Origin of the sequence: Acrocarpospora corrugata, assembly GCF_009687845.1 — a bacterium.
Taxonomy (GTDB): domain Bacteria; phylum Actinomycetota; class Actinomycetes; order Streptosporangiales; family Streptosporangiaceae; genus Acrocarpospora; species Acrocarpospora corrugata.
In genome coordinates this window covers 262553-320223 of the sequence record NZ_BLAD01000035.1, presented here as the reverse complement: position 1 = coordinate 320223, position 57671 = coordinate 262553, and the positions used below count along the sequence as shown (strand labels likewise).

Below are 57671 nucleotides of genomic sequence, written 5' to 3'. Positions count from 1 at the left end.
CGTTCCACACCGTCTGGTACTGCTGGTAGTGCTCGACGAACAGGCCGTACATCGTGACGTCGTTGCCGTTCACGGTCAGCCCGTTCGCCGCCGTGTTGGAGTTCCATCCGATGCCGCTGCCGTGGTCGCCGCGCCAGATCCAGGTGTGGTCGCCGATCACGTTGTGGCTGTTCACGACCAGGCTCTGGGTCGCCTTGCCGACCGCCGCGCCGCCGACCCTGAAGTACACGTCGTGCAGCGAGGTCGGGTTGGCCGCGTGCGACGCCGCCGAGCCGGCCGGGCCGACCTGCATGAGCATCGCCGAGTTGACGGTGCCCGCGTCGAACAGGATCCCGGCCACCTTGACCCCGTCGACGTCGGCGACGGTCATCGCGGTGACGCCGTTGTCGGGGATGAACGTGGCCAGACCCAGCCCGAGCACCACGGTGTTGGCGCGGGTCACCCGGATCGTGTCATTCAGGTGGTAGACGCCCGGGGTCACCAGGAGGTCCTGCCCGGCGGCCAGCGCCGCGTTGATGTTGGCGGCGGTGTGCCCCGGTTTGACGATGAAGAACTGGCTGATCGGCAGCGACGTCCCCGCCGGGGAGCCGCCCGACCAGCTGGTGCCGGTGGAGTTCGTCCGCACCGCCGGGACGAAGACCTGGTAGGCCCCCGCCTGGTCGATGTAGAGGAACGGCTTCTCCCGCACCACCGGCGTGGTCGCCACCCTCGTGTACGGCGGGCTCGGGAAGTTCCCGGCCGGCGCGTTGGTGGCCCCCACGAACACCATGTTCCAGTTGGAACCCGTCCAGCTGCCCATCTCGGTGTTCCGCGTCAGCCACTGCTGCTGCGACCCCGACCGGACCTGGCCGTCGACCTTGGTGTCCGCGAACAGGCCACCGCTCGACCAGCCGCCGTCGTCCAGCTGCAGGTTCCCGCGCAGATGCATCCGCCGGTACGGCGCCGCCTGCGAAACCGCCCACCGATCATTCCCGCCGGGCGGATTGACCGACATGTTCTCCACGCCACGCCAGAAGTTCTGGGTCGCGTTGCCCTGGAACCAGTCCGCCTCGGCGTGCACCGGCCCGTTGATCGTGACGTTGTCCGGCGACAGGCCGAGCCCGAGCACCTGCGTGTAGAAGCCGACGTTCACGTCCACGTTGTAGGACCCCGGCCGGAACAGCAGCGCGAACCGGTTGCCGCCGAACTGGTTGGTCTGCTGCTGGTTGAAGACGGTGTTCAACCGGCTCTGAATGGTCGCGGCGGGCGTCGACGGGTCGAAGATGCTCACGTTCGGCCCGAGATCCGGGTTGGGCCCGGTCGGGGGCGGGCCGCCGCCGAAGGTGAACGACTGGGCGGTGGTGCCGTTGCAGGTGTACTGCTGGAACTGCACGCTGTCTCCCGTGGCGGCGCCCGGCATGTCGAGGCATTTGCCGCTGTGCCGGTTGACGAAATGGTAGAAGCCGCCCGGCTCCTCCACCGCCTGCCACTGCTGGTTGTTGCCGCCGCCGTACAGCCAGAGCTGGATGGGCGCGCTGTCGGCGACCGAGACGCCGGTGACGTCCCAGGTCTGGGCGGCGTTGAGCGCGCTGTTGACGCGGAAGTAGCCGCCGCTGGTGGGCTGGAACTGCCAGGACTGCGCGGTCGTGCCGTTGCAGGTGTACTGCTGGACCGCGGTCCCGTTGGCTGACGCCGCCGCGCGGGCGTCGACGCACTTGCCGCTGGCCCTGTTCACCACTGTGGTGAATCCGGTCGGCGGGGCCGCCTGCGCCGGGCCGGACAGCCCGATCAGCGACCCCGCGACCAGCACCAGGGCGATCAGGGCGCTCCTGATGGACATCCGGACTCCTTAGAAGCCGGCCGTGATGCGAGTGAAGTCCCAGTTGGCCTGGGGCGTGCCGCTACAGGTCTCGGTGAGGCCGCCTGCGCAGGGACGGTCCCGGTTGACCGACCAGTACGCGAACCGGGTCAGGCCCCTGGCGCGGGCCCAGTCGCGGATCTGCGTCCAGACCCCGGTCGTGGTGATCTCACCCTGGTCGGAGCTGCCGTTCATGCCGGAGATGCCCATCCGCGCGTACGCCTGCGCGTCGGTCCAGCCCCACGCCGACTTGAGCGCGTTCTTCAGGCCCTCCGAGGAGTTGACCGTGGCCTGGTACATGTTGCCGTGGCCGCCGAAGTTGAACGGCATGATCGTGTAGTTGTCGATCGGCACGTTCAGCGCCCGGGCCTGGTTGATCAGCCGGATGCCGTCGCCGGTCGGCCCGTTGAGGCCGGTGCCGAAGGTGACCGCGATCTTCACGTTCGGGTTGTTCTGCTTGACGATCTTGAGACCGTTGAGGATGCGGTCCTGGACCGTGTAGTTGGAGAACTCGTCGGTGTTCTCGATGTCGAAGTCGACCACGGCCGGGCCGACGGCGTTGATGACCTGCTGCACGGCGCCGGCGTACGCGGCCGGGGTGGAGCAGTTCGGCCCGAGCTTGTTGCCGGACCAGCCGCCGAAGGAGACTTGCACGCTGCCGCCGGCCGCCTTGATGGAGTTGATGGTGGACTGGTCGACGCCGCCGGTCAGCGGCCTGCTGCCGTCCCAGCGCGGCACGCAGCCGCCGCCGGACAGGATGAACGCCATGGTGAAGGAGCGCACGCCGGTCTGGCTCATCACCGTGGCGGCGTTGGGCGGGCTGCCCCAGCCCATGTACAGATACGGCGCGCCCGGCATCTTGCCGGGCGGCGGGGGCGGCGGGGGCGGGGTGGTGCCGGTGGGCAGCGTCCAGCGCTGGTTGGCGCCGGCGAAGCAGTCCCAGATCTGGAGCGGGGTGCCGTCGGCGGAGCTGTTCCCGGTGGCGTCCAGGCACTTGCCGAGCGCGCGCAGGGTGCCGTCGCTCTGCGCGGTCCAGACCTGGGCGGTGCTGCCGTTGCAGTCCCAGATCTGCACCTTGGTGCCGTTGGCGCTGCTGGCGGCGTTGACGTCCAGGCACTTGCCGAGGGCGCGGATGGTGCCGTCGGTGCCGGTCGTCCAGGATTGGGCGCCGGTGCCGTTGCAGGTGTAGAGCTGGACCTGGGTTCCGTTGGCCGTGCTGGCGGCGGCGACATCCACGCACTTGCCGCCGAATCCGGTGATCTGACCGGTCGCCGCCGAGGCGGGCGTGACACCGGTCGCGACGAGGGCGAGCGCGACGGCTCCGGCCGCCAGGACTCGCGCTAATCGGGGGCGCTGAAGGGGCATGTTCGTCTCTCCCGGTTGTTCACTTCTTAAATTAACCCGGATATAACCCCTTCCTGCCTGGCGGTGTCAATAGGAAAGTTTCCTAATGATTGAAGAGATCTTGGCCCGTCAGAGGATGTACGCTGACGATCGTTCCGCGCCGTGAGTAGGCGTGAGCGTGCCCGGGAACCCGCACTCTGGTTAGGGAAGACTTAGTTAGTGTAGCCTTACCTAAATTTGTCGGATGATTCGGAGGATTTAGGTGAGTGCGGGGCGAGATGTCCTGTGGGGAGCGGTCCGCGGGCAACGGCGCGACGTTCTCTTCGGGTCCGTGCTGGGGGCAGGGCATCAAGCCGGCGAGGTGGCGGTCCCCGTCCTCATCGGCGTCGTCATCGACCAGGCCGTCGCCCGGGGCGACCTGACCGCGCTGCTCGGCTGGCTCGCCGCGCTCGCCGCCGTATATGTCAGCCTCTCGTTTAGTTTCCGGTACGGCGCCCGCGCCGGTGAACGCGCCGCGGAACAGACCGGCCACGAACTCCGGTTACAGCTCGTACGCCGCGTCCTCGATCCCCGCGGCGGCACCGAACAAGGGCGCTTACCTGGGGCTTTGACGACGATCGCCACCGAGGACGCCAAACGGGTCGGCGCCGTGAACATGGCCGCGATCATGGGAATCGGCGCGCTCTTCGGAGTGCTGGTGGGCGCGGTCGTGCTGCTGTGGATCTCGCTGCCGCTCGGCCTGCTGGTCCTGCTGGGCACACCCCTGCTGCTGTTCGCGGGGCATCTCCTGAGCAAACCGCTGGAACGGCGCAGCGAGGCGGAACAGGAACGCGCCGCCCACGCCTCCGGCGTCGCCACCGACTTGGTGACCGGGCTGCGAGTACTCAAAGGCATCGGCGCGGAATCCGCCGCCGTCGCCCGTTACCGGCTCACCAGCCGGGAATCTCTGGTGGCCACCCTGCGGGCGGCGCGCGCGGAGTCCTGGCAGTACGGGATGGTGCTGGCGCTGACCGGCGGCTTCATCGCGGTCGTCGCGCTGATCGGCGGACGGCTCGCCCTGCAGGGAGACATCAGCCTCGGCCAGCTGGTGTCGGCGGTCGGCCTCGCGCTCTTCCTGCTCGGACCGCTGGAGGTCTTCTCCTGGGTGAACGCCGAACTGGCCCAGGGACGCGCGTCGGCGGGCCGGATCGCCGAAGTGCTCGCCACTCCCCCGGCCGTTGGCACGGGCACACGCGCTCTCCCCGATCCGGTTCGCGGCGAGTTGCGGCTTCGGGACGTGCGTTGTGACGGGTTGACGCTCGACCTGGCGGTCTCCCCCGGCGAGATCGTCGGTGTCGTCGCCACCGATCCGGCCCACGCCACCACGCTGCTGCGCTGCCTCGGGCGGCAGACCGACCCCGAGGCCGGAGTGATCGAACTGGACGGGGTGCCGTTCACCGAGGTGGACCCCGCCGATCTCCGGCTGGCGATTCTGGTCGCCGAGCATGACGCGGACCTGTTCGAGGGCACGTTGCGTACCAATGTGGCGGCCGAGGAGGCCGTGCTGGACCGGGTGCTGGTCGCCGCCGGTGTGGACGAGGTCGCGCGCGGGCTGCCGCTCGGCGTCGACGCGCCGGTGATCGAGCGCGGGCGATCGTTGTCGGGCGGGCAGCGGCAGCGGGTGGCGCTGGCGCGTGCGCTCGCCGCCGACCGGGCGGTGCTCGTGCTGCACGATCCGACCACGGCGGTGGACACCGTGACCGAGGCGCGGATCGCGGGCGGGTTACGGGAGATCCGGCAGGGCCGTACCACCCTCGTGGTGACCACCAGCCCGGCGCTGCTGGCGGTCACCGACCGGGTGGTGCTGCTGGACGGCGGCCGCGTCGCCGACCTGGCCCCCCACGCCGAACTGGTACGGCGGAACGCCGTCTACCGGGCGGTGGTGCTGGCATGAGCCGGGAGCTACTGCCCACCGCCACTCCGGCGCGGACCAGAGCCGCGGTGCTCGAACTGCTGCGGCCGCATCGGGCGCTGGCGATCGCCGGCTTCTCCGTCATGGTCGGCGCCACCGCGATCGGGCTGCTCACCCAGCCGCTGCTGGGGCACATCGTCGACCTGGTCGACTCCCGGAGCGCGCTCGACGCGCTCACCCTGCCCGTGGTGTTCCTCGTCATCGTGGCCGTCGTGCAGGGCGGCGCGACCGGGCTGGGGCTGTCGCTGATCGCCAGGCTCGGTGAGACCGTGCTGGCCAGGCTGCGGGAACGGTTCGTCGGGCGGGCGCTGCGGCTGCCGCTTGAGCAGGTGGAGAAGGCCGGTTCCGGCGACCTCACCGCCAGGGTCACCGCCGACGTCTCGCAGGTGGCCGAGGCGATGCGGACCGCGCTGCCGGAGCTGGCCAGGTCGGTGCTGGTGATCATTCTCACCATGTTCGCGCTGGCCGTGGTGGACTGGCGGTTCCTGCTGGCGGCCCTGCTCGCGGTGCCGTTCCAGGCGCACACCGCGCGGTGGTACGTGCGCGACGCCGTCCCCCTGTACGCCCGGCAGCGCATCGCGGGCGGCGCCCAGCAGCAGCAGTTGCTGGAGACCATCGGCGGCGCGTCCACCGTGCGCGCCTTCCGGATCGAGGACGAGCACGCCGGGCGGGTCACCGAACGATCGCAGCGGGCCGTCGACCTGACCATGCGCGGCGTCTGGCTGGTGCTGCGTTTCTACAGCCGCCTGCACGTCGCCGAGTACATCGGCCTGGCCGCCGTCCTGATCGCCGGTTTCCTCATGGTCCGCGGCGGACTGGTCTCCATCGGTACGGCTACCGCCGCCGCCCTCTACTTCCACGGCCTGTTCGGACCGGTCAACACCGCACTCGTGCTGATCGACGACGCCCAGTCGGCCGCGGCGAGCCTGGCCCGGCTGATCGGGGTCATCGATCAGCCGGAACCCCCCGCGCGCACGGCCGAAGTCACGGCCACGCCGGAGGAGGCGGTCGCGGTGGCGGGGCTTCGTCATGCGTATGAGGAGGGTCGGCCGGTTCTGCACGGCATCGACCTGACCATCGGGCGCGGAGAGAGGGTGGCGCTGGTCGGCGCCAGCGGCGCGGGCAAGACGACGCTGGCCCGGCTGATCGCGGGAGTGCATGTCCCGGCCGGGGGTTCGGTGCGGTTCGGGGCGAGTGAGCGAGTGGCGATGATCACCCAGGATGTGCATGTTTTTGCCGGTTCCCTCGCCGATGACCTGCGGCTGGCCCGGCCCGAGGCCACGGACGCGGAGTTGCGCGAGGCGCTCACCCGGGTGGATGCCCTGACCTGGGCGGACACGCTGCCCGACGGCTTGGGGACGATCGTCGGCGAAGGCGGGCACCGGCTCACCGCGACGCAGGTTCAGCAGGTCGCCCTGGCCCGGCTGATTCTCGCCGACCCGCCGATCGCCGTCCTGGACGAAGCCACCGCGGAAGCCGGGAGCGCCGGGGCCCGCGTCCTCGAAAAGGCCATCGACCAGGCGATCGCGGGACGGACGGCGCTGATCGTCGCCCATCGCCTCAGCCAGGCGGCCACCACCGACCGGGTGGTCGTCATGGACGACGGCCGGATCGTCCAGATCGGCCACCACACCGCGCTCTGCGCGACCGACGGCCCTTACGCGACCTTGTGGACGACCTGGACCGGCCTCCGCGTAACCGACATCCCCGACTCCAACCCGCCTGTCCCTGAATGACCTATCCGCGTAGCTGGGATCCCCCGGCCCTATACCGACATGTCCATCTGACCGTCGCTAGTTCTGACAAATCCCGATCTGCGAAGGATCTTTCATGTTTCGCTCCATGAAGGGTGGTCGGCCCGCCGCTGTGGTCGCCGCCGCCCTGCTTTTCCTCGCCACCGCTTGCGGTTCCGGGCAGGAGACCGCAGCCCCGTCCGCGCCCGCGGCCTCCGCTCCCGCCGAGTCCGCGCCGGCGGCCGTCTTCCCCGTGACGATCGACCACAAATTCGGCACCACCACCATCCCGGCCGCCCCGGCCCGGGTATTCACCGTCGGCCTGACCGACCAGGACGCGGTGCTGGCGCTCGGCGTCGTCCCCGTGGGCACCACCGAGTGGTTCGGCGGTTTCCCGGGGGCCATCGGGCCGTGGGCGAAGGACAAGCTGGGTAGTTCGCCCGTACCGACCGTGCTGGAGGACACCGGCACCGGGCCGCAGGTCGAGAAGATCGCCGCGCTCAAGCCGGACCTGATCATCGCGCTGTACTCCGGCCTCACCAAGGAGCAGTACGAGACGCTGTCGAAGTTCGCGCCGGTCGTCGCGCAGCCGAAGGAGTTCAACGACTACGGCATTCCGTGGCAGGACCAGACCCTGCTCGCGGGCAAGGCGCTCGGCAAGGACGCCGAGGCGAAGGCGCTGGTCGATGCTGTGGACGCGAAGTTCGCGGCGGCCAAGGCCGAGCACCCGGAGTTCGCCGGGGCGTCCGCCGTGGTGGCCACCCCGTATGAGGGCTTCTTCGTGTACGGCAGCCAGGATGCCCGGTCGCGGACGCTGACCTCGCTGGGTCTCACTCTGCCGTCCGATCTGGACCAGGTCATCGGCAACCAGTTCGGGACGAGCATCAGCCGCGAACGCGCCGACCTCCTCGACCAGAAGGTGGCCGTGTGGACGGTTCCCGACCTGGTCAAGGACGTGGAGACGCTGCACAAGGACAAGCTCTATGCCGACATGTCGGTTGTGTCGGAAGGGCGCGAGGTGTTCATCGCCGAGGCCAGTGACTACGGGGTCGCGTTCTCGTTCGTGACGGTGCTCAGCCTGCCGTACGTGATCGACCGCCTGGTCCCGCAGCTGGCGGCGGCGATCGACGGGGACGCGGCCACCAAGGTGGAGCAGCCGAGCTCCTGACACGCACCAAAGGGCCGGGTCATCTGACCCGGCCCTTTCGCGTTGGCGTCGAGCGCCATCGGGTTGTTGGCGACGACGGCGTCCGGCGGCTCGTCCAGCGCGACCGCCGTCGACCCGGTAGTCGGCCGGCGCTGATGTCGCCGGGTACGCGAAGGGCCGGGAGTGGTGTCCCGGCCCTTTTCGCGTGCTCAGGATTCGATCAGGCTCTTGGGACGGAGGTCGGTCCAGTTGGTCTCGATGTAGTCGAGGCATGCCTGGCGTTCGCCCGGGCCGTGGACGACGGTCCAGCCGGCTGGGACGTCGACGAACTCGGGCCACAGGCTGTGCTGGCCTTCGTCGTTGACGAGGACGGTGTAGACGCCGTCCGGGTCCTCGAAGGGGTTGCTGCTCATGCGGGGTTTCCTTCCTTCTGGATGTGGTCCACCAGGGCTTCGAGTGCCCGGAACCAGGATTGCGCGAGGTCGGTGACCGCTTCCTCGGAGAGGAGGCGGGAGGCGTAGGTCCAGGTGGCGGTCAGTTCGGGGCCGGTGATCCGGTCCTCGGTGAGGGCGTTGAGGGTGAGGGCGTGGGACATCGGCAGGTCGGGGTGATCGCCGAGTTCGACGTTCTCGGGGGCCCAGGACCAGTCCGTGGCCTCGGGGAGTCCGAATCGGCCGAGGTAATTGAACTGGATCGACGGCTGAGGCAGGCGGGCCAGTTCGGGGCCGGTTCCGGGGTTGAGCCAGCGAAGCAGGCCGAAGCCGACCCCTCCCGCAGGCAGCGCGGCCAGGCCGTCCCTGATCCGGGCGACTCCCCGCTCGACTGGCAGGCCATCGAGATCCAGCCGGACCGGCACGACACCGGTGAACCATCCGACGGTTCTCGACAGGTCGGCGTCGCCGAGCCGCCCGTGGGTCTCCAAGTCGACGAGAACGTCCCGACTGCCTCGCCACTCCGTGACCGCCCGTGCGAGCGCGGCCAGCAGCACGTCGTTCACGGTCGCGCCCAGTTCCGCGGGGACCCGGCTGAGCAGCGGTTCCGTCCATCTGGCGGGCAGGGTGACCGAGACGCTGCGAGCGGTAGCCGCAGTATCGAGGACCGACAGACCCAGCTCGCCATCAGGAGCGGGGGGTAGATCCATGTCACCTGCCAACGCTGGGCTCTCGAACCGACCTGAGTCGCCTGTCGAATCCGCAGTGTTCGGCTGATCCGCGCTGCCGGGCACCTCCGGACCACCGGTGAGGACCGATGTCCAGAAGGCCAGTTCGTCTTCTGTCGCCGGGTCGTTGGCGCGTTCGACGAGGTCTTGCGACCACTGGCGGAATGAGGTCGCCGGTTCCAGGGGTTGGCCTTGACAGGCTTCGGCGAGGTCGGGGAGGAGGACGCGCCAGGAGACGCCGTCGACCGCGAAGTGGTGGATGAGCAGGAGCAGGCGTCCCGGCTGGGTTGGGCCGGCGTCGAACCAGATGGCGCGGACCATGTCCCCTGTGTCGGGGTTCAGGGCGGCTCTGGCTTGTTCCGCGTGTGCGGTGAGGTCGGCGGCGGAAATGGATTCGCAGGGGATGCGGGTGAGCCAGGTGGCCGCGTTCTTGTTCTCGGGTACGCGGAGAGACCAGGTGCCCGAGCGGTCGAGGCGGGCGCGGAGCATGTCGTGGCGGTCGGCCACGGTTTGCAGGATGGCGACCAGGCGGGGTTCGTCCAGGTCCGGAGGGGTTTGGAGGAGGGCGGACTGGTGGTAGCCGTCGATGGGGCCGCCGCGCTCGAGCAGGGCGTGCATGATCGGCGTCAGCGGGACGGTTTGCTCGGCGTCCCGGGTGGCGACGGCGGCCAGGGCGGCGACCGAACGGTGCCGGAAGACCTGGCGCGGGGTGATGGCGAAACCGGCGGCGCGCGCTTGGCTGACCAGGCGCATGGCGACGATGCTGTCTCCGCCTTGGGCGAAGAAGTCATCGTCGGCGCCGATGCCGGGCAGGCCGAGCACATCCGCGAAGATCGCGGCCAGGGCCTGCTCGGTCTCCCCGGTGGCGGGGCGTCCGGCGAGGGTGAAGTCGGGCGCGGGCAGCGCGTTGCGGTCGAGTTTTCCGTTGGGCAGCAGCGGGAGCGCGTCCAGCGCCACGACGGCGGCCGGGACCATGTAATCGGGGAGCACGGCGGCAGTCGCCGCCCGAAGCTCCGCCGGGTTGACGGCCCGGCCGTCGTTCGGGACGACGTAGGCGATCAGGTGGCGGACGCCGGGGCGGTCCTCGCGGGCGATGACCACGGCCTGGGCGACCGAGTCGTCCCGGTCGAGGACGGCTTCGATCTCCGCGGGTTCGATGCGGAAGCCGCGGATCTTGAGCTGGTCGTCGGCCCGGCCGCCGTATTCGAGCTGACCGTCGGCGTTCCATCGGGCCAGGTCCCCGGTCCGGTACATCCGGTGTCCTGGCGGCCCGTACGGGTCGGCGGTGAATCGTTCGGCGGTCAGTCCTGGACGCCCGAGATAGCCGCGCGCCAGTCCGGGACCGGACAGATAGAGTTCGCCGGTCACGCCGGCCGGGACCGGGCGGAGGGCGGCGTCCAGCACGTACGCCCGGGTGTTGCCGACCGGGCGGCCGACGGTGGGACGGTCGCTGTCGGACACGCGGGCGATCAGGGCGTCCACGGTGGCCTCGGTCGGGCCGTACAGGTTCACGGCCTCGGTGGCACGGAGCTGCGCCAGCTCCGACCAGAGCGAGTCGGGGACGGCCTCGCCGCCGACGCCGACGATGGCCAGCGGGCATTCGCCGTCCCTGATCAGGCCCGATTCGGCCATCTGGGCGAGGAAGGACGGGGTGACCTCGATGAAGTCGAGTTCCTCGGCGCGGATGGCGGCGGCCAGCAGGTCCGGGTCCCGGCGGGTTTCGTCGTCCATGACGTGCAGGGCGTGGCCGTCCAGGAGCCAGAGTTGCGGCTGCCAGGACGCGTCGAAGGAGAACGACCATGCGTGGCCGACCCGCAGATGGCGTCGGCCGGTGCGGCGCTTGGCGACGTCGTGGAGCATGCGGCGGTGGCTGTGGAAGAGGTTGACCACACCGCCGTGACTGATCACGACGCCCTTGGGCTTGCCGGTCGACCCCGAGGTGTAGATCACGTACGCGGGGTGCCGGGGATCGCGCGGCACGGCGAGATCGTGCCCGGGAGTTTCCGAGAGCCCCGCTGAATCGCCGGCGCTGGTGTCGAGCGCGTCGATCCGGATCTGCGGCAGGTCGTCCGGCAGTGCGGAATCGGCGGTGGTGAGGGCCAGCGACGGCCGGGCGTCGTCGATCATGTCCCGGACGCGGCTGGCGGGAAGGTCCGCGTCCACCGGAAGGTAGGCGGCCCCCGATTTGAGCACGGCCAGGATGGCGAGGATGTAGTCGGCGGTGCGTGGCAGGGACAGGGCGACGATCCGCTCCGGGCCCGCGCCATGATCGACCAGCAGCCGGGCCAGCCGGTTGGCTCGTTCGTTGAGCTCGGCGAACGTCCACATGGTGGTCCCCGCCACGATGGCGACGGCGTCCGGCGAGGCCGCGACCTGGGCCTCGAAGATGGCGGGAACGGTGCTGGGCTCGCCGGGGATGGCGGTGTCGTTCCAGCTTTCCAGGATGGTGTGCCGGTCGTCCGGGGTGAGGACGTCGACTCGGCCGACCGGCTGTCCCGGGCCGGCGATCATCGCCTCGAAGACGCGGAGCATGGCCGCGCCCATTTTCTCGATCTGGGTGCGGTCGAGCAGGTCGGGCCGGTACTCGGCGGTCAATGACAGCCGCTCCCCGGGCTCGACCGCCCAGGTGAACGGGTAGTGCGTCGAGTCCTGGTGATCGCGGACGGTCAGCCGCAGGCCGTCTTCTGGTCCTCCGTTGTCCGGGTAGGACTCGAAGACCATCAGCGTGTCGAACAGTTCGCCCAGGCCGGCCTTCCGCTGGATGTCGGCGAGCCCGAGGTGCTGGTGCTCGATGAGTGCCGACTGCTCGTTCTGGATCCTGGTGAGGAATTCGCCGAGTGGTTCACGTTCCCTGAGCTGGACTCTGACCGGAACCGTGTTGATGAACAGGCCGATCATCGCCTCCACCCCGGGCAGGTCCGGCGGGCGTCCGGCCACGGTCGCGCCGAACACGATGTCGTCGCGCCCGGTGAACCGGGAGAGCACCAATCCCCATGCGCCCTGAACGAGGGTATTGAGCGTGACCCGGTGGCTTCTGGCCAGCGCGGTCAGAGCCTCGGTGAGCTCGGGGGTGAGCAGCGTAGTGATCATCTCGGGGACGGCGGGAACGCGGTTCGGATCGCCGGGCACCAGATGGGTGGGCCCCTCCAGCCCGTCGAGCGCCCGCGCCCAAGCGGCCCCCGAAGCCTCCGCGTCCTGGCGAGCGAGCCACCGGAGGTAGTCGCGGTAGGGCGGCACCGGCGCTGGCCGGGCTCCCGCGTACAGGTCGGCGAGTTCCCGCATGAGCGGCGGCACCGACCAGCCGTCCAGCAGAAGATGCTGATGCGAGAGCACGAGCCGATGGCGTTCCGGCCCCACCCTGGCCAGCAGCAACCTCAGCAGAGGCGGCGCCTCCGGCCGGAATCGGCGCCGTTCCTGGGCGAGATATTCATCCCATCGTTCATCCGACCCGGACAGATCAACCTGCCGCCAGGGCAGCGTAACCTCCCGCGCGACAACCGAAACCGGCCGTCCACTGGACAGGTACCGGAATCCGGCCCGCAGATTCTCGTGCCGGTCCAGCAGTTCCTGACCGGCCGCCCGCAACCGCTCGGCATCCAGCGGCCCTTCGATGTCGTACGACACCTGCACGGTGTAGACATCCGGCCCGGCGTCCAGCGACGCATGGAACAGCAGACCAGCCTGGAGCGGAGACACCGGAAGAACCTCGACCCCGGCGGGGATCTCAGCCCGTTCCTCGGCGGAGAGCTGGACAAGCGCGTCCCCCGGCAGGCTGCCATGGTCGTCCTCGGCGGCGGACACGGTGGCGACCCGGGACAGGCCCGCCGCCGTCCGATGCCGGAAGACGTCTCTGGGCGTGATCGTCAGCCCGGTCCCGCGAATCCTGCTGACCAGCTGCATGGCGACGATGCTGTCCCCGCCGAGTGCGAAGAAGTCGTCCTCCACCCCGACCCGGTCCAGGCCGAGCACACCCGCGATCAGCCCGACGATGAGCTCCTCCTGCCGCGTCCGCGGCATGGTCTCACTCACCTCGGCGGCGAAGTCCACCGCGGGAAGCGCCTTCCGATCGAGCTTCCCGCTCGGCGTCAACGGCAGCGCGTCCACGAACACGAACGCCGCCGGCACCATGTAATCCGGCAGAACATCGGCCACAAACGCCCGAAGACCCGACACTCCTCCAGAGCTCTGGACTCCCGATCCCCGCGCGACCCCGGCGATATCGGAGGCCGGCCTCGTGGGTGTCCCGGTGCCGCCAACGGGCTGATCGAACCTGACTCCAGCGACGCCAACAGACTGATCGGACCCGGCTCCGGCGACACCTTCAGAGCGACCGGGCACGACCTCAGCTACGCCCGCGGATCGATCCTGCGCCCCGGAGCCGCTGGCGGACATTTCCGGCGTGTCCGCAGAGACCTGTGGGGTGGCCATGGGCACCACATAGGCGATCAGGCGCTCATCTCGGACGATGACGGTGGCGTGGGCGACGGCCTCGTGCCGGGCCAGGACGCTTTCGATCTCGCCGAGTTCGATGCGGAAGCCGCGGATCTTGACCTGGTCGTCGACGCGGCCGAGGTAGTCGAGCGAGCCGTCGAGGTTCCAGCGGGCGAGGTCGCCGGTCCGGTACATCCGGCTTCCCCCCGGGCCGTAGGGGTCGGCGACGAAGCGTTCGGCGGTCAGGCCGGGACGTGCCAGATACCCGCGCGCTAGCTGGACGCCCGCCAGGTAGAGCTCCCCCGCGGCTCCCGGCGGAACCGGCCGGAGACCGGCGTCCAGCACGTATGTCCGGGTGTTCCACACCGGCCGCCCGATCGGGACGGCGGCGGATCCGGGGCGGATCTCGACGGCGGTCACGTCCACGGCGGCCTCGGTCGGGCCGTAGAGGTTGTGCAGCCCGGCGTCGAGGACCTGGTGGAACCTCGCGGCGAGACCGGCCGGAAGCGCCTCACCGCTGCACATCACCCGCCGCAGGCCCGTGCAGCCGGCCGCGGTGGGTTCGTCGAGGAACGCGCGCAGCATCGACGGCACGAAGTGGGTGGTGGTGACCCCCTCTGCCTGGATGAGCGCGGCCAGATAGGCCGGATCCCGATGGCCTTCCGGCCTGGCGACGACCAGCGCCGCACCGGTGATCAACGGCCAGAAGAACTCCCACACGGACACGTCGAAACTGGACGGCGTCTTCTGCAGGACCCGATCGTCCGCCGTCAGCCGGTAGGTGTCCTGCATCCAGAGCAGCCGGTTGACGATCCCCTCCTGCGGGACGACCACGCCCTTCGGCCGCCCGGTCGAACCGGAGGTGTAGATCACATACGCGGGGTGCCGCGGATCGTACCGGTCCGGCAGTTCACCCAGCGGACCACCCGGAATGCCGTCGCGGATCACGCAGACCGGCTCGGCGTCCCGAAGCATGAACTCCAAGCGCTCCTCCGGATACTCCGGATCAAGCGGCAGGTACGCCGCCCCCGCCCGATGCGCGGCCAGCAACGCCACGACCAGTTCGACCGAACGTGGCAACGCCACGGCGACCGTACGCTCCGGACCCGCGCCCAGCCCGGCCAGCACCCGGGCGGCCTTCTCCACCCGCTCGTCGAGCTCCGCGTACGTCAGCCGCTGGTCTACGGAGACCAGCGCGAGCGCGTCCGGCGTCCGGGCCACCTGAGCCCGGAACAACTCGGGCAGCGTCGTATCCGGCACCTGCCGAACGGTGTCGTTCCATCCGGTCAGAACCAGCGCGCGCTCATCGTCGGCGAGCACCTCCAGATCCCGGACCGGGCGCCCCGGCTCGGCCACGACCTGCTCCAGCAACCTGACCAGCCGCCCGGCCATCCGCTCGACCGTCGCCTCGTCGAACAGGTCGGAGCTGAACTCGATCCAGCCCTCCAGCGCGTCGCCCCGCTCGATGAAGTCGAAGCTGAGGTCGAACTTGGCGGTCTCCTGCCCGAGCGGCTCGGGGGTGACCGTCATCCCGGGCAGATCGAGCGTGCCGTCCTGGTCGGTCAGATAGACGACCATGACCTGGAACAGCGGATGCCGAGCCAGCGACCGGGCCGGGTTGACCGCTTCCACCAGCCGCTCGAACGGCAGATCCTGATGCTCATACGCGGCCAGATCGGTCTCGCGAACCCGCCCCAGCAGCTCACCAAAAGTAGGCGTGCCAGAAATATCAGTACGCAGCACGAGCGAGTTGACGAAGAAACCGACGAGCTCTTCCACCTTCTCGTCGCCACGCCCCGAGATCGGCGTCCCGATCGGGATGTCGTCGCCCGCGCCGAGCCGATGCAGCAGCGCGGCCACGGCCGCCTGGGTGACCATGAACATGCTGACACCATGCGCCCGCGCCAGCGCCCGCAGCCCACGCGCCAGCTCGGGCTCGACGGTCAGCCCGACCGCCCCGCCCTGGTGGCTACTCTCCTCGGGCCGCTGCCGATCCGCAGGCAGCGGCAGCTCCTCGGGAAGCCCGGCGAGTGCCTGCCGCCAGTAGTCGAGCTGACCCGCCTGACCGGCTTCCTGCGACTCCCGATGCCACTGGGTGTAGTCGACGTACTGCACCGGCAGCGGCGCCCAGTCCGGCGCCCGTCCTTCGCACCTGGCTCGATACGCCTCGGCGAGATCCCGGCGCAGCGGCCGATCGGACCACTCGTCGGCGGCGATGTGATGCACGACCAGCAGCAGTACCCGCTCCCGCGGCCCGACCTGGAACACCCACGCCCGGATCGGCACTTCACGATCGAGTTCGAACCCGCGCCCGGCCGCTTCGGCGAGCCTCCCGGCCAGATCCCCCTCCTCGACGTCTTCCACCCGGAAGCCGACATCGGCCTGCTCGGGCGTGAGCACGAGCTGATACGCCTGCCCGTCCCGATCGGGAAACACCGTCCGCAGGCTCTCGTGCCGCGCCACCAGATCCCGCACCGCGGCCTCAAGCGCCTCCACGTCCAGTTCCCCGGACAACCGCCACGCCATCGGAATGTTGTAAGCGGGGTCGGGGCCCTCCAGCCGATGCAACACCCACAACCGCTGCTGCGCGTACGACAACGGCGGGAACTCGGGCCGCGCCTCCAGCCGCGCGGGAGCGGGCCTGACCTCGCCCGCCTGCCGCAGCCGGACGGCGAGCCGTTCCGGCGTCGGGGCCTCGAAGACCTCACGAAGGGAGACCTCGGCCCCGAGCGCCGCCCTGATCCGGCTGACCAGCCGCATCGCCAGCAGCGAATGCCCGCCGAGCGCGAAGAAGTCCTCCGCGACGCCGACCCGCTCCGCGCCGAGCACGGCGGCGAACAGCTCGGACATGATCTCCTCACGGGCATCCCTCGGCCGCCGGCCGGCGGCGGACACGGGCGACTCCGGGGCTGGCAGCGCTCTCCTGTCCAGCTTCCCGCTGATCGACCGGGGCAGCGCCGGGAGTTCGACGAAGGCTCCGGGCACGAGGTGCTCGGGCATCCGGGCGGCGACGTGGGCGCGCAGTTCCGCGGGGTCCACATGTGCGCCAACGACATATGCGACGAGTCGCCGCGCCCCCGGGGTGTCCTCGCGGATGACCACAGCGGCTTGGGCGACGGCGGGGTGGCCGCGCAGGACGGCCTCGATCTCGCCGGGCTCGATCCGGAAGCCGCGAAGCTTGACCTGGTCGTCGGCCCGGCCGAGGAAGTCGAGCGTGCCGTCGGCGCGACGGCGGACCAGGTCGCCGGTGCGGTAGAGGCGTCCGCCCGGCTCGCCGAACGGGTCGGCGACGAATCGTTCCGCCGTCAGGCCCGGACGGCCGAGGTAGCCGCGCGCGAGCCCTTCGCCGGACAGGTAGAGCTCACCGGGCACCCCGATCGGGACCGGCTGCAGGGCCGCGTCCAGCACGTGTGCCCGGGTGTTGGCGATGGGGGCCGCCCATTCCTGGGGTCCGTGCCAGCCGTAGGCGTCGACGGCGCATTCCGTCGGGCCGTACAGGTCGTGGACGACGGTGCCGGGGAGCGCGCGCAGCGTGGCCCAGAGTTCGGCGGAGGTGGCTTCGCCGCCGACCGCGAGGACCTTCGGCAAGTAGCCGTCCAGGAAACCGTGGTGGATGAGTTCCTGCAGGTATGTGGGGGTGAAGTCGACGAAGTCGAGCTCGTGCTCGGCGATGTGATCGAGAAGCGCGGCCGGGTCGGTCATGGTGTGTTCGTCCACGACGTGGAGTTCGTGCCCGGCGAGGAGCCAGAGGAGCGGCTCCCATGATCCGTCGAAGCTGAACGACGCCGCGTGCAGGGCTCGGAGCACGCCCGGTCCCGCCGGTTCGATGAGGTCGGTCCGATGGGAGCCGAACAGGTTGCTCAGGCCGCGATGGGTGCCGATGACGCCCTTGGGCATTCCGGTGGAACCCGAGGTGTAGATGACATACGCGGCCGAGTCCGGTGGCACCGGAACGGGCGCGAGCCGTCCGCCGACGGGGAGGTCGTCGAGTGTGACCGAGCCGGGCAGGTCCAGGTCAGGCGTGCTGATGACGCATGCGGCTCCGGTGTCGTCGAGCAGGTACCGCAGGCGTTCCGCCGGATATGCGGGGTCCAGCGGGAGATACGCCGCTCCTGCGGCGAGAACGCCGAGAATGGCCGGCACCATCTCCGATCTGGGCAGCGCGAGGCCGACCACGTCCTCGAACCCGATCCCCCGTTGCTTGAGCATGCGGGCGATGCTGTCAGCGCGGACCGACAATTCCGCGAAGGTCATCCGCCTGCCGCCGGCCACCAGAGCGGTCTGGTGGGGTTTGTTCCAGGCGGCTTCGGCGAACAATTCCGGCACACTGCGGAGCTCGATCGCGCGTTCGGTGTCGTTGCAGCTGTTCAGGCGTTCTTCGGCGGTGAGCACCGAGAATTTACTGATCGGGATGTCGGTCCGGGCCGCCAGCAGCCCGAGCAGGGCGACGGCGCGTTCGGCGAGTGCCTGCGCGGTGCCCGGATCGCACCGATCGGTGGCGTACTCCAGGAGCAGGGTGATCTCGGAGAGATGGTCGACGAAAGTGAAGTCGAGGTCGAACTTGGCGGTCTCGATCCGGGTCGGCCACCATTGGGTGCCGAGCCCCAGCACGTCCGGGTCTCCGGCCGGGCGGTAGTGATAGCCCAGCATCACCTGGAACAGCGGGTTACGTCCCGGCACGCGGGGCGGGTTGATCGTCTCGACCAGCCGCTCGAAGGGCAGATCCTGGTGCTCGAACGCGGTCAGATCGGCGTCCCTGACCCTGGCCACCAGCTGGGCGAACGTCGGATCGCCGGACAGATCGGCGCGCAGGACGAGCGTGTTCACGAAGAACCCGACCAGGTCGTCCAGGTTCTCGTCGGTTCGTCCGGCGATCGGCGCGCCGAGAGGAATGTCGTCTCCCGCGCCCATCCGGTGCAGAAGCGCGGCGACACCCGCCTGGAGCAGCATGAACATGCTGGTCCCGGTTTCCGCGCAGAGCGCCCGCAGCGCTCCGGCCGTATCGGCGGGCACTTCCGCCCGTACCAGGCCACCGCGCCCATCCGGTTCCGCCGGCCTAGGCCGGTCGAGCGGCAGCGGAATCTCCTCGGGCAGCCCATCCAGCGCGCGCGTCCAGAACCCGAGCTGCCGCTCACCGTCTGCGGCCAGCAGCCCGCTCTGCCAGAGCGTGTAGTCGGCGTACTGCACCGGCAACGGCGCCCATTCCGGCCCTTCGCCGCCCTTTCTGGCCTGGTACGCGACGTCCAGATCCGCCAGGAACGGCCGATCCGACCATTCATCGGTGGCGATGTGATGCAGCACGATCGCGACCACGTGGTCATCGGCCGCGACCCTGAACACATCCGCCCGAACCGGCAGCTCCGCGGCGAGATCGAACGGCCGCTGAACCGCCTCCCGCACCCGTTCGCCGAGCAGCTCCGGCGCACAGTCCAGCACCGCGAAGCCCGGCTCACCGTCCAGAATCAGCTGGTACGGCTCGCCGTCGTGTTCCACGAAAACAGTCCGGAGCGCCTCATGCCGGACGGCGACATCGGCCAGCGCCCGCCGCAACGCGTCGACATCGAGCTCCCCGCGCAGCCGTACGACGAGCGGGAAATGGTACGCGTCGCCGCCGCTGAGCCGCTCGGCCAGCCACAACCGCCGCTGCGCGGCCGACACCGGGATCCGCTCCGGGCGATTGGCGACGGCCACCACGGGCGGGCGCGCGGGTTTGCCGCCATCCGCCCGTTCCGCGAGCAGCGCGGGCGTCGGCGCCTCGAACAGGTCGCGGATCGCCAGCTCGGCTCCGAGTTCGACTCTGGCCCTGCTGATCAGCCGGGTCGCGAGCAGCGAATGCCCGCCGAGATCGAAGAAGCTGTCCTCGGCTCCGGCCGCCGGGAGCGCGAGCACCTCGGCGAAGAGCCGGCACAGCACTTCTTCCTGCGGCGTACGCGGCCCGCGCCCACGCGAGGCGACCACCGGCTCGGCGTCCGGCAGCGCGGCCACGTCGAGCTTCCCGTTGTCGTTCATCGGAAGCCGGTCAAGCACCACGAAAGCGCTGGGAACCATGTAATCGGGTAGCTCCCGCCGCAGCTCCTCCCGAACCCGGGCGACCAGCCCGCCAGCCTGCCGTGCCGCGACGGGAGCGTTCGCGTAGGGAGCCATGCCGCCCCCTGGCCGATAGAGCCCGGAAGTGACGCGAACCTCGCCCCGGACGAAGACAGCCTCGAATCGCCCGATCTCACCCGACCAGGTGGTGAGCACCTGATATCCCTCCGCGGCGGCGACTTCCCGCAGCTCATAGGGCTCAACCCCCGAAATGCCGACACCTCGCTCGGTACCAATCCGGCCATCCGGGACGCCGGTCAGACGCAGCGCGTTTTTGTCGGTGGCGGCATGCACGATGTCCGCGTGTTCAACCGCCCCGGGCCGCCACGCCCGCAACAGCGCCGCCAGCTGCTCACGCCAGCGTGGGCCCGGCTCCGCCGTCGCCGGGTTGCGGAGTTCGAGGAGGGTCTGCCAGTCGAGGGTGGGCTCGTCGCCGAGGCGGAGGTCGGGGGTGTCGTCGTAGAGGACGACGTCGTACCGGTATCGGGTGAGTTCGTTGTGGTGGTGGCCGCCCTTGGTGCGCAGGTCCACGGCGTGGCCGAGGGTGGTGAAGTAGTCGGGGTCTACCAGGAGCTCCTTCTCCAGGGCGAGGCCGCGCCCGGCGGCCCGGCGGATCTGGTCGGGAGCGGCGTCCGGGGTGGCGCGGGCGAGCTGGATCGCGGTGTGGAAGGTGCCGGCCGACCGCAGGTCGCGGACATCGCCGATGAACAGGGCGCCGCCGCGGGCGAGCAGGGGCATCGCGCCGGAGATGACCTCGGTCAGGTGGTCGACGCTGGGGAAGTACTGGATGACCGAGTTGATGATGATCGTGTCGAAGTAGCCGGCGGGCAGGCCGTCGGTGGCGTTGGCGGGCTGGCAGCGCAGAGTGACCTTGGCGGCCAGGCCCGGGTCGCGGCGCAGGTCCTCGCCGATCTTCCGGATCACGGGGGCGGCCAGGTCGGTCGCCCAGTACGCCTCCGCGTCCGGGGCCAGCTGGGACAGGAGCAGGCCGGAGCCGACACCGATCTCCAGGACGCGGCGGGGGCGCAGCTCCCTGATCCGCGCCACGGTCTGCGCCCGCCACTCCCGCATGTGCTCGATCGGGATGGGGGTGCCGTCGTAGCTGCTGTCCCAGCCGGCGAAGTCCTCGGTGAAGACGGCGGTGCCGATCTGCTCGTACTCGTCGGAGTAGATCTCCTGCCATTCGCCGATCTGGGCGAGTTCGGCGGATTCCCGCTCGTCACCGGTCAGCTCGGCGGGCACCAGGTAGGCGACGAGCCGCTGCCCGCCCGCCGGGTCGTCGCGCGCGACGACGGCGGCCTGGGAGACCCCCGGGCGACGGGTGAGCACAGTCTCGATCTCGCCAGGCTCGACGCGATGTCCGCGGATCTTCACCTGGTCGTCGGTACGGCCCAGGAAGTCGAGATTGCCGTCCGGGCGGCGGCGGACGAGGTCGCCGGTGCGGTAGAGGCGTTCGCCCGGCCGGCCGAAGGGGTCGGCGACGAAACGTTCCGCGGTCAGGGCGGGGCGGCCGAGGTAGCCGCGGGCCAGGCCGATGCCCGCGATGTACAGCTCGCCGGGCACGCCGTCGGGGACCGGGCGCAGCCAGCCGTCCAGGATGTGCGCGCGGGTGCCCCGGATGGGCCGGCCGACGGTCGAGGTGGCGCTGTCGTGGGTGCCGCCGCCGAGGGTGTTGATCGTGTATTCGGTGGGGCCGTACAGGTTGTAGCCGTAGGTGCCCTCGGTGTCGCGGAGCCGGGTCCAGACGGTTTCCGGCACGGCTTCGCCGCCGAGCAGTACGAGCGGGGGCCGGTGGCCCGCCAGCAGTCCCTCCTCGATGAGGAGATGGGCGTAGGTGGGGGTGACGTTGACGACGTCCACCCGGTGCGCCTCGCAGTAGGCGACCAGGGCTTGCGCGTCGCGGCGGAGCTCCTCGTCGCACACGTGCACCTCATGGCCCTCGACCAGCCAGAGCAGCTCTTCCCACGACATGTCGAAGGCGAACGAGACGGTGTGCGCGATCCGCAGCCGCCGCCCGCCCGCGGCCGCGACCGCCGGGTCGAAGATCTCCTTCTGATGGTTGAGCTGCATGTTCGTCAGCCCCCGGTAGGGGGTGACGACGCCCTTCGGCCGCCCGGTGGAGCCCGAGGTGTAGATCACGTACGCCGGGTGTTCCAGGCTGAAGGCCGGGCGGTCGGCTTCGGTGATCGGCCCGGCGGGCAGCGCGGCCAGGTCCGCCTCGATCTCGTCGAGCAGGACGCGCGGCATGTCTCCGGCCAGCCGCGCCGACACCGCCGTGGTAGAGATCAGGACCTGCGGCCGCGCGTCGGCCAGCATCGCGGTCAGCCGGTCGTCCGGATAGTCGAGTTCCAGGGGCAGGTAGGCGGCTCCGGTGCGGAGGACGGCGAACAGGGCCGCCACCATGTCGATGGAGCGTGGCAGCCCGAGCGCGACGATCCGCTCCGGCCCGGCTCCCTTCGCCAGCATCAGCCGGGCCAGCCGGTTGATGCGGGCGTCCAGTTCCGCGTAGGTGACCGTGCGTTCCCCGAAGACGAGCGCGAGCGCGCCGGGGGTTCTGGTCGCCTGGGCGGCCAGCAGGTCGGCGATGGTTTCCTCGGGCATGGGGACGCGAGTGGGTTCCCATTCGAGTTCCAGGGCCGCGCGCTCGGCGGCGAGCAGGGGGTCGAGGCCGCCGACCGGGGCGTTCAGGTCGTCGGTCAGGCGTTCCAGCAGGACGGCGAAGCGGTCGAGCAGGGTCTGCGCCCGGGTGTGGTCGATCAGGTCGGGGCGGTGGGTGAGGGTGACCCTGATCTGGCGGCCCGGGGTCACGATGAGGTTGATCGGGTAGTGGGTGGCGTCCACGTTGGCGACGGCGGTCGCGCCGTACCGGTCGTGGAGGTCGGTGAGGCGGTCCTCGGTGTCGCCGTCGCGCAGCACGAACAGGGTGTCGAACAGGCGCCGGTGGCCGGTCTCCGCCTGGAGCACGCCCAGGCCGAGGTACTCGTGCGGCATCAGGGCCAGGCGTTCGCCCTGGATCCTGCGCAGCAGTCCGAGCACCGGTTCCGCCGGGTCGAAGGCGACGCGGGCCGGGACGGTGTTGAGGAACATGCCGATGACGTTCTCGACCTCGGGCACCTCGCTCGGGCGGCCCGCCACGGTCGTGCCGAACACCACGTCGGTGCGGCCGGTCGCGCTCGCGAGAACGAGTCCCCAGGCCGCGTTGAGCAGCGTGTTGAGGGTCAGGCCGTTGCGCCGGGTGGCCGCGCGCAGCCGATCGGCGAGCGCTTCGGGCAGCGTGACGTCGAGGCTTTCCGGGATGACCGGTTCCCGGCCGGCCTCGGCCAGCAGGGTCGGTTCGGCGAGGCCGTCGAGGGCGGCCCGCCACGCCTGGGTGGCGACGGCCGTGTCCTGGGCGGCCAGCCAGGTGAGGTAGTCGCGGTAGCTGCCGGAGGGCGGGAGGGCGTGGCCGTCGCCGGTCGCGTACAGGGCGAGCAGCTGGCCGAAGAAGAGCCAGGCCGACCAGCCGTCCCACAGCAGCAGGTGGCGGCCGACGACGAGGCGGTCTCCCCGGCCTTCGCCGAGGCGGATCAGGAGCAGCCGGAACAGCAGCGGACGGGCCAGGTCGAACCGGCGGGTGCGCTCTTCGGCGATCACCTCGGCCATCCGGGCATCGCGCTCGGCCTCGGGCAGGCCGGACAGGTCGACGACGTCGAGCGGGATCTCCGGGTCGGCGACGATGAACTGCACCGGCTGGCGCAGTCCCTCGCTGGTGAATCCGGCCCGCAGGCTGGGGTTGCGGTCCAGCAGGGCGCGGACCGCTTGGCGCAGGCGGCCGGCGTCGAGCGGGGTGGCGAAGTCGAAGGACTCGTGGACGGTGTAGACGTCCAGGGCGCTGTCGTCGTAGGTGGCGTGGAAGAACAGGCCTTCCTGCAGCGGCGCCAGCGGCCAGATGTCGGCCACCGAGCCGAGCCGGTGCACGCGCTCGATCTCCTCGGGGGTGAGGGCGAACGTGTCGGCGGCGGGCGCGGCCTGCGTCACGACGGGGGCCGTCGCCGCGAGGGCGGCCGGTGTGCGGTGCTCGAAGACGTCGCGGGGGCTCAGATCGAGTCCGGCCCGGCGGGCCCGGCTGGAGACGCCGATCGAGGTGATGCTGTCGCCGCCGAGCAGGAAGAAGTCGTCGTCGGCGCCGACCTCGGGCAGCTTCAGCACGGCCGCGAAGATCTCGGTGAGCAGGTGTTCGCGCGGGCCGCTCGGGGCTCTGCTCCCGGCCTTGACGGCCTGGGGGGCGGGCAGTGCGTCACGGTCGAGTTTGCCGCTCGGCGTCAGCGGCAGATCCTTAAGAAGCACATACGCGGTGGGGACCATGGCCGGGGGAAGCGCGGCTTCCAGTCGTTCCCGCAGGACGGTCTCGTCCGGTCGTTCGCCACCGGCCAGAACCAGGTAGGCGACAAGAGTCGAACCCTGGACGGTCACCGCGGCGCGAGCGACCGCCGGCAGCCGGACCAGGGCGGCCTCGATCTCGCCGAGTTCGATCCGGTTTCCGCGCAGTTTGACCTGCCGGTCGGTGCGTCCGAGGTAGTCGATGGTGCCGTCTTCTCGCCGGCTGACCAGGTCGCCGGTGCGGTACATGCGGCTGCCGGGTTCGCCGAAGGGGTCGGCGACGAAACGCTCTGCGGTCAGCCCCGGACGGGCGTGGTACCCGCGGGCGAGTTGCACGCCACTGAGATAGAGCTCACCCGGAACTCCGGCGGGGACAGGGCGCAGGCACAGGTCGAGAACGCGAAGCCCCGTGTTCCAGACCGGGCGGCCGATGGGCACGACGGCCGCCGGGCTGCCGGTGGACGCGGCGCACGGGTGGTAGGTCACGTCCACCGCCGCTTCCGTTGGGCCGTAGAGGTTGTGCAGGGGCGCGCCCGTCAGAGCCAGCCAGCGGGAGGCGGCGGACTCCAGCAAGGCCTCACCACTGCTGAACACCCGGCGAAGGCTCACGGCCCAGCCCGGCTCGGCGGTGATCTCGTCGGCGGCCAGGAAGGCTTCGAGCATCGACGGCACAAAATGCATCGTGGTGACGCGCTCGTCACGAATGAGCCCCGCCAGATACGCGGGATCCTGATGTCCGCCCGGCTTGGCGAACACCACGGCAGCGCCCTCACACAACGCCCAGAAGAACTCCCAGACACTCACATCGAACCCGGCCGGAGTCTTCTGCAACACCCGATCGTCCGCGCCCAGCTGGTATTCAGCCTGCATCCACGCCAGCCGATTGACAATCGCCCGATGCGTGACGACGACACCCTTGGGCCGCCCGGTCGATCCCGAGGTGTAAATCAGATACGCGGGATGATCCGGCCCCGCGACCTCAAATCGAGCGTCGGCATTCGCACCGCCGTCGAACTCGACTCCGACGTTGCCTCCTGCTCCGGCTCCCACTCCAACTTCCGCTCCAGCTCCAACTTCCGCTCCCACTCCAACTTCCGCTCCAGCTCCAGCTTCCGCTCCAGCTTCGGCTTCCGCTTCCGCTCCGGCTTCGGCTCCAACTTCCGCTCCAGCTCCAGCTCCAGCTTCGGCTTCCGCTCCGGCTTCGGCTTCCGCTCCAACTCCAACGCCGGCTTTGGCTTTGGCTTTGGGATGATCCGGTCGCCCTTCGGCGATCTCGGATTCGGTGCCCTCCGGGTGGCGGGCCTGGGTGTGTTCGGAAGTGCTGAGCTCGGTGCTTGTCTGGCTGCGGCAGTCGGGGACTTGGGGCGTGGTGGATTCGACGAAGTCAGGGGTGTCGATGACGAGGCGGGTGAGGCCGGTGGGTTCGGGGAGTTTGGGGAGCGCGGCCGTGGTCGTCAGGATGGTGCGGGCGCCGGAGTCGGCGAGCATGTGGGCGACTCGGTCGGCGGGGTAGTCCAGGTCCAGGGGGAGGTAGGCCGCGCCGGATTTGAGGACGGCGAGGAGGGCGACCATCAGGTCGGGCGATCGGGGGATGGCCACCGCGACCACGTGTTCGGGGCGGGCTCCGGTGGTTCGCAGGTGGTGTGCGAGGGTCTCGGCGCGGGAGTTGAGTTCGGCGTAGGTGAGGTGTTCGCCCTCGTAGATGACGGCGGTGGCGTGGGGGGTTCTGGCTGCCTGGGATTCGAACGCGGCGGCCAGGGTGGTTTCCGGAACGTCCGCCGGCGTGCCCGTGGGGTGTGCGCGGGCGAGTTCGTCCGGGGCGAGCAGGTCGAGGGTGGCGACGGTCTGGGACGGGTCTGCGGCGAGTGCGCGGAGGATGCGTACCAGGCGGTTGGCGATGCCATGGACGGTGGTGGGGTCGAGGCGCTGGGCGTGGTATTTGAGGACCAGGTCGAGGCGGCGGCCCGGCTTCACGATGAGGGCCAGCGGGTAGTGCACGGTGTCGTGGAAGTCGTGGCCGGTGATCCGGACGGTTCCCGAGGCGTCGGCGAGGCCGGATTCGGCCGGGTAGTTCTCGAAGACCACGAGGGTGTCGAACAGGTCGCCGCCGCCGGTGTGCCCGGCGAGGCGGTGGAGTTCGGCGAGGCCGAGGTGCTGGTGGTCGAGCAGGGCAGCCTGCTCATCCTGGAGGAGTTCGAGCAGGTCGCCCAGGGTGGCGGCGGGTCGCCAGCGGAAGCGGGTGGGCAGGGTGTTGATGAACAGGCCGACCATGGACTCGATGCCTTCGACTTCGGCGTCCCGGCCGGAGACCGTGGTGCCGAACACCACGTCCTCGCGGCCCGCCGAGCGGCCGACCAGCAGTCCCCAGGCGGCCTGGACGACCGTGCCGAGGGTGACGCCGTGTTCCCGCGCCTGGCCGACGAGCCGGGCGGTGACGTCCTCGCCCAGTTCCACGCGTACCTGGCCGGGTTTGGGGGCGCCGGCGACGATGGGGGTCGTGACCATGCGGGTGGGCTCGTCGATTCCGGCGAGCGCGCCCTTCCACACCTCCCGGGCGAAATCCTTGTCCCGCTCCCCCAAGCGCCGCAGATGCGCCCGGTAGGGCGTGACTTCCGGCAGGTCCGCCGAGTCTCCGTAGAGTGCCAGCAGTTCCCGGTGCAGGACCGGCAACGACCAGCCGTCCGCGACGATGTGGTGGAAAGTGAGCACGAGCCGGTGCTGGCCGGGTCCCACTCGAACCAGGGCGCACCGGACAAGCGGCGGCCGACCGAGATCGAACGGCGTCGACCGTTCTTCGGCCACGACCGCGTCCACCGGGACTCCCTCGACCTCACGCCAAGGAAGCTCCAGCCCTGCGGCGATGATCTGGACCGGCAGGCCGTCCGGCCTCAACCGGAAACATGCGCGGAGCGGAGCGTGCCGCTCCAGCAGCCGCTGGGCAGCCCGTCGCAGAGTCTGCCCGTCCAAGGTGCCGGTCAGCTCGATGACCTGCTGGACGACGTAGGCGTCCGCGTCGGCCCCGTCGACCAGGGAGTGGAAGAAGAAACCCTCCTGGAGCGGGCTGAGCGGCAGCAGTTCCTCAACCGCCACCGGTTGATCGCCCTGAACGCGGGCGAGTTCGGCGGCGGGCAACCGCGTCAGCGGCTCGGCGGCCTCCTGAACGTCGATCCGGTCCACCGCGACGGAAGCCAGCGCGGCCACGGTGCGATGCCGGAACACGTCCCGGGAGGTCAGCCTCAGTCCGGCCTCGCGAGCTCCGACCAGCAGCCGGATGGCGGTGATGCTGTCGCCGCCGAGGGCGAAGAAGTCGTCGTCGATGGTGGCCGACTCCACGCCGAGCACCTGCGCGTACAACCGACACAGCAACTCTTCGCGCGGGTCGCGCGCGGCACGCCCGGAGCTGAGCGCCCCATAGTCGGGAGCCGGCAGCGCCGACGCGTCGATCTTGCCACTCGCGGTGACCGGAATCCGATCGATCGGCACGAACGCCGCCGGAACCATGTAATCCGGCAGCCACTCGGCGGCATACGCCCGCAACGTCCGCATCAACGCGGCGACATCACGGAACGGCGCCGGCGAATTGGCCAGCGCCACGACGCCGCTGCGCCGATAAGCCGACAGCCGAACGGCCAAGTGCTCCTCAGCGACCACCTCGCGCTCCGGGTCGCCACTGGCGGCACCGCGAGAGTTCAAGCCACCGCTGGCGGCACCACTTGGGTTAAGGCCATCGCTGGCGGCAACGCCAAGGGTCAGGGGGTCGCCGCTGGCGGCACTACCTGGGTTCAGGTCGGGGTCGCCAGCGGCGGCACTACTTGGGTTCAGGTCGGGGTCGCCACTGGCGGCACTACTTGGGTTCAGGTCACTGCTGGCAGCACCGCTTGCGTTCAGGCCATCGCTGGCGGCGACGTCAGGGTTCAGGTCGCCGATGGCGGCACCGCCTGGATTCAGGCCACCGCTGGCGTTCAGGTCACCGCTGGGCGTGGTGTCCCCGCCAATCACCTTTGTCTCGACACGCGCCGGATGAGCAGTCACCGAGGTGAAGATCGCGTCGAGGCTGCCGTCGTCGGCGTGGCCGGTCCAAGTGAGGGTCAGGTGGTGGCCGAGCCGGGTGGCGAGGGTGTGGAGGGTTTCGGGGTCCGGAGCGGGAAGGGTGATGGTGGAGCGGCTGCCGTCCTCGATGGAGGCGAGCGCGGCCAGGTCGTCGGCCAGGCGCACGTTGGGGATGTCGGTTACGCGAAGACGGGAGGACTGGGCGGTCAGGCGGGCTTCGAGAGCGGGCAGACCACCGAGGGCAGTCCAGGTGATTTCGCTGGTGAGGGCAGGCGCGGCGGTCTCTCGGTCGAGATCATGACCGTTTTGCCCGTCAGCGCCAGAACCGAAATGCGCGGCGCGACCGTGAACGTGTTGCCCGGCATGGCCACCGCGGAAGCCTTCATCGACGCCGTGAATGGGCTGTCCGCCAGGGCCTGCGTCAACACCGTGAGCCTGTTGCCCGGCAAGGCCAGGGCGAGAGCCCACATCAATACCGTGAGCGGGCTGCCCAAGGCCGGGACGAGAACCTCCGTCAGTGCCGTGGGCGGGTTGCGTGGCCGGGGCGAGGCGGAGGGAGACGTCGTAGCGGTAGCGGGTGAGTTCGTTGTGGTGGTGGCCGCGTTTGATCTGGATGTCGGGGGTGAAGCCGGGGAGGGTGGTGAAGTAGTCCGGGTCGAGGAGGAGTTCGCCTTCCCAGGTGACCGAGCGGTCGACGGCGGCGCGGAGGGCCTGCTTGTCGGTGGGGGTTCGGTCGCCGGCGCGGCGGGATTCGACGGCGGCGCGGAGGCAGCGGAGCAGGCGGAGGTTGCGGACGTCGCCGATGAAAAGGGTGCCGCCGGGGGTCAGGAGGGTGGCGGCCTGCTGGATGACCTCGGTGAGGTAGTCGGCGCTGGGGAAGTACTGGGCGACCGAGTTGATCACGATGGTGTCGAAGGAGGCCGCCGGGAGGCCGGTCAGGTCGTGGGCGGGCTGGGCGCGGAGTTCGACGCGGCCGGCCAGGCCGGGGGGAAGCTGGGCGCGCAGGGCGTTGATCGCTTCGGCGGACAGGTCGGTGCCCCAGTAGGTGTCGCAGGCGGGAGCGAGGCGGGACAGCAGCAGGCCGCTGCCGACACCGATCTCCAGGACGCGGCGGGGGCGCAGTTCGGTGATGCGTGCGACGGTGGCGTCTCGCCATTCGCGCATCTGCTCGACGGGGATGGGGAGCCCGTCGTACATGCTGTTCCAGCCGGCGAAGTTCTCCTGGAAGTTCTCGGTGCCGGCCGCCTGGTAGAGCAGTTCGTGCAGGTCTTTCCAGTCGCCGACGCGTTCGGACTCGTCGGGGCCGTGCAGGGCGGGCACGACGTAGGCGGCGAGGCGGCGGTCGCCGGGGCGGTCCTCGCGGACGACGACGGCGGCCTGGTCGACGGCGGGGTGGGCGCGCAGGACCGATTCGATCTCGCCGGGTTCGATGCGGAAGCCGCGGATCTTCACCTGGGAGTCGGCCCGGCCGAGGAATTCCAGCCGTCCGTCCTGCCGCCAGCGCACCAGGTCGCCGGTGCGGTAGAGGCGCTCTCCCGGCGCGCCGAACGGGTCGGCGACGAATCGTTCCGCGGTGAGGTCGGGGCGGCCGAGGTAGCCGCGGGCCAGGCCGTCGCCGCCCAGGTAGAGCTCGCCGGTGACGCCGGCGGGGACCGGCTTGAGGCGGGCGTCCAGCACGTACGCCCGGGTGCCCGGGTCCGGGATGCCGATGGGGACGATCGAGCCGGGGGCGATGTCGGGGTCGCAGAGGCCGAGCGTGGAGTTGGTGGTCGCCTCCGTCGGGCCGTACGCGTTGAACATCATGCGGCCGCGGGCGTGGCGGGCGACGAGTTCGGGCGAGACGCGTTCGGTTCCGGCGAGCAGGGTGGCGGTCGGCGGCAAGTGTACGCCGTCGGGCATGGCGTCGAGCAGGGCCGGGGGGAGGATCATGAAGGTGATGCCGTTGGCGTCGGCGTAGTCGGCCAGCGGCGCGCCGGGGACGCGGCGTTCGGCGGGGACGACCACGAGGCGCCCGCCGGAGAGCAGGCCCAGGCAGAGGTCCCAGAACGCGACGTCGAAGCCGGGCGAGGCGAACTGGAGCACCCGGCTGTGGGGGCCGATGCCGAAGCGTTCGCTCTGGGTGGCGACCAGTTTGGCGACTCCGGCGTGCGAGAGCACGACGCCTTTGGGACGGCCGGTGGAGCCGGAGGTGTAGATGACGTAGGCGGCGTTGCTGACGCGCAGCCGGCCGCGGTCGGCTTCGGACGGATCGTGGGAGGGGCCGGTCGCCAGCTCTGGCGCCGCGTCGAGCACCAGGGCGGGCAGACCGTCGGCGCACGGGAGGTCGTCAAGCACGGCCGTGGTCGTGACCAGGCAGGTCGGGGTGGCGTCGCCCAGCATGTAGGCGATCCGGTCCGGCGGGTAGTCGGTGTCCAGCGGCAGGTACGCGGCCCCGGACTTCAGCACCGCCACCTCGGCCACGATCAGCTCGGCCGACCGGGGCACGGCCAGCGCGACGACCTTTTCCGGGCCCGCTCCCCGCGCGATCAGCGCGTGGGCCAGCCGGTTGGCCCGCTCGTCCAGTTCCGCGTACGTGAGACGGGTGTCCTCGAAGACCAGCGCCACCGCGTCCGGCCGCAGCCGCACCTGCTCGGCGAACATCTCCGGCCAGGTGAGCGACGGGATCGAATGCCCGGTGTCGTTCCAGTCGTGCAGGATCCGCTGCCGCTCTTCCTGGCTCAGGAGTTCCAGGTCCCCAATCACCGCTTCTGGGCGATCCTGGCCGTCCGCCAGGAGGCGTACGTAGTGGCCGAGCAGGTGGCTGACCGCCGGCTCCTCGAACCGATCCGGCGCGGCGCGAAGGCTGACCTCGTGCGGGCCGACCTCCAGCGGAATGTCCAGGGCCGCGAATCCCCGGGTTCCCTCGCCCGGCTTCAGCACGAGTCCGGCGCCGACCGTGTCCCCGTGTCCGCCGCGCACCTGAGCGACCAGGTCGGCGAAGGTGGTTAGGGGGTTGACGTGCACGGATAAGGGCGAGCCGTCGTGCTCGATGGTGAGGTCGGGGCTGCCGCCGTACCGGTGCAGAAGGGCCGCGTACGCCGCAAGCGCTTCGTCCCGTTTCGGGGTACGGATGAGCTGTCGACGCCAGGACTCCATCGATTCGTCGATACCGGACACCGAAGACCGAGCCTCCCAGACTGTGGTGAATGACCCCAAACGGGCCAGAGATCCATGCCGCGTACTAAGGTAAGCATTACCTAAGTGGATGGGAAGTCCACAAGCATAGAAATTAGGCGTGCCTAACCTAAAATCATGAAGGTGGAGACGGCTCGATTGACTCGGTACAAGGGGCTCGGCCCAGCCCTGTTAGTGGTGGGACTAGGCACGTCACTCGTCGTGCTGTGCCTGCTCTCGCTCGCGCTCGGCGCCCTCAGCATCCCCGTCGACCAGGTCGTTCAGGCTCTGTTCGGCACCCCGGTGGATCGGACCGTCGAGAACGTCATCTGGTCCGTGCGCGTCCCCAGGACGCTGCTCGGCCTGACCGCGGGCATGGCTCTCGGACTGTCGGGCGCGCTCATGCAGGCCCTCACCCGGAACCCGCTCGCCGACCCCGGCCTGCTGGGCGTGACCGCCGGCGCGTCGTTCGCGATCGTCGGCTCGGTCGCCCTGCTGGGGGTCGGTTCAATGCTCGGCTTCATCTGGTTCGCCCTCGCGGGGGCGCTGGTCGCCAGCGTCGTCGTCTACCTGCTGGCCGGCGCGGGCCGGTCGGGGCTGACGCCGGTGAAGCTCGCGCTCGCGGGGATCGCCGTCACCTCGTTACTGTTCTCGATCACGCACGCGATCGTGCTGGTCGATCCGGAGTCGCTGAACCGGTACCGATTCTGGTCGGCGGGTTCGCTCGCGGGGCAGACGGGTGACGTGGTCGTGCAGATTCTCCCGTTCATCATCGCGGGGACGGTGCTCGCGCTGGCCTGCGCGCCCGCGCTGAACAGCCTGGCGATGGGTGACGACGTGGCCGTCTCACTCGGGCGGAAGGTCGGGCTCATCCGGGTGCAGGGCGTGGTCGCCATCATGCTGCTCACCGGTGCGGCGGTGGCCGTCATCGGGCCGGTCGTGTTCATCGGCCTGGTCGTGCCGCACGTCGCCCGGGTGCTGGCGCAGCAGGTGGGGCTCGGTCCCGATCATCGCTGGCTGCTGCCGATCTCGGCGGCGCTGGCCCCCTGCCTGCTTCTCACCGCCGACATCCTGGGCCGGATGGCGGCCAGGCCCGCCGAGATCCAGGCGGGCATCCTGATCGCCTTCATCGGCGGTCCCTTCTTCATCGCCCTGGTCCGCCGACGCCGTCTCGCGGAGATCTAGATGATCCACCCCCCAGAAGCCGATCCCCGCCTGAGCGGCAGACGCCACTTCCGGCTGGCGATACCGCCGGTCTCCGGCACGTTGCGGCCGAGGCTGATCGCAGTCTGCCTGACACTCTCCGTCGGGATCTTCGCGGCGTTCTGCTGGCTACTCTCCGTCGGCGACTACCCGATCACCCTGCCCGAGGTCGTCCAGGCGCTGTTCGGCTACGGCGATCCGGGCAACCTGCTCATCGTCCGCGAACTCCGGCTTCCGCGCGCCGCCGCCGGGCTGCTCGTCGGGCTCGCGTTCGGCATCTCGGGCGCGCTGTTCCAGACCATGGCCCGCAATCCGATGGCCAGCCCCGATGTCATCGGCCTCATCCAGGGCTCCGGTACGGCGGTGGTCGCCAGCATCATGCTCGGCTGGACCGGCGGCCTGGCCACCCAGACCATCGGCCTCGCGGGAGCGCTCATCACCGCCGTGGTCGTGTACCTGCTGGCCTGGAAACGCGGCACCACCGGCTATCGGATCATCCTGGTCGGGATTGGTGTGTCGTGGATGTGCACCAGCGCGACCGACTACCTGATCGCCCGCGGCGGCCAGTTCCAGGCGCAGGCGGCCGTCGGCTGGCTGGTCGGCAATCTCAACGGCCGCGACTGGCCGCAGGTGGTCCCGCTCGCGCTGGCCTGCCTGGTCCTGATTCCGGTGGCGCTGCTGTTCGGGCGGCTGTTGCGTACCCTGCAGCTCGGCGACGACGTGGCTGTCGGGCTCGGGACGCCGGTTCAGTTGACCCGGTTGGGGCTGATGTTGACCGGGGTCGGGCTGATCGCCTTCGGCACGGCGGCGGGCGGGCCGATCGCGTTCGTCGCGCTGGCCGCCCCGCAGATCGCGCAGCGGCTGGCCGGGACCGCCTGGCCGCCCACGCTGGCCTCCGGCCTGACCGGCGCGCTGGTGGTGCTGGTCTCCGATGTGGTGGCCGCCCGGCTGATCCCCGGCGCGGAACTGCCGGTCGGAATCGTCACCGGCGTGCTCGGCGCGCCGGTTCTGCTCTGGTTGCTCATCCGCGCCAACCGCGCGGGATCAGGAGGCTGAACGGCATGTACGACCCAGACCTGCGGGCAGCCGCCCTGCACCTGGCCTACGACGACCGCCCGGTCATCGAGGGTCTCGACGTCGCCGTCCCGCCAGGCCGGATCACCGCGATCGTCGGCGCGAACGCGTGCGGCAAATCCACCCTGCTCCGCGCGCTCGCCCGCCTCCTCACGCCCCGTCAGGGCACGGTACGGCTGGACGGCCGGGCCCTCCACGCCATCCCGACGAGGGAACTCGCCCAGCGTCTCGGCATCCTTCCGCAGGCTCCGGTCTCGCCCGAGGGGATCACCGTGATCGATCTCGTCACGCGTGGCCGGTCGCCGCATCAGACCTGGTGGCGGCAGTGGTCCAAAGCGGATCAGCAGGCCGTGCAGGACGCGTTACACGCCACCGGGATCGCGGACCTGGCCGATCGCGCGGTCGACGAACTGTCGGGCGGGCAGCGGCAGCGGGCCTGGATCGCGATGGCGGTGGCGCAGGGCACTCCCGTCCTGCTCCTGGACGAGCCGACGACCTTCCTCGACATGGCCCACCAGGTGGACGTCCTCGACCTGATCACCGACCTGAACCGCCGCGAGAACCGCACCATCGTCATGGTCCTGCACGACCTGAATCAGGCCTGCCGTTACGCCGACCACGTCATCGCGATGAAGTCCGGCCGGATCGTCGCGGAAGGAGCGCCCGCCGACGTCATCACCCCGGAAACCGTCGAAGAGGTCTTCGGCCTGCGCTGCCAGATCACGAACGACCCGGTCAGCGACACCCCCTTGATCATCCCCATCGGCCGGCATCACACCGGCGACAACGACCGTCAATGGGCGGCGAAATAGGCCGCACAAGAGAAACTCGGCAGTGCTCGAGCCTACGCGGGAGAAACGCGCCTCGGTCTGGGCACCGGTGACGCCTCAGGCAGATCCCAGATCCGGCCCAAGCCGTCTTCACCTGCCGAAACGGGGATGGTACGGCCGTCATTTCCGCCGACCGCGACCGCATAGACGCCGCCTGTATGGCCGGTGAGGGGGCTCGCCCAGCTGGCGTCCTGCGGCCAGGTCCCAGACGCGTACCGTGCCGTCGTGGCCGCCGGTGACGGCGACGGTCTTGCCGTCCAGCCGACCCACCGACATGTCGGTGACGGAGTACTGCCCGGCCAGCGGCTTGCTCAACTGGCGGCTGGAGGCCAGGTCTCAGGTCCGGATCGTGCCGTCCCGGCTGCCGTCGCCGCCGCCAGTGATCGCTAGGGTTCTGCGGTCCAGCTGCGCCACCTCCACCGCCGAGATCCAGCTGGCATGTCCGGTCAGCGGACGGCCGAAGGGCAGCGCCCGGAACGAGGGGACTGCGGGAGAATTTTCCGCAGTCGGCCATCCGACAAGTGGCCACACTCCCCAGAACCGTCCAAACGGCAACCGACCTTCGGCCGAACAGACCATCTGACGCCACGTTGGTCCCCACGCATTCAGCGTGTCACCGGCATGGATGCGCTACAACAGTGCGCTATCACGGCGGCACAGGAAGCGGCCCGGGGTCCGGTCTCGGGTGCCGATGGCGGGCGGGCTCGCCGGGTGCGATCCACGCGGGGGCGTCAAGATGCCCCGGATCTGCCGGTGCACGGCGCGGGATGGGCGGGTGCCCGGGCCGTCGATGTTCGTCACGCCCACGCTACCGTCCTGTCGCCACCCCAGGCCTGGTGAGACGCTTCGCGTCGACGACCCGGTCGTACAGCGCCTCACTAACCCCCGACCTCAGCGCCGCATCCCGCAACGTCAGGTCCTCATCAAGCGCCCGATGCGCGATCCGCGCCGCCTGGTCGTACCCGATCACCGGGCTGAGCGCCGTCACCATCATCACCGACCGGTCGACATTGTCCTTCAACCGCGAATCATCAAGCCGCACCCCCGCCACGAGATACATCCGGAAGTGATCCATCACATCCGCGAGAATCCGCGCCGAATGCAGCACATTATTGATGATCACCGGCCGGAACGCGTTGAGCTCGAAGTTCCCCTCGGCGCCCGCCATCGACACCGCGCTGTCCTCCCCGATCACCTGGATCGCCACCATCAGCATCGCCTCAGCCTGGGTCGGATTGACCTTGCCCGGCATGATCGACGAACCCGGCTCATTGGACGGCAGGATCAGCTCGTGCAACCCCGTACGCGGCCCCGACCCCAGCCAGCGCATGTCGTTCGCGAACTTGAACAGCGAAACCGCCAGCGCCCGCAACGCCGTCGACACCCGGACCAGCGCGTCGCACGACGCCTGCGCGGCGAACTTGTTGGGCGCGCTGACGAAGGGATGCCCGGTCAGCTCGGCGATCTGGGCGGTCATCTCATCCCCGAAGCCGGGCGGCGCGTTGAGGCCGGTGCCGACGGCCGTGCCGCCAATGGCCAGCCGGGCCAACCCGGTCTTGGTGTGCCTCAGATGGTCGGCGGCGTCGTCAAGCTGGGCGACATACCCGGACCATTCCTGGCCGACCGTCAGCGGGGTGGCATCCTCTAGATGGGTACGGCCGATTTTGACCTTGTTCTCCCATTCCTTGCTCCTGGCCTCGGCGGCGTCCCGCAGCCGGGTCACCGCCGGCAGCACCCGGCCGTCGATCGCGAGCAGGGCGGCGATGTGCATGGCGGTGACGAAGGTGTCGTTGGACGACTGCCCCATGTTCACGTGATCGTTCGGATGGATCGGATTCTTGCTGCCGAGTTCCCCGCCGAGCAGCTGGATCGCCCGGTTGGAGATCACCTCGTTCACGTTCATGTTCGACTGCGTCCCGGACCCGGTCTGCCAGACGTACAGCGGGAACTCGCTGTCCAGATCGCCGCTGATGACCTCGTCCGCGACCCGGCTGATCAGGTCGGCCTTCCATTGGGGCAGCCGCCCGGCGCGGCCGTTGACGATGGCGGCGGTCTTCTTGATGTACCCGTATGCGTGGTAGACGGCCTTTGGCATCCGGTCGTCGCCGATGTTGAAGTGGATCAGTGATCGCTGAGTCTGCGCGCCCCAGTAGTGGTCGGCGGGCACCTGGATCTCGCCGAGCGAGTCGCTCTCGGTCCGGGTGCCGGTGGCGTCCAGCCCGATCGGCAGGTCCTGGATCGAATGCATCCTCACTCCCCCCGTACGGGCCGGTAGTACGGCTGCCACATCGCGTCCTGGACCTGCTGGACGGGGTCACGCAGCTCGACCCTGGCCAGATCCTCCTTCTTCGCCTGTCTGGCGACCGCCACGGCCACCGTCGCCGACACCTCGCGGAGGTTCTCCACCTGGGGCAGCAGCGACGCCCCGGGCGTCGTCACGTCCACCAGGCCGCCCACCGCGTCGGCCGCGGCCTGCAGCATGCCGTCGCTGACCCGCCGGGCCCGTGACACGACCGCGCCCAGCCCGAGCCCGGGATACAGCAGGGCGTTGTTGGCCTGCGCGATGGCGTACGTGACGCCGTGGTAGGTGATCGGGTTGATCGGGATGCCGGTGGCGATCAGCGCCCGGCCGTCGGTCCACCGGATCAGGTCTTCCGGCATCGCCTCGATCCGGTCGGTCGGGTTGGAGATCGGGAAGATGATCGGCCGGTCCACGCCCGCCGCCATGGCGCGGACGATCTTCTCGGTGAAGGCGCCGTGGACGGTGGAGGTGCCGAGCAGCATGGTCGGCTTGACCTGGTCGACGACATCGCCGAGCGCGGTGCCGCCCCAGCCGGCGACCTCGGCGGCCGGGCGGGCGTAGCGGACCTGGAAGTCGCGCAGGTCGGGCAGGTCGTCGGTGAGCAGGCCCTGCCGGTCGATCGCCCAGATCCGGCGGACGGCCGTCTCCCGGTCCAGGCCGTCGCGGACCATGGCGTCGCAGAGCTGGTCGGCGATTCCGATGCCTGCCGTACCGGCCCCGAAGATGACGATCCGCTGGTCGCGCATCGGCGTGCCGGAGACGCGGGTCGCGCCCAGCATGGCGGCCAGGACGATCGCGCCGGTGCCCTGCATGTCGTCGTTGAAGGTGGGGATCCTGCCGGTGTACTTCTCCAGGATGCGGCGGGCGTTGGACGGGCCGAAGTCCTCCCAGTGCAGCATCGCCTGCGGGAACAGGCGGGTGGCCACGGTGACGTAGGCGTCGATGAAGTCGTCGTAGCGGGTGCCCCGCACCCGGGCGTGCCGCTCGCCGACATAACGGGGGTCGTTGAGGAGGGCTTCGTTGTCGGTGCCGACGTCCAGGGCGACGGCGATGACCCTGGCGGGGTCGATGCCGGCGGCGGCGGTGTAGACGGCGAGTTTGCCGACGGCGATGCCGGCGCCTCCGCCCACCCCCCAGTCGCCGATGCCCAGGATCTCCTCGGCGTCGGAGGCGACGATCAGGTCCACGTCGCCGGATTCCAGGCCGAAATTGCGGAAGGCCCGCTCGATGCCGTCCGTGTCGTCGATGGACAGGTAGACGCCGCGCGGGCGGCGGTACTCGTGGCTGTAGTTCTTGATCGCCTGGGCGACCGTGGGGTCGTAGACGATCGGCAGCATCTCCCGCAGGTGGTCGGAGAGCAGCCGGTAGAAGAGCACTTCGTTGCGGTCCTGCAGCGCGGTCAGGTAGACGTTCTTGAGCAGGTCGGTGGGCTGCGCCAGGTACTGCGTGTAGGCGCGGCCGGCCTGTTCGTCGAGGGTCTCGACCACGGGCGGGATCAGCCCGTCCAGGCCGAGGTCGGCCCGCTCCGCGTGGGTGAAGGCCGTGTCCTTGTTCAGCAGCGGATTGTCCAGGACCGCCAGACCGCCCTCAGCGGTGACGTACCCCCCGTCGGCGCTTTCCGCGAAGGTGCGGTGGCTCATCGGCATCTCCCGTTGTCTCTCGCTGGAGAATGTACGGTTTCCCCAGGTGATTTAGGGTTTCGCGCGGTCTGGCCATCGTCTCTCCGGGCACGATTCACGAGCAACAAAGCAGCGCCAAAAGTACATTTACGGAGAGACCGGCCACGCGGCCAAGGCCAGTTCGGCGACTTCGGCGAGTTCGGCGGCGTCGGCTCCGTCCCGGGCGCGCTGGGACATTCCCTGGATGACCACGGCGAAGTAACCGGCCAGCGCGGGAATGTGCACCTCCGCGGGTAGTTCGCCCTCCTGCTGTGCGGTACGGAGGCGGTCCCGGAGGACGGCGAGATTGGCGTTGCGCAGGTCGCGCAGAAACGCGCCCACCTCGGCGTCGGTGACATTGGTCGCGGCGCTGATGGTCAGGCATCCGGCCGGGTGCGAGGGATCCGGGTAGATCGTCGCGGCCTCGCGCAGCATCCTGGCGACCGCGGCGTACGCCGTGGGCTCCTCCGCCAGGGCCACCCCGATGAAAGCGCCGACGGGTGAGCGTCCGTAGGTGCGCACGACCTCCTCGAACAGGGATCTCTTGTCGCCGAAGGCCGCGTACAGGCTGCCCGGTCTGATGCCCATCACTTCGCCCAGCTCGCCGACGGAGGTGGCTTCGTAACCGCGCTCCCAGAACAGCCGGATGGCCGCGGTGAGCGCCGTCTCCCGGTCGAACGTGCGCGGACGCCCGCGTGCTGCCTTACCCATGCCCTCAATTCTAGAGTGATCCTCCAACAAATCGTGCTAGCGTATTTGTTGGAGGATCACTCAACAAATGAGGGGAACCATGTACCCGCTGGAAGGTAAAGTCGCGCTGGTCACCGGGGGTAGCCGGGGAATCGGCCGGGCCATCGCCGGGCGGCTCGCCGGAGACGGCGCTGTCGTGGCCGTCGCCTACGCCCGGGACCACACCGCGGCGACCGAGGTAGTCGAGCGGATCCGCGGCGACGGCGGCGAGGCGTTCGCGATTCAGGCGGAGCTGGGCCGGCACGGTGACGCGATCGCGCTCTGGACCGCCTTCGACCAGCGGATCGGCGCGCACGCGCCCGGTGGTGGCGTCGACATCATCGTGAACAACGCCGGCATCGGGCGCAGCGCGGATCTGGCGTCGCTCACCGAGGAGGGCTTCGACGAGGTCTTCGCGGTGAACGTCCGGGCGCCGTTCTTCATCGTGCGGGAAGGGCTCAAGCGACTGCGTGACGGCGGGCGGATCATCAATATCTCCAGCGGCGCGGCCCGCCTCGCCATGCCGGAGATCATCGCCTACGGCTCCACCAAAGGCGCCCTGGACACCTTCACCCTGAACCTCGCCCGCCAGCTGGGGCCACGGGGCATCACGGCGAACTCGGTGGCCCCAGGCATCGTCGACACGGACGTCAACGCGGGGTGGCTGCGCGGCAACCCGCGGGCCGAGGCGCACGCCGCGTCACTGGCCGCCCTTGGCCGGGTCGGGCAGCCAGCCGACATCGCCGACATCGTCGCGTTCCTGGCCGGCGACGACGCCCGCTGGGTGACCGGCCGGGTGATCGACGCCACGGGCGGAGCCGGATTGTGATCCCAACCTCACACGCGACAGCGCCTCAAGTGAGGTAGCCACCCATCGTCCGGAAATAGTCGACGGCGGCATGTTCGATGCCGTCGTCCGTCCTGACCCGCTCCACCAGCAGGCCCGGACGCTGCCCGGTGCGCGCGGCGGCCCCGGCGACGATGACCACGCCATCTCCCTCGCGGATGAAGACACGTCCGGGCGTCCCGCCGTACCGGGCCCTGGAAACACCGGCGGACGTGATGCGCAACCGCTCCCCGCGATGGAACGTGAAAGCGTTCGGATAGGGGTCCGACTGCGCCCGGATCAGCCGTTCCAGATCTTCCGCAGGCCAACTCCAGTCGATCCTGCTGTCCTCGATCGCCCGCTTGTGGAAGAAACTGGCCGCGGCCCGATCCTGCGGAATCCACTGCGCCTCGCCTGAGTCGATCAGTTCAAGGGCGTCCTGAACGATCGGAGCGATCAGGTCGACGGTCCGGAAGAACAGATCCGTGGCGGTATCGGCCGGCCCGACGGGAACCGCGCGCTGAACCAGGATGTCGCCCGCGTCGAGTTCGGCGTTCATCCGATGCGCCGTCACCCCGACCTCCTTCTCCCCGTTGATCAGCGCCCAGATCAGCGGCGAGAACCCCGCATACGCGGGCAACAACGAGTCGTGCACGTTCAGGGTGCCGTGCGCCGGCAGGTCGAAGAGCTCCGGCGGTAACCAGGTCCGCCAGTTGTTGGCCACGATCAGGTCGGGCGCGAGATCCCTGACCACGTCCACCAAATCCGTCGGCCGGTTCCTGAGCAGCGCCGGCACACCGTGCTCCGCCGCCAGGTCAGCCACCGAATCATCCCAGATCTTCTCGTACGCGTGTTCGCTCCGCGGATGCGTCACCGCCAACACGACCTCGTGGCGGGAGTCCAGCAGCGCCCGCAGCGTGCGGTGTCCCCAGGTCTGATAGCCGAACATGACTACCCGCATGGTGTGGCTTCCTCTCCATCGCGACCTTGTTGCAAGGTAAGGCTAACCTTATTTACCATACGAGCGATGAAGGAGGCGATGTCGCGGTGACCACGCTGCGCACCGGGCCGGAAGCTGTTTACGATGTGCTGGGGATCGGCTTCGGGCCGTCCAATCTGGCGTTGGCCATCGCGATTGAGGAGCACAACCACGCGTCCGGAGACGTGATCACCGCCGGCTTCCTGGAGCGGCAGCCCCAGTTCGGCTGGCATCGGGGCATGCTGCTGGACGACGCGACCATGCAGGTGTCGTTTCCGAAGGACCTGGTCACCATGCGGAACCCGGCCAGTGATTTCAGTTTCCTGTGCTACCTGCAGGAACGTGGCCGTCTTGTGGACTTTCTCAACCAGAAGACGCTGTTCCCGTTACGCGCCGAGTTCCATGACTACTTCGAGTGGGCGGCGGCCCGGATGCGGCACCTGGTGGAGTATGCGGCGGAGGTGCTGCTGGTCGAGCCGGTACGGGCCGAGGGCGGCGAGATCCGCTGGTTCGACGTGACCAGCCGCGACCCCGGCGACCCCGGCCGCACGGTGGTGCGCCGGGCCAGGAACATCTGCGTGGCCGTCGGCATGGAGCCGCATCTGCCGCCGGGCACCGTGCTGTCGGACCGGATCTGCCACACCAGCCAGCTCATCCCCCGGGTCGCCGACCTGGCCGCCAGCGGCACGCCGGTGTGCCGCGCGCTCGTCCTGGGCGCGGGCCAGAGCGCCGCCGAGGCGGTCGACTATCTGCACCGCGTCTTCGCCGACGCCGAGGTCTGCGCCGTCTTCGCCAAGTACGGCTACACCCCCGCCGACGACAGCCCGTTCGCCAACCGCATCTTCGACCCCGAGGCGGTGGACGTCTACTACACCTCCCCGCCCGAGGTGAAGCAGTCCCTGTTCGAGTACCACCGCAGCACCAACTATTCGGTGGTCGACTCCGAGCTCATCGAAGCCCTGTACGCGACCATGTACCGCGAGCAGGTCCACGGCCGCAAGCGCCTGCGCATGCTGAACGTCTCCCGGATCAGGGACGTCCGCGAGCACGACGACGGGCTCACCGTGGCCGTCGAGTACCTGCCCACCGGCGAGCACGAACTCCTCGACGCCGACCTGCTGATCCACGCGACCGGCTACCGCCCGCAGGACCTCGGCGCCCTCCTCGGCGAGACCGGCAAGCTCTGCCTCCGCGACGACGAGGACGCGATCCGCGTCGACCGCGACCACCGGGTCCAGGTCTCCACCCAGGTCACCGCCGGCATCTACCTGCAGGGCGGCACCGAGCACTCGCACGGCATCACCTCGACGCTGCTGTCCACCACCGCGATCCGCGCCGGTGAGATCCGCGACTCCCTGCTCGCCCAGCGCACCGCCACCGCGAAGTAATCCCTCCTGGGCGGGCGACTCGCCCGCCCAGGATCTTCACGCGCACGTCATCGCGCCGACACGGCCGCCTGCTCGGGCAAGATCCACGACCTTTGCCCACTAGACGCAGAATAGACAAACTATCGCGCAATTAACTCACTGAATCGCGCAATAAATCTCCCTTCGATACATACATCGGACCATTAAGTCCACAAAACGTCACTATCAGATGCTTTGAAGCAGGAACAGGGCACCTCCTTCCGCATGCCCTGGACTCTTGACACGACCAACCGCTGATGGAACTCTCGCAATTGTGTTGCAGGAATATGAAAATAGATTCGAGTAACTCGAATGCGAAGCGGACGGAAGTCGTCGAGCGTTGACAAGGCTTTCGAAATAGTCGCCGCCGTATCCGAGGCGGGGCGGAGCGGAATCACGCTCGGCGCCCTGGCCGCCCGGGCCGGCGTGGCGGTGAGCACAGCTCACCGATATGTCACTTCACTGCTGGAACTGCGGGTCCTGGATCGGGACCAGGCGGGCTGCTACCGGCTCGGCGTCACCCTGATCATGCTGGCCGGGCAGTACCTCGACGAGGACGGACTGCGCGCGGTCGCGCAGCCGTACCTGGCGGAACTGGTCGAGCTCAGCGGCGAGACCGTGCACCTCGGCGTCCCGGTGGGGCACCAGATCGTCTACATCGACAAGGTGGAGAGCGCCAAGTCGGTCCGGCTGGTGTCCAGGATCGGCAACCGGGCGCCGCTGCACTGCACCGCGATGGGCAAGGCCGTGCTCGCGCTGCTCGACCCGCCGACCATCGACGAGGTCCTGGCCGAGCATCTCGATCTCCGCACGCCGCGCACGCTGACCGGCGACGACCTGCTGGCCGAGCTGGCGCTGATCCGGCGTCAGGGCTTCGCGATCGACGACGAGGAGAACGAGGAGGGCGTCCGCTGCGTCGGGCTCCCGATCCGCAACTCGGCGGGCCAGCCGGTCGGCGCGTTCAGCGTGTCGGCCCCGGCGGGCCGGTTCAGCATCGACGACTGCCACCGCCTCGCCCCGCGCGCCCTCGCCATGGCCACCGACATCAGCCACCGACTCGGCTACGGCCCCACCGTCAAGAACGGCAGCCGGCCGATATGAACCACAACCATAGGAGTGCCCAGATGCCCATCGCCGTCCGCAACCCCGGCACCGGAGAGCACCTCGGCGAGGTGCCGGACCTGGACGCGCGGGAGGTGGCCGAAGCCGTCGAGCGGGCGCAGGACGGCCAGCGCGCGATGGCCGCGCTCCCCGCGCACCGGCGCGCCGCGCTGCTCCTGAAGATCGCCGACCTGATCGAGGCCGAGCTGGACGACCTGGCCGGGCTGCTCGCCGCCGAGAACGGCAAGCCGATCCCGCAGACCAGAGGCGAGGTCGAGGCCGCGATCCGGATCTTCCGTGGGTACGCGGGCGAGGCCACCCGGCTGTTCGGCCGCCAGATCCCGCTGGACGCCGTACCCGGCCTGGAGCGGCATCTCGCGGTGACCACCCGCGAGCCGCTGGGCGTGGTCGCCGCGCTGGTGCCGTTCAACTACCCGGTCGAGCTGTACGCGCACAAAGCCGCCGCCGCCCTCGCCGCCGGGAACGCGGTCGTCGTGCAGCCGCCGGCCAAGTGCCCGCTCGCGCTCACCCGGGTGGCCGAACTGATCGCCACCGTCGGCCTGCCCGCGCACGCGCACCAGCTGGTCACCGGCGGCGTCGCCGTCTCCCAGGCGCTGGCCACCCTGCCCGGCGTCGCCGCGATCACCCTCACCGGCAGCACCGCCGCCGGGCGCGCGATCGCGCAACTCGCCTCCGGCACCCTGAAGAAGGTCTTCCTCGAACTCGGCGGCAACGACGCGCTCATCGTCTGCGACGACGCCGACCCGGAGGAGGCCGCCAAGGCGGTCGTGCTCGGCCGCCTCGCCCGAGGCAACGGCCAGATCTGCTGCGCGGTCAAGCGCGTGTACGCACAAGACGGCATCCACGACGCGTTCCTGGCCTCACTGCTGGCCCAGACCGCCAAACTCGTCGTCGGCGACCAGCTCCAGGAGTCCACCGACGTCGGCCCGCTCATCACCGAGGACGCCGCGGAACAGGTGTGCGCCGCCATCGATCGCCTGGTCGAGGACGGCGCCCAGCTCGTCACGGGCGGCGGCCGGCGGGGCGCCTTCGTCGACCCGGCCGTGCTCATCGACGTCCCGGCGGAAAGCCCGGCCTTCGCCGAGGAGATCTTCGGCCCGGTCGCCCCGGTGGCCCGCTTCACCGACCCGCTGGACGCCGTCCGGATGGCCAACGAGTCCCCGTACGGCCTGCACGCCGCCGTCTTCACCCGCGACGTCTCCCGCGCCTTCACCCTGGCCAGGCACCTGGACGTGGGCGGCGTGGTGATCAACGGCTCGACCGCGCTGCGCGCCGAGAACCTGCCGTTCGGCGGCACCAAGGACACCGGCGGCTACCGCGAGGGCCTGCACGAGACCGTCCTCGACTTCACCCGGCAGAAGACGATCATCGTCATGGAGGCGTTCGGATGAGCCTCGAACTCCGGGGCGTACGGCAGAGCTACGGCGACGTGGAAGTCCTGCACGGCGTGGACCTCACCGGCCGGCCCGGCGAGGTGCTCGCCGTGGTCGGCGCGAACGGCGCGGGCAAGTCCACGCTGATCCGGATCCTGGCGGGGGCCCAGCGGATGACCTCGGGCGAGCTGCGCGTCGACGGCGAGCGGGTGGACCTGCGCTCGCCGCACGACGCGCACGCCCGGGGCATCCGCACCGTCTACCAGGAGCTGTCCATCGTCGGCGGCCTGTCGGTGACCGAGAACCTGCTGATGGGCGCGTTCCCACGGCGGCGCGGCGGCCTGATCGACTGGCCGGAGGCGCACCGCAGGGCGAAGAAGCTGCTGGACAGCGCCGGTTTCGGCGCGATCGACCCGCGGATGCTGGCGGGCCGCCTGTCGGTGGCCAGGCAGCAGATGGTGGAGATCGCCAAGGCGCTGGCCGGCGAGGTCAAGGTGCTGGTGCTGGACGAGCCGTCGGCGGTGCTGGCGGGCAGCGACCTGGAGTCGCTGTTCGCGCTGATCCGCCGGCTGCGGGAGCGCGGCGTCCTGGTCGTCTACGTCTCGCACCGGCTGGCCGAGGTGATGGAACTGGCCGACTCGATCGTGGTGATCAAGGACGGCCTGATCATCGCCACCACCGAACCGGCGAACACCAGCGAGGCCGAGCTGATCGGCCTGATGGCCGGTCGCCGCCTGGAGCAGATCTACCCGGCCCGCCGCGAAGCCCCCGCCGAGACAAGACTCGAAATTTCCGGACTTTCGCGGAAGGGTGAGTTCGAGGACATCTCCTTCGAGTTGCGCGCCGGGGAGATCGTCGGGCTGTTCGGCCTGGTCGGCTCGGGGCGCAGCGAGATGGCCCGGTGCGTGTTCGGCGCGGAACCCCCGACGAAGGGCACGGGGGCCTACCGCTCCCCCGCCGCGTCCATCGCGGCCGGGCTCGCCCTGGTCACCGAGGACCGCAAACGCTCCGGGCTGGTGCTCGGCATGACCGTGCTCGACAACATCGCGCTGGCCACCATGCGCGCCAACCGGCGCGGCCCGCTGATCGACATGGCCGGGCGGAAGCGCAGGGTCACCGAGATGATCGACCGGCTGAGCATCCAGCCGGGCCGGTGCGCGACCATGCCGGTGGCCGCGCTCAGCGGCGGCAACCAGCAGAAGGCCGTGCTCGCGAAGTGGCTGCTGGCCGGGCCGAGGGTGCTGATCCTGGACGAACCCACCCGGGGCGTCGACATGGCCACCCGGGTCGACATCTACCGCATGGTCGACGACCTGGCCCGGCAGGGTCTCGCCGTGCTGCTCATCTCCTCCGACCTCACCGAGGTGCTCGGCGCGACCGACCGGGTGCTGGTGATGCGGAACGGCCGGCTCGCCGGTGACCTGCGCTCGGAGTCCACCACCGAGGACGAGATCCTCGCGCACGCGATCGGACAGGCCGCATGACCGGGCACATCGCCAGAATCCGGATGACCCGCCTGGTGGTGGGCGGGCGGGACGTCACCGTGACGGCGGCGTTCGTGACGCTGATCGTGCTGCTGGTGGCGGTGGCCGCGGTCACCTCGGACACCTTCCTCACCCAGACCAACCTCACCAACCTGCTCAAGCAGATGGTCACCACCGGGCTGCTCGCGTTCGGCATGCTGGTGGTGATCCTGACCGGGGGCATCGACCTGTCGGTGGGCTCGGTGGTGGCCTTCTCCGGCATCCTCACCGCCGGCCTGGTGGCCGACCTGCCCATCCCGGTCGCCATGCTGGCCGGGCTGCTGGCCGGCGTCGGCTTCGGGCTGATCAACGGCACCCTGGTGTCCCGGTTCGGGCTGGCCTCCTTCGTGGTCACGCTCGCCTCGCTGACCACCATCCGCGGCCTGGCCTTCGTCTACTCCGAGGTGCCGATCGCGCCGGAGGACCCGGCGTTCTTCACCCTCGGCTCGGCGATGGCCGGGCCGCTCCCGGTCAGCACGCTCATCATGCTGGCCGTCTTCGTGGCCGGCGGGATCTTCCTCACCCGTACTCCGGCCGGGCGTTCCATCGTGGCGATCGGTGGCAACGCCGAGACGGTCCGGCTCGCGGGCATCAACGTGCCACGGCACGTGACGCTCGCGTACACGATCAGCGGCGCCTGCGCCGGTCTGGCCGGGGTCATCCTGGCCAGCCGGGTGGGCATCGCGCAGCCGAGCGTGGGTGTGGCGTTCGAACTGGACGCCATCGCCGCGTGCGTGATCGGCGGCGCCAGCCTGGCCGGCGGGCGCGGCTCCGCGCGCGCCACCTTCGGCGGCGTCCTCGTCCTGGTTCTGATCAACAACCTGCTCAACCTGTACGGCGTCCAGAGCTTCTGGCAGCAAGTGCTCAAGGGGTTGATCATCATCGCCGTCATCCTCGTCCAGCGCACCAACCGGGTGCGCGGCTAACCCCTGGGAGAAAGTCACCATGATCACGAGAAAGCTCAGCGGCCTGCTGCTGGCGGGCGCGCTCGCCCTGGTCGTCACCGGCTGCTCGTCCGAGCCCGACACGGCCGCCCCGGCCGCGTCGGCGTCCGGCGACGGCAAATACACCATCGGCGTCGCCAACTTCATGCTCGGCGGGCCGTACTTCAGCGGCATGGACAAGGCCATCGCCGCGCAGGCCAAGAAGAAGGGCAACGTCGACATCATCAGCACGGACGCGAACGGGGACGCGGCCAAGCTCGCCTCCAACGTGGAGGACCTGCTGAGCAAGAACGTGGACGCGGTCATCATCTCCGGCGGCCCGCTGGAGTCCGCGCCCGCGGTGCTCAACTCCATCAAGGCGGCGGGCAAGCCGGTCGTGCTGGTGGACCGCAAGTTCCAGACCGGTGAGTACACCAGCTGGATCGGCCCCGACAACGAGGCCATCGGGCGGCAGAACGGCGAGTTCCTGGCCGAGAAGCTGGCCGACGGCGGCAAGGTCGGCATCATCAAGGGCGGCCCCGCCGACAACACCATCGGCTCGGCCCGTACCAACGGCGTCAAGTCGGTGCTGTCCGCCAAGTCGAACATCACCCTGGTCGAGGCCCCGGACTTCGGCAACTGGGGTTCGGACGGCGGCCTCACCGTGATGGAGAGCCTGCTGGCCACCAACGGCGACATGAAGGCGGTGTTCTGCGAGAACGACGCGATGTGCCTGGGCGCGCAGCGGGCGATCGCGGACGCCGGCAAGACCGACCAGATCATCATCGCCGGCGTCGACGGCCAGGCCGAGGCGCTGAAGGCGATCATGGACGGCACCAACTACCTGGTCACCGGCCTCAACGACGCCGACATCATCGGCGCGCTCGGCCTGGACCGGGCGGTCGAGATCCTGGGCGGCGCCCAGGTGGAGAAGGACACGGTCGTTCCGTCCCCCCGAGTCACCAAGGAGAACGCAGCCCAGTTCATGAACCCCGACGGCAGCTTCTAAGCCCACAGCTGAGCCCCCTGCGGCCCGGTGGCGGACGGCGACGCCACCCGGGCCCCCCTTCCCGAGAAGGATCAATGAAGAGAACCCTCATGCGCCGGGCGACCATCGCCGCGGCCGCCTCCGCCCTCCTCCTCACCGGAACGGTCGCGACCAGCCCAGCGGCGGTCGCGGACGATCCGACCCGCCCCGGCTGGACCCTCCTCTACAACGAGACCTTCACCTCCGCGCTGAACCCGGGCAACGCGCCCTGGACGCGCGACACCTACGCCCAGCCGTTCGACACGATCATGGACGACCCCGGGCAGTGGTACCGCAACGACTACGGCGCCGCGTGGACGACCGCCCTCAACTCCTTCAACACCTACCGCAAGGAGTTCCCGGTCGGCCAGAACGGCTGGCTGACCGCCTCGCTGTCGGCCCGCGACTGGAACAAGGACGGCGTGATCGAGAATCCGCCGACGCTCACCACCCAGCCGCTCGGCGCCGAGAGCGTCGCCGTGATGAACGTGCCCGACCACACCGGCGGCGTGATCCTGCGGCCGTCGAGCCGGCTGCCCGACCGGTATCGGGTCGAGTACAAGCTCAAGACGCTGGACTTCGGCGGGAAGCGGAACGGGTCGATCACCTACAACAACCGGACGAACGGGTACAGCAACACCGGGTGCAAGACCCAGCATCCGTGGGGTGAGGGGTCGCGTTCGCCGGGGTGGACCGGGAACGCGGCGGCTCCGTACTGCGAGTGGCAGGATGTCCGGTCCGGGCCTTACGGGTACAACGGGTTCCACTTCATGGCGATCGTGGACTTCGCCAATCCCGCGCCGCGGAACAACCACTTCTGGCACTACCGGCGCAAGGTGCTGATGGACTCCTTCTCCCAGCACCCGGATCGGGTGGGTTCCGGGACCGGCGGGCGGGTCTGCAACGCCGCCAACAACACGTACTACAACTACCGGGACGGCAACTTCAACACGGTCAACATGTGGATCAGCGGGCTGCCGAACTGGAACCCGGGCCCCGGCGGCCTGGCCGGCAACTCGCAGTGGTTCATGACGCCGTGCTCCGGCGGCGTGGCCGAGCAGCAGCTCTCGTCCGCGGCCGAACTCCAGCCCGAGCTGATGCCGAACCAGTTCTACACCTTCGCCATCGAGCGGGACGCGACCGGCTACATCCTTGAGGTGACCGGCAACTTCGCCCGCTCCGGCCAGCGAACCATCCGGATGCACCGGCCGTTCATCGTCAACAACGCGCCGATCTGGCACTACAACACCGCCCCCGGCGAGTACGACGGCCGCTACAACGCCAGCCTCTTCCAGAACGAGCCCGGCGGCGGCACCACCTGGCCCAACCAGTGGCCGGCGGGTTCCTCCTACCCCGACTACTTCGTGATCGGCGACCTCTACACCAACGTGTACGAGGGCAGCGCCAGCCTCACCGACCTCCGCCTGTACGTCCCGCAGACCGGCGCCCCCACCAACCTGGCCCTGAACAAGCCCGCCACCGCCGACAGCCAGTGCGCCGCCAACGAGGCGCCCGCCAAGGCCGTCAACGGCACCTACAACGCCGGCCTGGCCGACAAGTGGTGCTCGCTTGGCGCGTCGAAGTGGCTCCGGGTCGACCTCCAGTCCGCCACCACGGTGGGCAAGGTCGTCCTCCGTCACGCGGGCGCGGGTGGCGAGAAGACCTCGTGGAACACCAAGGACTTCGACGTCCAGATCAGCACCAACGGCACGACCTGGACGAATGTGGCGACGGTCCGAAACAACACGGCCAGTACGACCACGCACACGTTCACTCCGACGTCCGCCCGATATATACGACTGAACGTCATCACTCCGACGAGTGACAGTGACACCGCGGCCCGCATCTTCGAACTGGAGGCGTACGCCAGCTGACGCCGGCAGAGGGGCCCGTGCTTTCGGGTATGTCTGAGTCGTGAATGCGATGACTCCGCCCGAGGCGCGGGCCCGGTTCCGGGGTGGGCTGCGGGTTCCGACCGCCGGGTTGTGTCCCGGCTGGACGCAGGCCAACCTGCTCGCGGTGCCGCGGGCGTACGCGTATGACCTGCTGCTGTTCGCGCAGCGCAATCCGCGTCCGTGCCCGGTGCTGGACGTGGGCGACGAGGGCGCCGTGCGGACGTCGATCTTCCCGGGTGATCTGCGTACGGATCTGCCGGGTTATGTCGTGTACGAGGACGGGGTCGCGGTGGCCGAACTGTCCGATGTCACCCCATTCTGGCGGGCCGATCTGGTGCCGTTCCTGTTCGGGTGCAGCTTCACCTTCGAGGACGCGCTGTTGCGTGCGGGTGTTCCCGTGCGGCATCAGGAGACCGGGTCGAACGTGCCGATGTACCGGACCGGGCTTTTGTGCCGGGAGGCGGGCGCGCTGTCGGGGCCGCTGGTGGTGTCGATGCGGCCGGTCCCGGCGGCTCTGGTCGCGACGGCCGTACGGGTGACGTCACGCTATCCGGCGGTGCACGGCGCGCCCGTCCACGTCGGGGAGCCGGAGCAGCTCGGCATCCGCGACCTGAAGGCGCCCGACTTCGGCGATCCCGTGGAGATACGGCCGGGCGAGGTGCCGGTCTTCTGGGCCTGCGGGGTGACGACCCAGGCGGCCGTGATGGCCAGCGGCGTCAGGTTCGCGATCGGGCACGCGCCCGGCCACATGGCGATCACGGACGCGCGTGACGCCGACTACGTCGTCCCGTGACCCGCTCGCAGGCCGTCGAAGATGATCGTCAGCGTGCGGCGGCGTAGGTCGTCGTCCCAGCCGGCGTGCAGAGCGCCGTGACAGCTGCTGGTGAGCAGGGCGAGCACCTCGTCGGCACGGACGTCCCGCCGGACGGCGCCGGCCCGCTGAGCCTGGTCGAGCAGGATGGCGATCCCCTGGCGGAGGGCCGCCACGGAGTCGGCGACCTGGACGTCGACGCCGTCTCCTGCGAGTAGTTCGACAACGGTCTTCTTGCGGGCCGCCTGTTCGACGACGCCGGCGAAGAAGGTGAACAGCGCCGTGGACGAGTCGCCGCCGGCGAGTGCCTGCGCCTCGTCGGTGAGGCGCTCCAGGAGGTCCTTCATGAGGGCCGCGAGCAGGCTCTGTTTGGTCGGAAAGTGGCGGAAGATCGTGCCCACCGCGACGCCCGCCCTGGCGGCGACCTCTTCGGTCGAGGCGGTGGGGCCGTGTTCGGCGAAGACGGCCTCGGCCACGGCGAGAATCCGCTCTCGGTTACGGCGCGCGTCCGCGCGGAGCCCTTTGGAGGCGGGCGAGGAGTCCTGCGCACCGGTCACGGTCGGCCCTTCTTCGCGATTGACAACATGAGTGACCACTCATCATCATGAATGTGAGTCGCGACTCATCATAGTCTCCGTCTCGTGGAAGGACATGACCATGCCCGTTTCCGCTTTCCTCGGCCCCCGTGAGGTATTCGCGCTCATGCGGCAGGCGTGGCTGGGGCAGATCGACAGCGACCCCCGGCTGCTCGCCGAAGACGTCGTCATCGAGACGCCGTTCGCCCCGCCGGGACGGCCCCGGCGCTTCGAGGGCCGCGCCGAGTTCCTGGCCTTCGCCGCCCCCCAGCGGGAGAACTTCCCGGTCCGCTTCGAGGAGGTCCGCGACGTCGTCATCCACGACACCGCCGACCCGGAGGTGATCGTGGCCGAGTACACGCTCGCCGGGGTCGTCACCACGACCGGACACCGGGCCTCGGCGCCGTTCGTCAGCGTCCTGCGGGTCAGGGACGGCCAGACGGTGCACTGGCGGGAGTACCAGAACCCGCTCGCCGTCGCCGCCGCCCTCGACCGGCTGCCCGAACTCTTCGCCGCGTTCACCGGCGACCCGCACTGAGCGAGACGGGCGGGCGGCACATGCCGCCCGCCCGCGAACACAAGCAATTGTTCGTCAGCCCGATTGGGCTCGGCACCTATCGTTAATATGCCAACGTGCTGGAGCGGGAAGGATTGATCACCCCCCAGCAGGTTGATCAGAGCGGCGGACCCCCGATCTACTACGACCTGAACTTTGACAAATTCGTCGAGCTGATGCGCGACCACACCAGGTGGTCCGATCTGGACCCACGCTGTCCAAGCGCAACCTGATCTTGGCGCAGACCTCGGATCTGTGTGACGCCAACCACGCCGCCACTTATCTGGGGCTGCTGGCTTTCACCGAGAACAAGGGCCCCGACGGTAATGGCCGAGTCGTCACCACGGGCGAAGAGGCGCGCGCCGTGGCCCGCCGGATCCGCCCGATGCTGCTGGCCCGGGGAATGGCGGCTCAGGAACTGCACCCTCTCTATTTCGTGGACGAGGGCCGGCAGTGGCCGCTGATCGTGCTGTACGAGCACCAGTTCCTGGCCTACCAGGTCGGAGCCGTACAGAGGAATGAAGCCTGGATCGAGACCGGGTGCTGCTGTACCCCAGCACGAGCCATCTGACCCAGCCCCGCCTGGTGTCGCTGACCGACAAAGGACGCAGGCTCGGCGAGGTCATGGACACGGACGTCGAGATCCAACGCCGGGGCTTGGAACTGGGCTTCCGTGTGGTCGGGGACGGCGGCATCAACAGCAGCGCGAGCCTGGGCCAATATCTTCGCGGCAAGGGAGTGCCATGCCGGTCCTGAATCCGCACACCACCAAGGCCGACCTGCCGGACGGGGCGCTACTCGAAGTGATGATCGCTGAAGTGCTGTCCGGAATCCGCGAATGCCCGAAACCCGGCCAATGACCCGCTCCATGGCCGCCCGACTGCACGCGGCGCTCTGCGTCGTGGTGATCCTGCTCGGTACGGCGGGCGGGTGCTCAACCGCCGGAGACGAGCCGGTACGGCTGCGCGTGCTGCCAGTTCCGAACTCCGTGACCTTGAGCCGCTGCTGGACGACCTTCGCGTGGCGACCGGAGTGCAGCTCACGCTCGACTACAGCGGCACCATCGACGCCAGCGAGACGATCGTGCGCGGCGATCCGGCCTACGACCTGGCCTGGCTGTCCTCCAACCGCTATCTGGACGTGCGGCTGCACGAGCAACGCCCGGTCCAGGCCACGCCGCTGAGCGTCTCGATCATGACTTCGCCGCTGGTGGTCGGGGTCACCCCCGATATCGCCGACCGGCTCACCGCCGACGGGCCGGATGTGACGTGGGCGGATATCGCCGACCAGGCCGCCGCCGGCCGGCTGCGCTTCGCGATGGGCGATCCCCGGCACAGCGGCAGCGGCCAGGCCGCCTTGGTGGGCGTGGCCACCGCCGCGGCGGGAACCGGCCGAGCACTCCGGCTGGAGGACGTCCGCTGCGACCGGTTGATCGGATTCCGGACCGGCCACAAGGCGGTCACCGACAATGCCGACGAGGCCGCCCGCCAGTTCCTCGCAGCCCAGGGCGGCATCAATGGGCTGATCACCAATGAGTCGGTCCTGCTGTCCCCCAACGCCGCGCGCGGATCGCGGGACCCGCTGCGGATCATTTATCCGGCGGACGGGATCGTGCTGTCCGATTACCCCCTGCTGCTGCTCAAACCCGAGCATCGACCGTCCTACGACAAGGTCGTCGAGTGGCTCCGCGGCGAACGGGCCCAGCGGTGGATCATGGACAGGACGGCCCGGCGGCCGATCAACCCCGCCATCTGATTCGGCGCCGCCGACGCCGCGGAACTCAGCCGCGTGGCGAAGCGAACCGGCGGCGAACTGATCGACGCCACCTCCCGGTCATTGTCAGAGGCGTTCAAGGAGACCCGTGGCTGTTTCTGATTCGGAATGGCTGGCTTACTGGTGGCCGGAATTACTGGTGTGGGTCATCACCGTCTGCTCGCTGGCGGCCCTCCCGGTGCTCGCCTGGCGGCATCGCCGCATCCATCGCCTGATCACCCACCGCAGCCATCGCGGAATCCCTATCTACCTCGACGACAAATTCGTGCTCGAACTGCGCGAGGCCGAAGACGAGGAGATAGAGGAGGGCGGCTCCGAGCAGATGGAGAACGACGGCACCGCGGGAGTCAAACGCCTGAGCGCGCGAACCCGGCGCCTGGTCAGCCGCGAGGTCCGCCGCAGATTCCGCAAGAGCTCCGAACCGGCCGCCCTGCTCGGCGGAATCCTCGACCGCCTGGACAAAGCCGACGAGATCGTCCGAGTCGACCTGGTCCGCGAACAGGTCACCGGCGGCCAGCCCTCGCCGCCAGCCGCAACGACCTCCGCGACAACCTCCCCGACAAGGTCCAGCTATCGGACACCGGCGGTTTCGTCCTCCTGTACGGAAAATTCTGGAGACGCGACGATCTGTCACCCCCCGACAGCCCCTCCATGATCTCCGAGGCCCCCTACGGCAACACCGACCCAGCCACCGGCTCCAAAGTCGTAATCACCTGCGCCAGGCGATACATCCGAAACATGCCAGAAGGCGAAGGCCCAATGCTCGGCCGCTGCCTGGGCTGGGTGGAAAGCTGGGACCCGATCACGGCACGCCTACTCTTCCGCCCCATCGCCCTGTTCCGCTGACCCGGCACAGCGGTAGATCCCGGAGAACTCGGGAAAGAGCGGCGGGCGGTGAAGGTTCCCTCGATGCCTCGCGGTGGTCACGTGGGGGGATGCCGGTGCAGGCGTCTCAGGGCGAAGGCGAGTTGCAGGCGGAGACGGCCCTGGGGTTCGCGGACGTTCCAGCCGAGCAGGTGTTCGGCCCTGGTGAGGCGATCCTGGAGGGTCGAATGGTGCAGGGTGAGTGTTGCGGCGGCCGTGCGCAGGCTCGGTTCGGATGCGGAGGCGTGCAGGGTGGCCAGCATCCACGGGGCCGCGGTGGCCGCGTGGTCGAGGGCTTTCACGTCAGGCACCGGCTCGCTGTCGGCGGCCACGGCTGCGGCCAGGACCATGAGTCCGCCCAGGTCGTCGGCTCGTACCACTCTTGGGCCCGGATCCTGTTCGTCTCCGTCGGCCGCGAACCGCAGTGCGGTCTTCGCCGCCAGCCATGACCTGGGAAGATCGACCACTCGCCCGGCGGGTCCGACTCCCGCCCGCCTTGCTCCCGATTTGGGGCGGTCGTCGACGCGGCCGCGCGTGCCGGTGTGCTCGATCATCGGTGGGCCGCCCGCGATGGCCACGGCCCAGAGGCCGGTCTCCGGGAGGCGTAGCCGGCGGGCCGCGTGCAGGCGGTCGGCCTCGGTGGCGGACGGGTCGAGCAGGAGCTCGACCAAGGCGGGGTCGCCGACCGGGGTGGCCCGGCCGCGGGTGCGCTCCAGTGCGTCGCGGGCGACGCCGGCGGCCCGTTCGAGGACCATCAGGTCGACCGCACCGGCGGGTCCTGGCCGCTCCAGCCACAGGACGGCGTGCTCGTAGCCCAGTGGCGTGTGCAACCAAGCGGGGTCGGGCGACGCCGCGGCGTCCTCGCGCCGCCCGTCCCCCAGGACCCGCACGTTCACCCGGTGATCGGAATCGATGAGACGGGCCGGGCAGCCCGCCAGCACCGCCGCGCCCCGGACGATCGCCTCCAGCCCAGCTCTGGCCTCCACCAGGCGGTCGAAGTAGACGATCACCTGTACCGCGGCGCTGGCGTCCGGGTCGAGCGCGGCCAGCCTGCCGGCGAGCTCTCTCACCATGCCATCCTGCCTCAGCCCGCCGGGTACGGCGACTAGGCGCCGAGGATCCGCCGCAGCCACCTCAGCCGCGCCGCCTTCGCCTCCTGCGAGATCGCGGCGTGCGGCGCCATCATGTCGAATCCGTGGAACCCGCCGGGCCACACGTGCAGCTCGGCGACTCCGCCCGCCTGCCAGATGCGGGTGGCGTACGCGACGTCCTCGTCCCGGAACGTCTCGGCCGAGCCGACGTCGATGAACGCGGGCGGCAGGCCGGACAGGTCGGTGGCCCGCGCCGGCGCGGCGTACGGGGAGACGTCGGGCCCGCCGCGCCGGTCACCGAGCAGCGCGGTCCAGCCGGTGTCGTTCGAGATCCTGTCCCAGATGCCCAGGCCCGCCATCTGGTGGCTGGACACGGTGTCGTTCCTGTCGTCGATCATCGGGCAGAGCAGCAGCTGGCCGATCAGGGCGGGGCCGCCCCGGTCGCGGGCGAGCAGCGCCACGGCGGCCGCGAGCCCGCCGCCCGCGCTCGCGCCCATCACGAGGATGCGCGCGGGGTCGACGCCGATCTCGCCGGCGTGCTTCGCGGTCCACACCAGGCCCGCGTAGGAGTCCTCGACCGGCGCGGGGTGCGGGTGCTCGGGCGCGAGCCGGTACTCCACCGAGACGACCGCGAGCTTCAACTCCACGATCATGTCGAGCATCTCGGTGGGGATCAGCCGGTTGGTGCCCATGATCATGCCGCCGCCGTGGATGTTGTACAGCGCGGGCACCGGTCCCGCCTCGCCGGCCGGGCGCAGGACGAGCAGCGAGATGTCCGGCTCGCCCGCCGGTCCTGGGACGGTCAGCTCCGTGACGTCGATCGCGCCACCCCGGGTGAGGTCCTCCTCCATCCCGCCGATGTCTGCCCCGCGCAGCGTGGGCAGCGTCTCCAGCGTCAGGGACGGCGGGATGAACTCCGCCATCACGGCCAGCGCCGCCGCCAGCTCGGGATCGAACGGAGGCGGAGTGGGTACGCTCATGATCGGCTCCTTGATGTCGAGGGTGTTACGCGCGGCTGACATCACCGCCTACCAGCATCGTGATCCCGCCCCGCCTCCCGATCGAGCGCCACCCGGCGGAAACCACCCGCCGAATGGCGGAAACCCCATCCGTACCCGTCCGGCCTGTCAGCGGGCCGAATACCTGATCCTGATACGGCCCATGCCGACCTTGCCGGTCACCAGTAGTGTCGTCACCACATCCATGTCGGCGGTGCCGCCCGCCTTGTTGATCACGTGGCCCGTCCCCGTGACGACCCCGTCGACGACGGCGATCCAGTCGCGCGGCACGATGACGATGATCCGGCCGGACCCGCAGGTGCCGTCCAGGCGCACCTCCCGATGACGGCACTCCGCCTCGGTGAAGTCGATCGTGATGTTGCCCATCGTCACCTTGGCCGTGATCCGCTCGGGCACCACCCAGCGACCCACCTGCTTGATCGAGCCAGAACGGGTCTCAAGGACCAGCGGTTTGCCGTCGGGCGCCGCCGACCGGTTCTGCGGAAGATCCACGACCAGCGCGTCAAGCTCGGCGTAGGTCTTGGCGGCGTACACGCCTTCGAGCCGGTCGTCCAGTTCGTCCAGAGTGATCCGGCCTTCGCCGGCGGCCACCCGCAGCCGCTCCGACATCGCCTCGCGGTCCGCGTCTGAGGCTCGCAGAGTCCCGTGGAGTTCACCGGCGCTTCGCTCTGTCACGAGATCAGGTTATTCGCTCCGGCACCGGAATGGAGGTCCCCGAACGCGACAGCTCTCGACGGCACGTCATTCCGCCCGCTACGCAAGCCGACGGCCGCCGCTTTCCCCGTATTTCCGTACCATTGAGGTATGACTGCTGGGCTTCCGGAACCCGTCCGCCGTAATGAGCTGCGCGTCTCACATGAC

Annotated in this window: 35 protein-coding genes (2 of these 35 running past the window's edge); 22 read left to right on the top strand and 13 right to left on the bottom strand. The window is 69.9% G+C overall.

Going from position 1 to position 57671, the window contains the following annotated elements; all coding sequences use genetic code 11:
- Both Acor_RS01465 and Acor_RS43950 read right to left on the bottom strand, forming a co-directional pair.
- On the bottom strand, positions 1–1819 hold the 5' portion of the coding sequence (locus Acor_RS01465) for an RICIN domain-containing protein (protein WP_155334638.1). It extends 344 nt beyond the left edge of the window; only the first 1819 of its 2163 coding nucleotides appear in the window; its start codon is at positions 1817–1819; its stop codon lies beyond the left edge, outside the window.
- Between the two features lie 9 nt (positions 1820–1828).
- Positions 1829–3202 carry a chitinase gene (locus Acor_RS43950; RefSeq protein WP_155334637.1) on the bottom strand — a complete coding sequence of 458 codons (1374 nt, stop codon included), beginning with the start codon at positions 3200–3202 and terminating at the stop codon, positions 1829–1831.
- A 241-nt stretch (positions 3203–3443) separates the two neighbouring features.
- On the opposite strand from Acor_RS43950, the gene Acor_RS01455 reads away from it, so the two are divergent.
- The 3 genes from Acor_RS01455 to Acor_RS01445 all read left to right on the top strand — a co-directional run bounded on the left by Acor_RS01455 (position 3444) and on the right by Acor_RS01445 (position 8033).
- The gene (locus Acor_RS01455) at positions 3444–5114 is read left to right on the top strand and encodes an ABC transporter ATP-binding protein (protein ID WP_155334636.1); all 1671 of its coding nucleotides are present in this window, start codon (positions 3444–3446) and stop codon (positions 5112–5114) included.
- The gene (locus Acor_RS01450) at positions 5111–6868 is read left to right on the top strand and encodes an ABC transporter ATP-binding protein (RefSeq protein ID WP_155334635.1); all 1758 of its coding nucleotides are present in this window, start codon (positions 5111–5113) and stop codon (positions 6866–6868) included. The genes Acor_RS01455 and Acor_RS01450 overlap by 4 nt, the downstream gene beginning before the upstream one ends.
- Before the next feature lie 94 nt (positions 6869–6962).
- Positions 6963–8033, top strand: a complete 1071-nt coding sequence (locus Acor_RS01445) for an iron-siderophore ABC transporter substrate-binding protein (RefSeq protein ID WP_155334634.1) — start codon at positions 6963–6965, stop codon at positions 8031–8033.
- A 188-nt stretch (positions 8034–8221) separates the two neighbouring features.
- On the opposite strand, the gene Acor_RS01440 is transcribed toward Acor_RS01445, so the two are convergent.
- Together Acor_RS01440 and Acor_RS43945 are read right to left on the bottom strand one after the other, a co-directional pair.
- The gene (locus Acor_RS01440; protein WP_155334633.1) at positions 8222–8425 is read right to left on the bottom strand and encodes an MbtH family protein; all 204 of its coding nucleotides are present in this window, start codon (positions 8423–8425) and stop codon (positions 8222–8224) included.
- Positions 8422–31254 (bottom strand): non-ribosomal peptide synthase/polyketide synthase, encoded by a 22833-nt coding sequence (locus tag Acor_RS43945; RefSeq protein ID WP_246238337.1) that lies wholly within the window; start codon positions 31252–31254, stop codon positions 8422–8424. Before Acor_RS43945 ends, Acor_RS01440 begins: the two co-directional genes overlap by 4 nt.
- A 135-nt stretch (positions 31255–31389) precedes the next feature.
- On the opposite strand from Acor_RS43945, the gene Acor_RS01430 reads away from it, so the two are divergent.
- From Acor_RS01430 to Acor_RS01420, 3 genes are read left to right on the top strand one after another with little or no spacing between them, the layout of a single operon-like run.
- The gene (locus Acor_RS01430; RefSeq protein ID WP_155334632.1) at positions 31390–32436 is read left to right on the top strand and encodes a FecCD family ABC transporter permease; all 1047 of its coding nucleotides are present in this window, start codon (positions 31390–31392) and stop codon (positions 32434–32436) included.
- Positions 32437–33510, top strand: coding sequence for a FecCD family ABC transporter permease (locus tag Acor_RS01425; RefSeq protein ID WP_155334631.1), 1074 nt, complete (start codon positions 32437–32439; stop codon positions 33508–33510).
- A gap of 5 nt (positions 33511–33515) precedes the next feature.
- Entirely contained in the window at positions 33516–34340 is an 825-nt protein-coding gene (locus tag Acor_RS01420; protein WP_155334630.1) for an ABC transporter ATP-binding protein, read from the top strand.
- 138 nt (positions 34341–34478) lie between these two features.
- Here the strand turns inward: Acor_RS01420 and Acor_RS01415 are convergent, their stop codons facing one another.
- The 4 genes from Acor_RS01415 to Acor_RS01400 form a co-directional block, all read right to left on the bottom strand.
- A complete protein-coding gene (locus Acor_RS01415; protein ID WP_155334629.1) occupies positions 34479–34673 on the bottom strand; it encodes a hypothetical protein in 195 nt (64 codons plus the stop codon).
- A gap of 493 nt (positions 34674–35166) precedes the next feature.
- Entirely contained in the window at positions 35167–36606 is a 1440-nt protein-coding gene (locus Acor_RS01410) for a class II fumarate hydratase (protein ID WP_155334628.1), read from the bottom strand.
- Positions 36607–36608: 2 nt separating this feature from the next.
- A complete protein-coding gene (locus tag Acor_RS01405) occupies positions 36609–38300 on the bottom strand; it encodes an NAD-dependent malic enzyme (protein ID WP_281353127.1) in 1692 nt (563 codons plus the stop codon).
- 126 nt (positions 38301–38426) lie between these two features.
- Positions 38427–39029: a TetR/AcrR family transcriptional regulator gene (locus tag Acor_RS01400; RefSeq protein WP_174876091.1), complete on the bottom strand. Its 603-nt coding sequence runs from the start codon at positions 39027–39029 to the stop codon at positions 38427–38429.
- 79 nt (positions 39030–39108) lie between these two features.
- Between Acor_RS01400 and Acor_RS01395 the strand changes: the two genes are divergently transcribed.
- Positions 39109–39876, top strand: a complete 768-nt coding sequence (locus Acor_RS01395; RefSeq protein WP_155334626.1) for an SDR family oxidoreductase — start codon at positions 39109–39111, stop codon at positions 39874–39876.
- Positions 39877–39901: 25 nt separating this feature from the next.
- Here the strand turns inward: Acor_RS01395 and Acor_RS01390 are convergent, their stop codons facing one another.
- Entirely contained in the window at positions 39902–40834 is a 933-nt protein-coding gene (locus Acor_RS01390; RefSeq protein ID WP_155334625.1) for a methionyl-tRNA formyltransferase, read from the bottom strand.
- Positions 40835–40920: 86 nt separating this feature from the next.
- On the opposite strand from Acor_RS01390, the gene Acor_RS01385 reads away from it, so the two are divergent.
- The 8 genes from Acor_RS01385 (at position 40921) to Acor_RS01350 (ending at position 50914) form a co-directional block, all read left to right on the top strand.
- Positions 40921–42240: a lysine N(6)-hydroxylase/L-ornithine N(5)-oxygenase family protein gene (locus tag Acor_RS01385; protein ID WP_155334624.1), complete on the top strand. Its 1320-nt coding sequence runs from the start codon at positions 40921–40923 to the stop codon at positions 42238–42240.
- A gap of 330 nt (positions 42241–42570) precedes the next feature.
- Positions 42571–43359, top strand: a complete 789-nt coding sequence (locus Acor_RS01380; protein ID WP_155334623.1) for an IclR family transcriptional regulator — start codon at positions 42571–42573, stop codon at positions 43357–43359.
- A gap of 23 nt (positions 43360–43382) precedes the next feature.
- Positions 43383–44771: an aldehyde dehydrogenase family protein gene (locus Acor_RS01375; protein ID WP_155334622.1), complete on the top strand. Its 1389-nt coding sequence runs from the start codon at positions 43383–43385 to the stop codon at positions 44769–44771.
- Entirely contained in the window at positions 44768–46237 is a 1470-nt protein-coding gene (locus tag Acor_RS01370) for a sugar ABC transporter ATP-binding protein (protein WP_155334621.1), read from the top strand. Before Acor_RS01375 ends, Acor_RS01370 begins: the two co-directional genes overlap by 4 nt.
- Positions 46234–47202: an ABC transporter permease gene (locus tag Acor_RS01365; RefSeq protein ID WP_155334620.1), complete on the top strand. Its 969-nt coding sequence runs from the start codon at positions 46234–46236 to the stop codon at positions 47200–47202. Before Acor_RS01370 ends, Acor_RS01365 begins: the two co-directional genes overlap by 4 nt.
- Before the next feature lie 19 nt (positions 47203–47221).
- Positions 47222–48208, top strand: a complete 987-nt coding sequence (locus tag Acor_RS01360; protein WP_155334619.1) for a substrate-binding domain-containing protein — start codon at positions 47222–47224, stop codon at positions 48206–48208.
- Positions 48209–48282: 74 nt separating this feature from the next.
- Positions 48283–50100, top strand: coding sequence for a discoidin domain-containing protein (locus Acor_RS01355; protein ID WP_218034068.1), 1818 nt, complete (start codon positions 48283–48285; stop codon positions 50098–50100).
- Between the two features lie 49 nt (positions 50101–50149).
- Positions 50150–50914, top strand: coding sequence for a putative hydro-lyase (locus tag Acor_RS01350; RefSeq protein ID WP_155334717.1), 765 nt, complete (start codon positions 50150–50152; stop codon positions 50912–50914).
- Here Acor_RS01350 and Acor_RS01345 read toward each other — a convergent pair.
- A complete protein-coding gene (locus tag Acor_RS01345; RefSeq protein WP_155334618.1) occupies positions 50899–51489 on the bottom strand; it encodes a TetR/AcrR family transcriptional regulator in 591 nt (196 codons plus the stop codon). The genes Acor_RS01350 and Acor_RS01345 overlap by 16 nt on opposite strands.
- 100 nt (positions 51490–51589) lie before the next feature.
- Here Acor_RS01345 and Acor_RS01340 point away from each other — a divergent pair, with 100 nt between their 5' ends.
- From Acor_RS01340 to Acor_RS01315, 6 genes are all read left to right on the top strand, one after another.
- The gene (locus tag Acor_RS01340; protein ID WP_246238336.1) at positions 51590–52045 is read left to right on the top strand and encodes a nuclear transport factor 2 family protein; all 456 of its coding nucleotides are present in this window, start codon (positions 51590–51592) and stop codon (positions 52043–52045) included.
- 211 nt (positions 52046–52256) lie between these two features.
- Positions 52257–52634 (top strand): hypothetical protein, encoded by a 378-nt coding sequence (locus tag Acor_RS01335; RefSeq protein ID WP_155334616.1) that lies wholly within the window; start codon positions 52257–52259, stop codon positions 52632–52634.
- Positions 52604–52819 carry a hypothetical protein gene (locus Acor_RS01330; RefSeq protein WP_155334615.1) on the top strand — a complete coding sequence of 72 codons (216 nt, stop codon included), beginning with the start codon at positions 52604–52606 and terminating at the stop codon, positions 52817–52819. The genes Acor_RS01335 and Acor_RS01330 overlap by 31 nt, the downstream gene beginning before the upstream one ends.
- Positions 52820–52993: 174 nt before the next feature.
- The gene (locus Acor_RS01325) at positions 52994–53818 is read left to right on the top strand and encodes a substrate-binding domain-containing protein (protein WP_281353126.1); all 825 of its coding nucleotides are present in this window, start codon (positions 52994–52996) and stop codon (positions 53816–53818) included.
- A 106-nt stretch (positions 53819–53924) separates the two neighbouring features.
- Positions 53925–54491 carry a hypothetical protein gene (locus Acor_RS01320; protein WP_155334613.1) on the top strand — a complete coding sequence of 189 codons (567 nt, stop codon included), beginning with the start codon at positions 53925–53927 and terminating at the stop codon, positions 54489–54491.
- Complete coding sequence (locus tag Acor_RS01315; RefSeq protein WP_155334612.1) at positions 54488–54682, top strand: hypothetical protein; 195 nt, start codon at positions 54488–54490, stop codon at positions 54680–54682. Before Acor_RS01320 ends, Acor_RS01315 begins: the two co-directional genes overlap by 4 nt.
- A 77-nt stretch (positions 54683–54759) precedes the next feature.
- Here the strand turns inward: Acor_RS01315 and Acor_RS01310 are convergent, their stop codons facing one another.
- The 3 genes from Acor_RS01310 to Acor_RS01300 all read right to left on the bottom strand — a co-directional run bounded on the left by Acor_RS01310 (position 54760) and on the right by Acor_RS01300 (position 57485).
- Complete coding sequence (locus tag Acor_RS01310; protein ID WP_246238335.1) at positions 54760–55773, bottom strand: helix-turn-helix domain-containing protein; 1014 nt, start codon at positions 55771–55773, stop codon at positions 54760–54762.
- 32 nt (positions 55774–55805) lie between these two features.
- Positions 55806–56771, bottom strand: a complete 966-nt coding sequence (locus Acor_RS01305; RefSeq protein WP_155334611.1) for an alpha/beta hydrolase — start codon at positions 56769–56771, stop codon at positions 55806–55808.
- Between the two features lie 147 nt (positions 56772–56918).
- Positions 56919–57485: a DUF1707 SHOCT-like domain-containing protein gene (locus Acor_RS01300; RefSeq protein WP_155334610.1), complete on the bottom strand. Its 567-nt coding sequence runs from the start codon at positions 57483–57485 to the stop codon at positions 56919–56921.
- Between the two features lie 129 nt (positions 57486–57614).
- On the opposite strand from Acor_RS01300, the gene Acor_RS01295 reads away from it, so the two are divergent.
- Positions 57615–57671, top strand: the 5' portion of a protein-coding gene (locus Acor_RS01295; protein WP_155334609.1) for a DUF1707 SHOCT-like domain-containing protein. 543 nt of this gene lie beyond the right edge of the window; only the first 57 of its 600 coding nucleotides appear in the window; its start codon is at positions 57615–57617; its stop codon lies beyond the right edge, outside the window.

Bases quoted from the DNA above. Each gene is read 5' to 3' on its own strand.
- Acor_RS01355 (WP_218034068.1), top strand. From the start codon at position 48,283: ATGAAGAGAACCCTCATGCGCCGGGCGACCATCGCCGCGGCCGCCTCC.
- Acor_RS43950 (WP_155334637.1), bottom strand. From the start codon at position 3,202: ATGCCCCTTCAGCGCCCCCGATTAGCGCGAGTCCTGGCGGCCGGAGCC.
- Acor_RS01430 (WP_155334632.1), top strand. From the start codon at position 31,390: ATGAAGGTGGAGACGGCTCGATTGACTCGGTACAAGGGGCTCGGCCCA.
- Acor_RS01310 (WP_246238335.1), bottom strand. From the start codon at position 55,773: ATGGTGAGAGAGCTCGCCGGCAGGCTGGCCGCGCTCGACCCGGACGCC.
- Acor_RS01380 (WP_155334623.1), top strand. From the start codon at position 42,571: ATGCGAAGCGGACGGAAGTCGTCGAGCGTTGACAAGGCTTTCGAAATA.
- Acor_RS01425 (WP_155334631.1), top strand. From the start codon at position 32,437: ATGATCCACCCCCCAGAAGCCGATCCCCGCCTGAGCGGCAGACGCCAC.
- Acor_RS01340 (WP_246238336.1), top strand. From the start codon at position 51,590: ATGCCCGTTTCCGCTTTCCTCGGCCCCCGTGAGGTATTCGCGCTCATG.
- Acor_RS01375 (WP_155334622.1), top strand. From the start codon at position 43,383: ATGCCCATCGCCGTCCGCAACCCCGGCACCGGAGAGCACCTCGGCGAG.
- Acor_RS01395 (WP_155334626.1), top strand. From the start codon at position 39,109: ATGTACCCGCTGGAAGGTAAAGTCGCGCTGGTCACCGGGGGTAGCCGG.
- Acor_RS01440 (WP_155334633.1), bottom strand. From the start codon at position 8,425: ATGAGCAGCAACCCCTTCGAGGACCCGGACGGCGTCTACACCGTCCTC.
- Acor_RS01365 (WP_155334620.1), top strand. From the start codon at position 46,234: ATGACCGGGCACATCGCCAGAATCCGGATGACCCGCCTGGTGGTGGGC.
- Acor_RS01405 (WP_281353127.1), bottom strand. From the start codon at position 38,300: ATGAGCCACCGCACCTTCGCGGAAAGCGCCGACGGGGGGTACGTCACC.
- Acor_RS01420 (WP_155334630.1), top strand. From the start codon at position 33,516: ATGTACGACCCAGACCTGCGGGCAGCCGCCCTGCACCTGGCCTACGAC.
- Acor_RS01350 (WP_155334717.1), top strand. From the start codon at position 50,150: ATGACTCCGCCCGAGGCGCGGGCCCGGTTCCGGGGTGGGCTGCGGGTT.
- Acor_RS01400 (WP_174876091.1), bottom strand. From the start codon at position 39,029: ATGGGTAAGGCAGCACGCGGGCGTCCGCGCACGTTCGACCGGGAGACG.
- Acor_RS01370 (WP_155334621.1), top strand. From the start codon at position 44,768: ATGAGCCTCGAACTCCGGGGCGTACGGCAGAGCTACGGCGACGTGGAA.
- Acor_RS01305 (WP_155334611.1), bottom strand. From the start codon at position 56,771: ATGAGCGTACCCACTCCGCCTCCGTTCGATCCCGAGCTGGCGGCGGCG.
- Acor_RS01390 (WP_155334625.1), bottom strand. From the start codon at position 40,834: ATGCGGGTAGTCATGTTCGGCTATCAGACCTGGGGACACCGCACGCTG.
- Acor_RS01450 (WP_155334635.1), top strand. From the start codon at position 5,111: ATGAGCCGGGAGCTACTGCCCACCGCCACTCCGGCGCGGACCAGAGCC.
- Acor_RS01410 (WP_155334628.1), bottom strand. From the start codon at position 36,606: ATGCATTCGATCCAGGACCTGCCGATCGGGCTGGACGCCACCGGCACC.
- Acor_RS01445 (WP_155334634.1), top strand. From the start codon at position 6,963: ATGTTTCGCTCCATGAAGGGTGGTCGGCCCGCCGCTGTGGTCGCCGCC.
- Acor_RS01315 (WP_155334612.1), top strand. From the start codon at position 54,488: ATGATCTCCGAGGCCCCCTACGGCAACACCGACCCAGCCACCGGCTCC.
- Acor_RS01360 (WP_155334619.1), top strand. From the start codon at position 47,222: ATGATCACGAGAAAGCTCAGCGGCCTGCTGCTGGCGGGCGCGCTCGCC.